This is a genomic window from Actinomadura sp. 21ATH (genome assembly GCF_041951345.1).
Lineage (GTDB): Bacteria > Actinomycetota > Actinomycetes > Streptosporangiales > Streptosporangiaceae > Spirillospora.
Genome location: NZ_JBGNUR010000007.1, coordinates 278,260 through 335,930, shown reverse-complemented (window position 1 = coordinate 335,930; position 57,671 = coordinate 278,260). Strand labels below are relative to the sequence as shown.

Genomic DNA, 57,671 nt, shown 5'->3' with positions numbered 1-57,671 from the left:
ACCACGTCGTCGAACCCGCTCAGCGGAGCGGGCTCCTCCAGCCCTCCGGCCGTGTACACGGCCTCGCCCGCGTCGCGCCCCAGGCCATGCGTCTTCGAGAAGGCGATCAGTTCCGGCTGGTCGGGATGATGGAACCGCAGGCCGCGCAGCGTGCGCAGCGCGGGACGCGCCCGCCGCAGCCCGTTGAGTCGGGAGATGAGCGGGGCGATGCTGCGGCCCTCGCGCTCGGCCTTCTCCCAGTCGCGCGGCCGGTACTGGTACTTCTCCGAATCTCGGTACTCCTCACTGCCGGGGCGGACGGGAACGTTCTCGATCAGCTCGTACCCGGAGTAGACCCCCCAGGTCGGCGACAGCAGCGCGGCCAGCACGGCCCGGATCTCGAACGCGGCGCGGCCGCCGTGGACGAGGTACTCGTTGAGGATGTCGGGCGTGTTGACGAAGACGTTGGGCCGCATGTACGCCGCCGCGTGCCCGGCCAGCTCCCCGAAGTACTCCTCCAGCTCCTCGCGGGAGTTCTTCCAGGTGAAGTACGTGTACGACTGGTGGAAGCCGATCTTGGCGAGGGTGTGCATCATCGGCGGCCGGGTGAACGCCTCCGCCAGGAAGATCACGTCCGGGTCGGTCTCGGCGATCTCGGCCAGCAGCCGCTCCCAGAACGGGACGGGCTTGGTGTGCGGGTTGTCCACCCGGAAGATCCGGACGCCGTGGTCCATCCAGTGCCGCACCACCCGCAGCACCTCGGCGTAGATCCCCTCGGGGTCGTTGTCGAAGTTGAGGGGGTAGATGTCCTGGTACTTCTTCGGCGGGTTCTCCGCGTACGCGATCGACCCGTCGGCGCGGGTGGTGAACCACTCGGGGTGCTCGGTCACCCACGGGTGGTCGGGCGAGCACTGGAGCGCCAGGTCGAGCGCGACCTCCATGCCGAGGTCGCCGGCGTACGCCACGAACGCGTCGAAGTCGTCGAGCGTGCCCAGGTCGGGGTGGACCGCGTCGTGGCCGCCCTCGGGGCCGCCGATCGCCCACGGCGACCCGGGATCGTACGGGCCCGCCTCCAGGGTGTTGTTGGGGCCCTTGCGGAACGTCCGGCCGATCGGGTGGATCGGCGGCAGGTAGACGACGTCGAACCCCATCTCCGCGACGGCGGGCAGCCGCTTCATCGCGGTGCGGAGCGTCCCGGACTGCGGGCCGCGGCGGCCCATCGGGTCGTACGAGGCGCCCTCCGAGCGCGGGAAGAACTCGTACCAGGAGCCGACCAGCGCCCGCTCGCGGTGCACCACCAGCGGGAACCACTCGGTCGTGGTGACCATCTCGCGCAGCGGGTGGCGGTGCTCCAGATCGAGCACGTCGGGGTGGCGCGCGGCCTCCATCCGCTCGGCGGCCGGGACGGTGGTGTCGCGCAGCGTCTCCGCGAGCCGGAGCATCGTCTGCCGGTGCACGGCGGGCTGCTTGGCGGCCGACCGCTCGAACAGCGCGGCGCCCTCGGCCATCATCAGCTCCACGTCCTGGCCGCGCGGGACCTTGATCTCGGCGTCGTGCCGCCAGTGCGCGACGGGGTCGCCCCACGCCTCGACGCGGTAGTGCCACAGCCCGGTCTCGGTGGGGGTCGCGGTCGTCGCCATCCGGTCCACGCCGGGCGGCTCGATCTCCCGCATCCGCAGCGGCGGGCGCTTGCGGCCGTCCGGGCCGCGCAGCACCACCTCGGCGCCGAGCATCTCGTGGCCCTCGCGGAACACGGTCGCGCTCACCTGGAAGGTCTCGCCGACCACCGCCTTCGCGGGCCAGGCACCGCAGCCCACCAGCGGCTCGACGTCCACGATGGGGATGCGGCCCAGTCGCGGCTTCCCTCGGCGTGCGGACGTCCCGGCCCTGACCTGCATGCGCCATCCCCTACCCGGTCGTGAATTCCAAAACGTCATGCCCGGGAATCGACGGCTACCGTCCTGTAGCTTGCGATAACTTTGCGCTACTGATCCAGTGCTTAACGAAGACCCCGGATTCCGGCCGTCGTCACGTACCCGCATTGGTGTTCGGAATGCCCCGAAGATCTTCCGGGCCCGGCGCGCTGGCCGCGACCGGCCGGCACGCCCCGGCCCGCGGCGATGACCGCGCCCGGCGGCCTTGCCCCGGCGGGGTTGCTCCGTTTGCGCGTTCTTGACGAAGATCGGTCTCCGGGGTGACGGTCTCGTCGCGGGGCTCGCGTTCACCGGCGGGACGGGGCTAGCGTGACGGTACGTGAAGGCCATTCGACGATTCACCGTCCGCACCGTCCTTCCGGAACCGCTGCGCGGACTCGAGGAGCTGATCCTCAATCTGCGCTGGTCCTGGCACCACGAGACGCTGGACCTGTTCCGGTCGGTGGACCCGGCGCTGTGGGAGTTCGTCGGGCACGACCCGGTCCGGCTGCTCGGCGAGGTCTCGGCCGACCGGCTCGACCGGCTGTCCACCGACCGCCGCTTCCTGCGCCGCCTCCAGGACTCCACCGAGGAGCTGCGCGAGTACCTGACGGCACCGCGCTGGTACCAGGAGCTCGGCGACGAGGCGCCGCGGTCCATCGCCTACTTCTCGCCCGAGTACGGGATCACCGCCGCGCTGCCGCAGTACTCCGGCGGCCTCGGCATCCTGGCCGGCGACCACCTCAAGACCGCCAGCGACCTCGGCGTACCGATCATCGCGGTCGGGCTGCTCTACCGGCACGGCTACTTCTCGCAGTCGCTGTCGCCCGACGGCTGGCAGCTGGAGCACTACCCGGCGCTCGACCCGAACGGGCTCCCGCTCGCCCTGCTGCGCGAGGACGACGGCACGCCCGTCCGCGTCACGATCGGCCTGCCGCAGGGCCGCGACCTGCACGCGCAGGTGTGGCTGGCGCGCATCGGCCGCGTCCCGCAGCTGCTCCTGGACTCCGACGTCGAGGACAACGACCAGGCCGCCCGCGACATCACCGACCGGCTGTACGGCGGCGGCGGCGACCACCGGCTGCTCCAGGAGATGCTGCTCGGCATCGGCGGCGTGCGGGCCATCCGCGCGTACTGCCGCATCACCGGCCACCCGGCGCCCGAGGTGTTCCACACCAACGAGGGCCACGCCGGCTTCCTCGGCCTGGAGCGCATCCGCGAGCTGGTCTCCGGCGCCGGCCTCGGCTTCGACGAGGCCCTGGAGAGCGCCCGCGCCGGGACGGTGTTCACCACCCACACGCCCGTTCCCGCCGGCATCGACCGGTTCCCGCGGGAGCTGATCCAGCGCTACTTCGGCGGCGTGAACGAGGAGCCCGGCGTCCCCGCCGAGCGGATCCTGGAACTGGGCGCCGAGACCTACCCCGACGGCGACCGCACCGTGTTCAACATGGCCGTCATGGGCATGCGGCTCGCCCAGCGCGTGAACGGCGTCAGCGAGCTGCACGGCGAGGTCAGCCGGGAGATGTTCGGCGGCCTCTGGGGCGGCTTCGACACCGCCGAGGTCCCCATCGGATCCATCACCAACGGCGTGCACGCCGGCACCTGGGTGGCCCGCGAGGTCCTCGACCTGGCCGCCCGCGAGGTGCCGTCGGTCATCGAGGGCCGCGGCTGGGACGGCGTCCGCCGCGTGCCGGAGCAGGAGATCTGGCGGGTGCGGCGGCTGCTGCGCGAGCGGCTCGTCCACGACGCCCGCCGCCGGCTGCGCGACTCCTGGCACCAGCGCGGCGCCAGCGACGCCGAGATCTCCTGGATCGCCGACGCGCTCGACCCGGACGTGCTGACGATCGGGTTCGCCCGCCGCGTCCCGTCGTACAAGCGGCTCACGCTGATGATGCGCGACCCCGAGCGGCTGCGCGCGCTGCTGCTCGACCCGGAGCGCCCCGTCCAGATCGTCATCGCGGGCAAGTCGCACCCGGCCGACGAGGGCGGCAAGCGGCTGATCCAGGAGATCGTCCGGTTCGCCGACGCCGAGGACGTCCGGCACCGGATCGTGTTCCTGCCCGACTACGACATGGACCTCGGCCGCTCCCTCGTCCAGGGCTGCGACGTGTGGATGAACAACCCGCTGCGGCCGCTGGAGGCGTGCGGCACGTCCGGGATGAAGGCGGCGCTGAACGGCGGCCTCAACCTGTCCATCCGGGACGGCTGGTGGGACGAGTGGTACGACGGCCAGAACGGCTGGGCGATCCCGTCCGCCGACGGCCTGGCCGCCCCCGACCGCCGCGACACGCTGGAGGCCGCCGCGCTGTACGAGCTGATCGAGGACCATGTCGCGGTCACGTTCTACGACCGCGACACCGCCGGGCTGCCGCGCCGCTGGCTGGAGATGGTCAAGCACACGATCGCGACGCTCGGGCCGAAGGTGCTGGCCACCCGGATGCTGCGCGACTACGTGGAGGGCTACTACGTGCCCGCCGCCGCGGCGGCCCGCGCGATGGCCGCCGACGGCTACTCGGGCGCCCGCACCCTGTCGGCCTGGAAGCAGCGGGTCCGCAAGGCGTGGCCGGGCGTCGCGGTCGAGCACGTGGAGTCCACCGGCGCGGACAGCCCGCACGTCGGCACCCGCCTGGCGGTCCGGGTGATGGCCGACCTCGGCGGGCTCGATCCGGCCGACGTGGCCGTGGAGGCCGTGTACGGCCGGGTCGACGAGACCGACGCGCTGATCGACCCGTCGTACCGCGAGCTGGGCGAGGGCGAGCCGGCCGGCGGCGGCCGGATGCGCTACCTCGGCGAGGTGCCGCTGACCCGCAGCGGCTCGTTCGGCTACAGCGTCCGCGTCGTCCCGCGCCATCCGCTGCTGGCGGGGCGGGCCGAGATGGGCCTGATCGCCCTCCCGCCCGCCCCGCACGGCATGACCAACGGCGACCTGCGGTAGCCGCCGCGGGTCACGCGTCCTCGTCCTCGTCGTCGTCCGGCGGGTCCGTCTGCCGCCAGGCGACGACGAGGGTGGGCAGCATCGCGACCGTGGCCAGCAGCGCCAGCCCCGCCAGCACCACCGCGGCGCTCGGCACCTCCTCGATCACGTCGTCCGAGCCCAGCGCGAACGTCCCCATGTAGACCGCGAACACCAGCAGGAGGGTCAGCCGGTGCGCGGCGGCGTGCGCCCACAGCCGGTCCTCGCGCTGCCGCTCGTCCAGCAGGTGCTGGGGCAGCCCGACGGTGCCGCGGGTGCCGACCGTCAGCGCCCGCCAGAGCACGACGCCGGCCACGATGACGACCGCGAGGATCGCGAAGCACGTGTACATCGCCGCGTCACTGGGCGCCAGCCGCCACGACACCGCCGCGTTCGCCCACAGCAGCACCAGCAGGGCCGCCGCGAGCACCACCGCGCGGCGCCGCCCGGCGCGCCCGGTGTACCAGCCCCCGGACCGCCGCTGCGTCAGTTCGAGCAGCTGCGCCTCGCGCTTGTTGCGCGGCTCCATCCGTTCCACTCCTTCGATCAGTTCGTGCTGCCGAGCCGCGGGAACGGCTCCAGCGAGAAGACCACCTCGACGGGCACCTCGAAGTAGGCGGCGATGCGCAGCGCCAGGTGCAGGCTGGGGCTGTACTCGCCCCGTTCGAGGTAGCCGATGGTCTGGTAGTGCACCCCCAGCGCGGAGGCCAGGTCGCGGCGCGATACGCCGCGCTCGGCCCTCAGCACCGCGATGCGGTTGTGGACGTTCTCCTTGTCGGCGGACACCGCGTCAGTCTCCCGTGCCCGTCGCCTAGAACGCGCCCTGGGCGGCGCGGCGCTCCTGGCGCTCGGCCAGCCGGCTGCCGGACTCGCGGGCCGTCATCCGCCGCAGCAGCCAGGGCGCGAGCAGCAGCCCCGCCACCGCCCAGGCGCCCAGCACGGCGGCGGTCTCGCCGAGCCGCCAGCTCTGCCCGATCTCGGCGGCCAGCATCGAGTCCGGCAGCAGTGCCGAGCGCAGCCCGAGCCCCGTCCAGTACAGCGGGAACGCCTGCGCGACCCACCGCACCGGCTCCGCCATGATCGTCATTGGCAGCATCACGCCCGAGATGAGCATCAGCCCGGTGGTCGGCAGCGACATGATGCTCGCCGCGTTCCGCGGGCCGGGCAGCAGCGCGCCGAGCGCGGCCCCCAGCGGGACGACCGCCAGCGTGCCCAGCGCCAGCACCCAGGCCAGCGTGAACCAGTCGCCGGCCGTCGACGGCAGCGTCAGGTCGGTGAACGCGATCCCGGCCGCGAAGATGAGCACCACGTACATCACGATCTGCGCGAGCACCGACACCGCCCGGCCCACCAGGTACGCCGGGATGCCGCCCGGCACGGCGCGCAGCCGCAGCAGCGCCCCCTCCTCGCGGTCGGCGGTGATCGTCATCGGCAGCCCCAGCAGCGCCACCGAGAAGATCGAGAAGGCGACGAACCCCGCCGCCATCAGCACCGCCTTGGACGCCTGCGTCCCCTCGACCGGCTCGCCGCCCTGCCACAGGGCCAGCGCCAGGAAGACCCCCACCGTCCCCAGCAGGCTCCCGAACAGCTCCCGCCGGTTCCGCAGATACTGCCCGTGCTCGGCGATCCCCCGCCGAACCCCGATGGCGAAAACCCTCATGCCGCACTCCTGATCTCGGTTCCGGTCTCGGTCCCGTTCCCGGCGTGGCCGGCGGCCGCGGCGGCGACCAGGCCCAGGTAGCTCTCCTCCAGGGACGGGCGGCGGATCTCCAGGCCGGGCACCGGCCCGCCGAAGCGCCGGTGCAGCTCCCACGCCAGCCCGGACGGGTCGGGCGTGACCGCGTCGCGCTCGGCGCCCTCCTCGATCCAGCGCACCCTGGAGCCGGCGCGGACCCGGTCCGCCAGCTCGGCGGGCGTGCCCTGGACGGCCACCCGGCCGGCGACCAGGATCGCGATGCGGTCCGCGAGCCGCTCGGCCTCGGCCAGGTCGTGCGTCGTCAGCATGATCGTCATGCCCTCGTCCCGGGCCAGCCGCTCCACCAGGTCGTGGAACTCGCGGCGGGCCTCCGGGTCGAAGCCGGTGGTGGGCTCGTCCAGGAACAGCAGCTCGGGGCGGCCGGCGATGCCGAGCGCCACGTCCAGCCGGCGGCGCTGGCCGCCCGACAGGGCGCCGACCGCCCGGCCCGCCTGCGCGGTGAGGCCCAGCAGCGCCAGCAGCTCGTCCGGGTCGCGCGGGTCCGGGTAGAACGAGGCCAGGTGGGCGACGAGCTGCCGGACCCGCCAGCGCGGGTGGTCCTGCCAGTTCTGCAGGACGATGCCCAGCCGCGCCCGCCACGCGTCGGTCCCCTTGCCGGGGTCGGTGCCGAGCACCGCGGCCGCGCCCGCCGAACGGCGCCGGAAGCCCTCCAGGATCTCGATCGTCGTCGTCTTGCCCGCGCCGTTCGGGCCGAGCAGCGCGAACACCTCGCCGGAGCGGACCTCCAGGTCCACGCCGCGCAGCACCTCGACGGACCCGTACCGCATCCGCAGGTCGCTGGTCCGGATGGCCGGCTCGCCCATGCTTCCCACCTCTCTCGTACGTCTGCGTCAGACGATAGCAGGAGTACTACATCCCATCGCAAGTCCACGATGTTGCGTAGCAGATAAGCGATAGGTGATCGGCTGGCAGGATGGGCGGGTGCGAGCACCGACCTGGATTCCGCGCGGCCGGGCCGCCGACGCGCTGCTGGCCCTCGCCGCCTTCGTGATCGTCGTCGCGGGAACGCTGCTCAACTCGGCGAGCGACATCGAGCGCGGCCTGGCCCCCGCGGCGGGCTGGGCGCTGATCGCGGTCGCGTGCGGCGCGCTCTACTGGCGGCGGACCCGGCCCGTCCTCGTGCTCGTCATCGCGATGGTCGTGAACGCCGTCTACTACCCGGTGTCCGAGCCGGACGGCCCGATCATGCTGGTGTTCGTCGTCGCCGTCTACAGCGCCGCCGCCGAAGGGCGGGTGCTCGCGGCGGGCATCGTGGCCGCCGTCGCGCTGGCCGTGACGCTGTTCGGCGAGGTCGGCAGCGAGGTCAACCACCTGGAGGACGCCGCGCTGTGGATGATGGGCGGCTGGTTCGTCGCGGTCGTCGCCGTCGGCGGCGTCGTCCACAACCGGCGCGCCTACCTGCGCGAGGCCGACCGGCGCGCGCTGGCCGCCGAGCACGGCCGCGAGGAGGAGGCCCGGCGCCGCGCCACCGAGGAGCGGCTGCGGATCGCCCGCGAGGTGCACGACGTCCTCGGCCACAACATCTCACTGATCAACGTCCAGGCCACCGCGGCCCTGCACGGCGGCGACCCCGCCCGGAACGAGGCGGCGCTGGAGGCCATCAAGCAGGCCAGCAAGGAGACCCTCCGCGAGCTGCGCACCACCCTCGGCATGCTGCGCCAGGTGGACGAGGCCGCCCCCACCGCGCCCGCGCCCGGCGTCGCCCGGCTGGACGAGCTGGCCGAACGCACCGCCGCGGCCGGCCCCGCCGTGCGGATCGACACCGCGGGCGCGCCCCGCGACCTGCCCGCCGAGACCGACCTGGCCGTCTACCGGATCGTCCAGGAGGCCCTCACCAACGTCACCCGGCACTCCGCCGCGGCCGCGGCGACCGTCCGCGTCCGGCGCGACGGCGACGCCGTCCGGGTCGAGATCGACGACGACGGGCCGGCCGCGCAGGCCGCCGAGCCGGCCGGGTCGGGCAGCGGGCTGGCCGGCATGCGGCACCGCGCCGAGAGCCTCGGCGGGACGTTCGACGCCGGCCCCCGCGCGGACGGCGGCTACCGCGTCACCGCCACCCTGCCCGTGCCGCCGCCCTAGGAGCCCGCCAGCGCCTCGTACGCCGGTTCCAGCACGTCGACCAGGTCCCGGCGGCGCACCTTCACCGCCGGGGGAGTCGCGACCCGCAGGATGAAGCCCGCCGGCACGGGCGGCGCGGGCGGCCGCTCCCGCAGCCCCGCCAGGCCCGACGCCGGCGCCCAGAAACCCTCCGCCGGCAGCGGCTCGCCCTCCTCCTCCGCGGGCGGCTCCGGCTCCCCGCCCGGCCGCCGCCGCAGCGCCGTGAGCAGCTGCTCCTTCGTCCGGCCGTTCCAAGCGAGGATCAGGAACGGGTCCTCGTCGAACGCCTCGGCCAGCAGGTACAGAACGGCCGCCGCGTGCTTGCACACCTCGCCCCAGTCGGGGCAGCTGCACATGATGTGGAGATCGTCCGCCGAACCCGGGAACAGCGCGAAACCCAGCTCGGCGAACACCCACTCGATCTCCGGCGGCATCTCCCCGGCCAGCAGCCGCGCCCGGAACACCGCCCGCGACGCCAGCTCCTCCTCGGCCCGCCGCCAGCCCGCCTCCGAGATCGCCTCGATCCCGAGGGCCACCTCGTACGGCTCCTCGGCCGACCCCTGCACGCGGGCGGTCACCTCGTACCGCCCGACCCTGAGATCGAGGACCTGGCCCTTGCGCGCGTACGACCGGCCGCGCCCGAGCCGCCCCGCGTCGGCGAACGACTCCACCACGTCGACGAACCGGCGCGACCACCACTCCGCCCCGATCGACCCGCGCCGCGTCCGCGCCCTGATCCCGTCCGCCTCGACGGGATCGCGCCGCTCGATCCCCGCCATCAGTCGCTCACCGCCTCGGGCGACAGCCTGAGGACCTCGCGCAGGTCGGCGACCGACAGCTCGGTGAGCCAGTCCTCGCCGGTGCCGACGATCGACTCGGCCAGCGCCTTCTTGCGCTCGATCATCTCGTCCACGCGCTCCTCCATCGTCCCGACGCAGATGAACTTGCGGACCTGCACGTTCCTCGTCTGGCCGATCCGGAACGCGCGGTCGGTGGCCTGGTCCTCGACGGCCGGGTTCCACCAGCGGTCGACGTGCACGACATGGTTGGCGGCCGTCAGCGTCAGCCCCGTCCCGGCGGCCTTGAGGGACAGCAGGAAGATGGACGGCTCGGCGTCCTCCTGGAACCCGCGCACCAGCTCGTCCCGCTGGTCCTTGGACGTGCCGCCGTGCAGCCACAGGACGGGCCGCTCCAGCCGCGCGGCGAGATAGGGCTGGAGCATCGAGCCGAACTCGGCGTACTGCGTGAACACCAGCGCCTTCTCGCCCTGCTCCAGGACCTCGGCGCAGATCTCCTCCAGCCGTTCGAGCTTGCCGGACCGGCCGGGCAGCCGCGAGCCGTCCTTGAGCAGGTGCGCGGGATGGTTGCAGACCTGCTTCAGCTTGGCCATGGTCGCCAGCACCAGCCCGCGGCGCTGCTTCTCGTCGCTCTCGGAGATCTGCGCGAGCATGTCGTCCAGCGTCGCCTGGTAGAGCGACGCCTGCTCGGGCGTGAGGTTGCAGTAGACCTTGATCTCCTGCTTCTCCGGCAGATCCGAGATGATCGACCTGTCGGTCTTGAGGCGGCGCAGGATGAACGGCTGCGTCGCCCGCCGCAGCGCCAGCGCCGCCCGCTCGTCGCCGTCCTTCTCGATCGGCACCGCGAACCGCTCCCGGAACGCCGCCCGCGGCCCCAGCAGCCCCGGGTTCGCGAACTCCATGATCGACCACAGCTCGGTGAGATGGTTCTCGACGGGCGTGCCGGTCAGCGCGATCCGCGTCCGCGCCGGGATGCTCCGCACCGCGCGGGCCTGCCGCGTCCCGCTGTTCTTGAGGGCCTGCGCCTCGTCGCAGACCACCCGGCCCCACTCGATCCGCGCCAGCATCTCCGCGTCCCGCGCCGCCGTCCCGTACGTGGTGATCACCAGGTCGCTGCGCCCGACCGCCTCCACCAGCTCCTCGCCCCGACGCCGCCCCGTCCCGTGATGCACGTACACCCGCAGCTTCGGCGTGAACTTCGCCGCCTCCCGCTGCCAGTTGCCCACCAGCGACATCGGCACGATCGCCAGCGTGGGATCGGGCGTGCGGCCGTCCCGCCGCTCGTGCGCGAAAAGGGACAAGATCGAAACAGTCTTCCCCAAGCCCATGTCGTCCGCGAGCAGGGCGCCCAGGCCCAGCCCGTCCATGAAGGCGAGCCAGGCGAGGCCGCGCTCCTGGTACGGGCGCAGCGTGGCCTCGACGCCGCCAGGCGTCGCCATGGGGGTGAGGCGGCGGTCGGACTCGCCGCTCAGGAGGTCGCCGAACGTGCCGTCGGCGTCGACCCCGACGAGGGGAAGGGCGTCGTCGCCCGCGTGGACGACGGCGCGCATCGCCTCGGCGGCGGTCATCGTGCCGCGGCGCGGGTGGCGGAGGAAGTCGAGGGCGGCCTGGAGCTGCTCCTCGTCCAGCTCGACCCACTGGCCGCGCAGCCGGACGAGCGGCGCCTTCAGCCGGGCGAGCTCCTCCAGCTCGGCCTCGTCGACGGTGTCGTCGCCGATGGCCAGGTCCCAGCGGAAGTCGACCATGCCCTGGAGGTCGAAGCCGGACGAGGCGGCGGCGCCGGAGCCCTCGTCGTCCTGCGTGCGGGTCGTCAGCTTCAGGCCGAGCCTGGCCTTGCCCGCCCACTGGGGGAGCAGCACGCCGAAGCCCGCGGCGGACAGGAGCGGGGCGGCCTGGCGGAGGAAGCGGAACGCGCCGGCGGTGTCGAGGGGCAGCTCGTGCGGCGTGGCGCCGTCGAGGGCGGGCGCCATGTCGGGGAACAGGCGCAGCGCGCGGCCGAGCCCGGTGAGGAGGGTCTCCTCGGCGCCGGGGATCGAGCCCGCCTCGCCCGCCCAGACCATGGACGCGGGCACGTACAGGCTCGGGTCCTCGGTGCCCTGGAGCGCGAACTCGACGCGCCAGGTGTCCGGGTCCGGCCGGGGGGCCGCGGTGTCGAGGGCCCAGGACGCGGCGGCCTCCAGGGCGTCCTCTTCGGGGCGCGGCTCGGCGAGGCGGAAGCAGACGCGGAGGGGGCCGGCCGGGCGGCGGGCGGCGCCGGCCCAGGCGTCGAGCTCGGCGATGAGGTCGCCGGCGTCGTCGCGGGCCTCGCGGGCGACCTCGGGCGCGGGCCCGGTGAGGGCCTCGACCCAGCGTTCGGTGAGCGGCAGCCGGTCGGGCGCCTTGCCGCGGCGGGGCGGCAGCAGGGGATGCGGGACGACGCCGCGCACGGCGGTGTCGACCAGGCCGCAGAGGGCCTCACGGAGGACGGTGCCGGCGGGGCGGCCGCCGTCGGCGGCGCGGCAGGCGGGCGGCATGGCGCGGACCAGGTCGCGGAGGCGGGCCGGGTCGTCCAGGACGGGGTGCCAGCGGGCGACGAGGTCGCCGTCCTCGCGCAGCAGGCGGGGCAGGACGCGGCCGCGCTCGGCGAGGTGGACGGCCTCGCCGGCGAGCAGGCACAGGTAGCGCAGGTCCGTGCCGGGGATCACGTCGGCGGCGTCCTCGGCGGACTGGAGCAGCGCCATCGCGGGGAACGGCTCCAGCACCAGCGCCGGGACCCGCCACGGCCGCAGCTCCGCGGGCGCGCCGGACGGGCGCGGGCCCAGCTCCGGCGAGGGGACGGGCGTCTCGCCGGCGGTCGGGAGGGTGAGGACGAGGTCGACGCGGGCGGCGGTGGCGAGCATCGGCTCGTAGGTGGTGCCGGTGAAGTCGCGCGTCGCGAACGGGTGGGCGTCCGCCTCGAAGGCGTGCGGGCCGGTGCGCTCGGCCCACAGGCAGAGGGCGCCGCCGTGCCAGGTGGCGTGCGCGACGAGCATGACGGGAAACCCCTGGTCGGACGGGTGGGAGGGCCGGTTGAGAAGGTACCAGCGGGGTGTGACAGTACGGGCGTTAGGCTCTGCTGCGGACGGAGCGATCTGCGGGAGGCGTTGTGGAGTTCGTACGGGTCGAGGTCGAGGACGGCGTCGCGACGATCAGGCTGGACCGGCCGAAGATGAACGCCCTCAACGCGCGGATGCAGACGGAGCTGATCGAGGCGTCCCGCGAGGTCACCCAGGACGACACCGTCAGCGCGGTGATCATCTACGGCGGGGAGAAGGTGTTCGCGGCCGGCGCCGACATCAAGGAGATGGCCGGGATGTCGTACGCGGAGATGGCCGGCGGCCACTCCCGGCTGCTCCAGGACTTCGCGAAGGCGCTGGCGGCCATCCCCAAGCCGGTGATCGCGGCGGTGACCGGGTACGCGCTGGGCGGCGGCCTGGAGGTGGCGCTGTGCGCGGACTTCCGGGTGGCGGGCGAGGGCGCCAAGGTCGGCCAGCCGGAGATCCAGCTCGGCATCATCCCGGGCGCGGGCGGCACCCAGCGGCTGGCGCGGCTGATCGGCCCGGCCCGGGCCAAGGACCTGATCTTCTCGGGGCGGCACGTGCCGGCGGCCGAGGCGCTGGAGATCGGCCTGGTGGACAAGGTCGTCCCGGACGACCGGGTCTACGCGGCGGCGAGGGAGTGGGCGGCGACGTTCGTCGGCGGCCCGGCGATCGCGCTGCGCGCGGCCAAGCAGGCGATCGACGCCGGCTGGGAGGTCGACCTGGGCACCGGGCTGGAGATCGAGCGGACGCAGTTCGCGGCGCTGTTCGCGACGGACGACCAGAAGGAGGGCATGCGGTCGTTCGTCGAGGAGGGCCCCGGCAAGGCGACGTTCACCGGCCGCTGACGAGCGCGCGCTCCTGGGCGCCGACGACCTCGTCGGCGTACAGCTCGGCCCACCGGCCGAGCGCGAGGATGGGTTCGAGCAGGCCGCGGCCTGGCGCGGTCAGCTCGTACTCGACGCGCGGCGGCGCCTCGGCGTACCGGCGCCGCGCGACCAGGCCGTTGCGTTCGAGCCGGCGCAGCGTCTCGGTGAGCACCTTGTGGCTGATGCCGCCGATCATCTCGCGCAGCTCGCCGGGCCGGAGCGGGCCCTCCCGCAGCGCGTAGAGGACCACGCTGTTCCAGGTGCCGCTGAGCAGGTCGAAGCCGAGCCGCGCCTGGCAGTCGGCGATGTACCCGCGTTCCATGCTGATGGTCATCTCGCCCCTCATCCTGCCTGTTCCGTTACGTACCGGGAGGTGCGTAACGGAACGCCTAGCGTCCTGCCCGACGGTAATCGACGGCCGGGAGGTCAGGGATGCGGATCGGGTTGCTCGGCGCGGGGAACATGGCGGGCGCGCTGGGAGAGCAGTGGGCGCGGGCGGGCCACGAGGTGCTGGTCGGGGCGCGCGACCCGGGGAAGGCGGCCGCGCTCGCGGAGCGGATCGGGTACGGCGCGCGGAGCGGGACGTTCCGGGAGGCGGCGGAGTTCGGCGAGGCGGTGCTGCTGGCCGTCTGGTACGAGGGCGTCGCGGACGTGCTGGAGGCGGCCGGCCCGCTGGACGGGCGGGTGCTGATCGACTGCACCAACGCGACCGCGCCGCCGGACTTCACGCTGAGGACGCCCTCGGTGGCGGGGTGGATCGCGGAGCGGGTGCCCGGCGCCCGCGTGGTGAAGGCGTTCAACCTCTGCCATGAGAGCGTGTGGCGGCTGGCGCCGCCGCCGGTGGGCGTGCCGCTGTGCGGGGACGCGGAGGCGGTGGCGGTCGTGGCGGGGCTCGTCCGGGAGATGGGGTGCGCGCCGCTGCACGGCGGCGGGCTGGAGCGGGCCGGTCTGCTGGAGGCCACGGCGGCGTTCGCGCTGGGGGTGTACTTCGGCGGACCGGAGGTGGGCGATCCGCGTGGAATGTTCCCGCCGATAAAGATCGCTGCCGAAGGCGTTGGACCGATCGCAGCGGGGTCCACCAGCCGCTAGCATCCCGCCATGCATCAGGCGTACCGCACCGCGCTGGTCACCGGCGCCTCCAGCGGCATCGGCGAGAGCTTCGCCCGGCTCCTCGCCGGCCGCGGCACCGATCTGGTGATCACGGCGCGGCGGGCGGACCTGCTGGACGGGCTCGCGCGCGAGCTGGTCGAGCGGTACCGGGTCGCGGTCGAGGTGGTCGCCGCCGACCTCACCGACCCGGAGCAGCGCGGCGCGGTCGAGCGGCGGCTGCGCGAGGACCCGGTGGAGCTGCTGGTCAACAACGCCGGGTACGGGGCGTTCGGGCCGTTCGCCGAGCTGCCGCTGGCCGACCAGCTGCGCGAGATCGAGCTGAACGTGGTGGCGCTGGTGCGCCTCACCCACGCCGCGCTGCCCGCGATGATCGAGCGGCGGCGCGGCGGGGTGCTGAACGTGGCGTCGATGGCGGGGTTCGCGCCGTCGCCGGGGAGCGCGACGTACGGGGCGACGAAGGCGTACGTCAGCGCGTTCTCCGAGAACCTGCACGCCGAGGTGGCGGGCCAGGGCGTGCACGTGACCGCGCTGTGCCCGGGGTTCACCCGGACGGACGAGGAGTCGGCGGCGGGGCTGCTGTGGCTGCGCCGCGACGACGTGGCGCGGGCCGGGCTGGACGCGGTGGCGGCGGGGCGCGCGCTGTGCGTGCCGGGGCCGCAGTACAAGGCGGTGCTGCCGGCGCTGCGGATGGTGCCGCGGCCGCTGCTGCGGGCGGCGGCCAACCGGGTGTGGCAGCAGGCCGCCGGGACGCGCTGACGCGGGCGTTCCCCGCGGCGGGTTGACAAAGAGTTCCCGGTTTTCCTTGCCCGGGTCTACAAGAAATGGGCCGCCCTGATTGTGAAGGGTGTGACTTGACGTCGCGGACGCGGCTCGCGAGCCTAGAAACCTACCCTTTCGTAGGTTGCTGCCGGTGCCGCTCGAGGACGGCACTGACCTGCGGAGGATCGGTAACCCGTACCGCTGACACGCCCGCGTGCCGGACGGTGCGCCATCACGTACAGCGAAGGATGCAGGCATGCCCGAGACGTTCCAGACCAAGCTGATGCTCGACCTTGAGCCGGTGGTGGCGAAGGAGCTCGACCGGCACCTGTCGATGGCCAAGGAGTGGTTCCCGCACGAGTACGTGCCGTGGAGCCAGGGCCGCGACTTCGAGATGCTCGGCGGCGAGCCCTGGTCGATCGAGGACTCCAAGATCAGCAAGGAGGCGCGGGAGTCGCTCATCGTCAACCTGCTGACCGAGGACAACCTGCCGGGCTACCACCGGGCGATCGCCGAGGTCTTCGGCCGCGACGGGGCCTGGGGCACCTGGGTCAACCGGTGGACGGCCGAGGAGAACCGGCACGGCATCGTGATCCGCGACTACCTGACGGTGACCCGCGCGGTCGACCCGGAGGCGCTGGAGCGGGCCCGGATGCACCACATGGAGGTCGGGTACGAGGCCGACCACGGCGAGTCGTTCCTGCACGGCGCGGCGTACGTGTCGTTCCAGGAGCTGGCGACGCGGGTCTCGCACCGCAACACCGGCAAGGCGTCCGGCGACCCGCTCTGCGAGCAGATGCTGACGCGGGTGGCGGCCGACGAGAACCTGCACATGATCTTCTACCGGAACCTGCTCGCGAACGCGCTGGAGCTGGCGCCGAACGAGACCATGCGCGCCATCACCGACGTGGTGAAGAACTTCCAGATGCCGGGCCACAGCATCGACGGCTTCCTGCGCAAGTCGGTCGTGATCGCGAACGCCGGCATCTACGACCTGCGGCTGCACCACGACGACGTGCTGACGCCGGTGCTGCGCAAGTGGGGCGTGTGGGACCGCACCGACCTCGACGACGACGGCGACAAGGCCCGGGACGAGCTGGCGGAGTTCATGGCGGGGCTGGACGACGCCGCGACGAAGTTCGAGACGCGCCGCGAGGAGCGCCGCGCCCGGCGGGCCGCCCGCCGCGAGAGCTGACCCGCCGCCCGCGTGCCGCTCGGGTACCGCCCGCGCCCGGACTCGCAGAACGATCGGAACGTATGCCCTGTTTCCGGCGTCATAGGGGTTATGGGGACGCATCGGCGACTGGGCGGGTATCGGTTGCTGGGCGAGATCGGCCGGGGGAGCACCGCGGTCGTCCACCTGGCCATGGACGCCGCGGGCCGCGAGGTCGCGGTGAAGGAGATCCTGCCCGAGTTCGCCGCCGAGGCCGAGGGGCGCCGGCGGCTGGCCCGGGAGATCGCCGTCCAGTCCAGGATCCGGAGCCCCTACGTGGCGCGGCTGCTCGACGGCGACGTGGCCGCCGAGCGGCCGTATCTGGTCATGGCGCACGTTCCGGGGACGCCGCTGAACGATCTGGTCGCCGCGTACGGGCCGTTCCGGGGGGACCGGCTGCTGCGGCTGGCGCGGCGGCTGGCGCTCGGGCTGGCGGCGGTGCACGACGCGGGGGTCCTGCACCGCGACCTGGCGCCCGGGAACGTGATCGTCCTGGGCGACCGGCCGACGCTGATCGACTTCGGGATCGCGCACGGCGCCGGCGCCGACCAGATCACCCGCCGCGGCATGGTGGTCGGGACCCCCGCCTACCTGGCGCCGGAGCTGATCGAGGGGGAGCCGGCGACGGCCGCCTCCGACGTGTTCTCCTGGGCCGCGACCCTGGCCTGCGCCGCCACCGGGCGGCCGCCGTACGGGCGGGGATCGCTGCACGGCACCTGCTTCCGCATCCTGCGCGGCGAGCACGACCTCGACGGTATCGCCGGCCCGCTGGCCGGGCTGCTCCCGCTGGGGCTGCGGCGCGACCCGGCGGCGCGGCCGTCCGCCCGCTGGTTCGCGGGCGCGCTCGCGGAGGGGAGCGGCGCGGTGACGGAGCGCGGAGGGGTGGTCGCGGCCTAGACCCGCACGCCGGCCGTACGGCCGTGGCGCGACGCCCCGGCCCCGAGAGGCGAAGGTAGGGTTTCGTAAACGATGAAGGGGGTTGCCACGTCCGGGGAGCGCATCGGCCACTACCGCATCCAGAAGACTCTGGGGGAGGGCGGTATGGGCGTCGTGTACCTCGGCGCCGATCCCGAGGGACGCAACGTCGCCATCAAGGTGCTGCGGCCCGCCGTCGCCGGCGACGCCACCGCGCGCCGCCGGCTGGCCCGCGAGGTCGACTCGATGCGGCGGGTGCACAGCCCGCACGTCGCCGAGATCCTCGACGCCGACGTGACCGCCGACCGGCCGTACATCGTCACCCAGTACGTCCCGGGCCGGACGCTGGAGGAGCTGGTCGAGGAGGACGGCCCGGTCTACGGGCAGGCCCTGCAGCGGCTGGCGGTCGGGCTGGCCGCGGCGCTGTCGGCGATCCACGGCGCCGGGATCATCCACCGCGACCTCAAGCCCGGCAACGTCATGCTGGTCGACACCGAGCCGGTCGTCATCGACTTCGGCATCGCGCAGGGCGCGGACGCGACCCGGCTGACCGCCACCGGCATGGTGATCGGCACGCCCGGCTACCTGGCCCCGGAGATCATCGAGGGCGAGGACGCGGGCGCCCCGTCCGACGTGCACGCCTGGGCGGGGACGGTCGCGTACGCCGCGACCGGCCGGCCGCCGTTCGGCTCCGGCACCTTCGAGTCGATCTTCTACAAGATCATGTCGAGCAACCCGGACCTGGAGGGCGTGCCCGAGGCGCTGCTGCCGGTGCTGCGCTCGGCCATGGCGCGGCACCCCGCCGAGCGGCCCACCGCGGTCAACCTGACGCAGATCTGCCGAAAGATCCACTTCGAGGCGACGCTCACCGACCAGACCCGCGTCGACGAGCACTACCCGCTCCCGGACGGCACCGGCGCGCAGCCGCCCGCGCCGCCCGCGCCGCAGCCCGCCGAGCGGCCCCCGCACGACCACGCGCAGACGTTCTCGATGCCGCCGTCGACGTCCCAGCCGGGCCCGTCGGGCACCGGCTCGACCGGCTCGACCGCTCCCGCCGGCCCGCCGGCCCCGGTCCCGGTCGGGCCGCCGCCGGCGCAGCCCAAGGACTTCAAGGGCATGCTGCCCCCGGCGGCGCCGCCGCCCGTCCCGCCGCCCGGGCCCAGCCCGTACGAGACGAGCGGGACCCGGCCGGGCCCGGGCTGGTACGAGCAGGCGTCGTACGCGCCGTACCAGCAGCCCCAGCAGGCGCCGCCGCAGCCACCGCCGCCGAGCCACGGAGCGCTCCAGCGCGGCGCCCCGCCGCCGCCCGGACCCGACCCGTACGGGCGCGGCACGCAGCCGCGCCCCGAACAGCGCCCCCGGGACGCGGGGCCGCGGCCGGACGGCAGGGACGCGCCCAAGCCGTACGGCTGGTTCCGCGTGCTCAGCTTCCTGCTGCTGATCGCGCTGCTCGGCTTCGCCAACATCGCGCCGCTGCTCGCCCTGGCCGTCACCGGCGTGGGCGTGGTGCTGCTGCGCGCGGGCGACAAGGCCGCCAAGGGCATGGAGGGCAAGCGGACCCGTCGCGGGCCGCGCTCGGGCGACGCGGTGGCGGCGACGTTCAAGTCGCCGCTGCACCTGCCCGGAGCGCTGATGGTGACGGCGCTGCTCGGCTCCCTCGGCCTGCTGGCGGGGCTGATCCTGCTCGTGGTGCTGATGTTCGCCAACCCGGACATGACGGCGTCGCGGGCGATCGCGTACTCCTCCATGGCCGTGATCCTGCTGCTCGGCCTGGCCCCGGGCAGCGGCGCGCCGCGCCGCCAGCTGGCCCGCCTGTGGGGCGCGGTGATGCCGCGGGCACAGGCCGCCATGGTGGGCGCGCTGATCCTGGGGATCTTCGCGGTGGTGCTGGTCGTCCTCTCGCAGCGGCAGCCGCCCGACACCACTCCGCTGAACGGGATGTCGCAGGACCTGGAGGACCTGCGCGCCGACATCAAGGACCTCGTGAGCGGAGGCATCCCCTTCATCTAGGCGGCCGTCAAGTGAGATCTGCGTCACGGGCGCCGCTGGGCGGGACGGTGCGCCCGGCGGGACGCCCGGCGTGGGTAATGTCTCCTCAGCTGGGATTTGCCACGAGGCTACCGACGGGTAACATTCGTGGGACACGGCTTAATCAGGGACCCGGAGCCGAAGCGCGTTCGGGTGTTTGGCAGGCTGTGGGTGCTAACGCATTCCAGACCGCGTCGACCCGCCCCGGGCGGCGCCCCTCTGCCGCTTACCCCAGCGGCCATGAAGAGTGCAGGGAGGTCGGCCACCGGCCATGAACATCGTCGTCCTGGTGAAGCAGGTTCCCGACACGGAGAGCCCGCGCAAGCTGAAGTCCGAGGGCAGCACGCTCGACCGTGCCGCCGCGGACGGTGTCATCAACGAGCTCGATGAGTACGCCATCGAGGAGGCGCTGCGCATCAAGGAGGCCCACGGCGGCGAGGTCACCGTCCTCACCATGGGTCCCGACAAGGCGACCGACTCGATCCGCAAGGCCCTGGCCATGGGAGCGGACAAGGCCGTGCACCTCGTCGATGACGCGCTGGCCGGCTCCGACGCCGTGCAGACGTCGTACGCCATCCAGCAGGCCCTCGGCCGCACCGGGTTCGACCTGGTGATCGCGGGCGCGGAGTCCACCGACGCCCGTACCGGCGTGCTGGCCGCGATGCTGGCCGAGCGCCTCGGCGTGCCGCAGCTGTCGCTGGCCAACAAGGTCGAGATCGACGGCTCCGCCATCAAGATCCAGCGGCAGACCGACTACGGGTTCGACCGGGTCGAGGCGAGCCTGCCGGCCGTCGTCAGCGTGGTCGAGAAGATCAACGAGCCGCGCTACCCCTCGTTCAAGGGGATCATGGCGGCCAAGAAGAAGCCGGTCGAGACGCTGGGCGTCGCCGACGCCGGCATCGAGGCCGGCCAGGTCGGCCTGGCCAACGCCACCACCACGGTGGTGGACTTCGCCGAGGCCCCGCCGCGGGCCCAGGGGCAGATCGTCACCGACGAGGGCGACGGCGGCGCCAAGATCGCCGAGTTCCTCGCCTCGAAGAAGTTCGTCTGAGCGAGGAAGGGGAGTACTGACACATGGCTGAGATTCTCGTCCTCGTCGACCACGTCGACGGCGAGGTCAAGAAGGTCACCCTCGAGCTGCTGACGCTGGCCCGCCGGCACGGCGAGCCCGCGGCCGTATGGATCGGTCCGGGGCATGAGGGTGCCAAGGACAAGCTGGCCGAGTACGGCGCCGCGAAGGTCTACGTGGCCGCCGACGAGGAGCTGAGCTCCTACGTCGTCGCGCCCAAGGCCGCGCTGCTGGCCCAGCTGGTGAACGACAAGTCGGCCGCGGCCGTGCTCGTCGCCGCGACCGGCGAGGGCAAGGAGATCGCGGGCCGGCTGGCCATCAAGCTCGGCTCCGGCGTCCTCACCGACGTCGTGGACGTCGCCGAGGGCTTCGTCGGCGAGCACTCGATCTTCGGTGGCGCGCTCATCGCGCACGCCAAGGTCACCGCCGGCACGCCCGTCATCGCCGTCCGGCCGAACTCCATCGCCCCGGAGGCCGCCCCGGCCGCCGCGGCCGAGGAGCAGGTCTCGGTGGCGCTGTCGGACGCCGACAAGGCCGCGAAGATCGTCGAGAAGGTCGTCCAGGAGAAGGGCGAGCGCCCGGACCTCACCGAGGCGGCCATCGTCGTCTCCGGTGGACGCGGGGTCGGCGGCGCCGAGAACTTCTCGATCATCGAGGGCCTGGCCGACTCGCTCGGCGCGGCCGTCGGCGCCTCCCGCGCCGCGACCGACGCCGGCTGGTACCCGCACCAGTTCCAGGTGGGCCAGACCGGCAAGACCGTGTCGCCACAGCTCTACATCGCGGTCGGCATCTCCGGCGCCATCCAGCACCGGGCCGGCATGCAGACCTCGAAGACCATCGTCGCCATCAACAAGGACCCCGAGGCGCCGATCTTCGAGCTGGTCGACTACGGGATCGTCGGCGACCTCTTCCAGGTGGCGCCGCAGCTCACCGAGGAGATCACCAAGCGCAAGTGACGCCCGAGGGCGTGACGAACGGCCGGGACGCGGGCGCGTCCCGGCCGTTCCGCTTTCCCGTGGCCGCCCCGGTTTTATGTGGATTTTCGCCGCCGGTGGGAAGACTGCCTGGCGCGGGGCGAGGCCGCCACCGCCTGGAACAGTGCGACACCTCACCCACGTTGTGAGTGCGAGCGGTGACCGCCGAACCCAAGGGAGCCATGGAAGCGATCCCCGAACGCAACGGACACTCCCGTACGGACTCCCGTACGGCGCCGCACGGGCGGCTGTCCCCGGCGCCGCGCCCGCTGCCCGTCTCGCCGCGCGAGACGGTCACCGTCGACGACGTCGGCGCCCTGGGCGACCGGCTGCGCGCCGCCGTGCTGGGCGCGGTGCGGATGCCCGCCGACGTGCTGGAGGTCGTGCTCGCGACCGTGCTGGCCGGCGGCCACCTGCTGGTCGAGGACCATCCCGGCGTCGGCAAGACCCAGCTCGCCCGCACGCTGGCCCGTACCCTCGACGGCCGCTTCGCGCGCGTGCAGGCGACCGTCGACCTGCTCCCCGCCGACATCGTCGGCGCGAACGTGTGGCGCGCCGACACCGGCGCGTTCGAGTTCCGGCCCGGCCCGGTCTTCGCGAACGTCGTGCTCGTCGACGAGATCAACCGGGCCACCCCCAAGACGCAGTCCGGGCTGCTGGAGGCCATGGAGGAGCGGCAGGTCACGGTGGACGGCGAGAGCCGCCCGCTGCCGTCCCCGATGGTCGTGATCGCCACCCAGAACCCGGCGGCCGGGTACGACGGCACGTACCCGCTCCCGCCCGCCCAGCTCGACCGGTTCCTGGCCCGGGTCTCGCTCGGCTACCCGTCCGCCGACCAGGAGATGGAGCTGCTGCGCGCCGGGCCCGAGCCGGCCGCCGACGCGGTCACCGACCCGGCCCGGCTGCTGGCGGCGCAGGAGGCGGTCGCGGAGGTGCACGCCGCCGACCCGCTGCTGCGGTACGTGGTCGAGCTGCTGGCCGCCACCCGCGAGCACCCCCTCGCCGAGGTCGGCGCGAGCCCGCGCGCCGGGCTGCTGCTGCTCGCCGCCGCCCGCGCCCGCGCCGCGCTGAACGGCCGCGCGTTCGTGCTGCCCGACGACGTCCAGGAGCTCGCGGCGCCCGTGCTCGCGCACCGCATCCAGCGCACCGGCGCGGCCCCGGCCGGCGCCGCCCGCGAGGTCGTCGAGGACGCCGTCCGGCGGGTCCGGGCGCGATGACCCGCCGCGGCCCGTTCTCGCGCGAACGCCGCCGGGAGCGCCGGGCCGAGCGGCCCGAGCGGCCCGGGCGGGTGTCGGGGCGCTGGCCCCTCTGGCTGCTCGCGGCGGCGGCCATCGGGGGCCTCGCCGCCGCGCTGCCCTCGCTGACGCTGTTCACCCTCGCGGCGGGGCTCGTCCTGACGATGCTCGCCGGCGTGCTCGTCACGGCGGCGGCGGGCGGCCGGGTGACCGTCGCCCGGAACGTTCCCGCGCGCGAGGCGGGCGAGGACGACCCGCTGCTCCTCGACTTCGCCGTCCGCATGCCCGCCTGGGCGCCCCTCCGGCTGGAGGTGCGCACCGCCGACGGCGGGTGGGCCGTGCTGGACCGCACCGGCGGCACCGTCGAGCTGGTGGTCGGCCGCCGCGGCGCGCACGTGCTGGGCCCGTCCCGGCTGCGCGTCGGCGACCCGCTCGGCATCCTGCGCCGCCCGCTGCGGGCGGGGGCCGCCGAGCCGGTGCTGATCCTGCCCGACCCGGCCGGCGACGCGCGGACGATGCCGCCCCGCGCCGTGCGCGCCGACGACCTGGAGCCGGACGGGCTGCGCCCGTACGTGCCGGGCAGCCCGATCAGCCGCATCCACTGGGCCTCGCTGGCCCGCGGCGGCGAGCTGCAGGAGCGCCGGTTCGCGGCGCCGCCGTCCGGGCTGCCGCTGGTCATCGTGGACACCGCGGACGCCACCGACCCGCGCGCCGTCGACTGGGTCGCCCGCGCCGCCGCCGGATGCGTGCTGGCGCTGGCCCGCGACGGCGGCTGCGAGGTGCTGCTGCCGGTCGCCGAGGCCCCCGTCCCCGCGGTGGACGAGCCGTCCTGGCGGGCCGTGCGCCGCCGGCTCGCGCTGCTGGAGGGCGGCCAGGCGGCGGTCCGGCCGCCGGGCGGGCGCGCGTCCTCGGTCGTCCAGGTGCCGGCCGGCCTCGACCTCGGCCCGCCCCGCCCGCCGCTCCCGCCCGGCGTCGTGGCGCTGCCCGCCGGCCGCGCCCTCCACCTGGTCACCGAGCTGAGCGCCCCGCGCACCGCCCGCCCCCAGCGCCCCGCGCCCGAACGGGAGCCGGCCCGATGACGCGCCCCGCGGAGCAGCCGGGCCGGACGCCGCACCGGGTGAACGAGCCGGCCGGTGCGCGCCGGGTTCCGTCCCGGCGCCCCGGCCCGGAACGGGAGCGGGCGCGATGACGCGCGCGGCTGGGCTGGTGCTGGCGGCCGTGGTGACGCTGACGGCGTGGGTGCCGCTGCTCGGGTGGCGGGTCCTGTGGGTGCTGCCCGCCGCGACGGTCGCCGTCGCGGCGCTGGCCGCGGGGCGCTTTCCGGGGCGGCCGCTCGCGGTCGCCCTCGCCGCCTGGCCGTTCGCGGCCCTGCCGGCCGGCGGCGCGCCCAAGGGCTGGCTGTGGCCCACGTCCTGGGACACGCTCGTGCTCGCCCTCTCGGACGGCGCGCGCGAGATGGCGCTGCTCGTCCCGGGCGAGCGGGCCGGCGACATCGGCACCCGCTCGCTGTGGCTGCTCGGCGCGGGCGCCGTCTACCTGGCGGCGGCCGCCCTCGCCGCGCCGCGCGAGGCGGGGGCGCTGCGGGCCGTCACCGGGTTCACGCTGCTGGCGACGCCCTGGCTGGTGGCCACCGCCATCCGGCAGACCGACGAGAGCGCCTGGCCGGGCGCGGTGCTGCTGCTGGCCGGGCTGCTGTGGTTCGCGCCGCGCCGGGCGGCCGTCCCGGTGCTGGCGCTCGGCACCGCCGCGGCGCTGGTCGCGGCGTCGGCCGCGCACGCCGTCGGGCCGCGCTCGCAGTGGATCGACTTCGACGACATGGTCGGCCGCGAGCCGCAGTTCCAGACGCTCAACACCACCCAGTCCTACGGCCCCATCAACGACCGGCGGTCCGGCGCCACGATGCTGGAGATCACCTCGCCGCGGCCCGCGCTGTGGCGGATGCAGGTCCTCGAACGGTACGGCTGGCGCGGCTGGGAGGTCGGCGGCGGCGTCGAGCGGGAGGAGCTGCCCGCGCCCGCCGCCGAACGCGTCGACATCCAGGTGACCGTCCGCGGCCTGCGCGACTCCCAGGTCGTCTCGCCCGGCCGGATCCGCTCGGTCGAGGCGGCGGGCAAGGTCGACACGATGCCCGGCGACGCCCGCCGGCTGATCCCGCAGCCGCGCCAGGACGACACCTACGCCGTGCAGGCCGACATGGTCCGCGTCGACCCGGCCGCCCTGCGCGCCGCGCCGCCGGCGACCGACCCCCGGCTCGCCCCGTACACGAGCCTGTGGTTCCGCTGGGGCGGCGAGCGGCTGGCCGGGCGCCTGGGGGAGTACGGCTCGTACCCGCACGTCTCCCCGGGCCTGGAGCGCTTCATGCGCCGCGTCCCCGCGATGCGCGACGTGCTCAACCTGTCGCAGCAGATCGCGGCGGGCGCGCGGACGCAGTACGAGGTCGTGGAGCGCGTCGAGCGCTACCTGACCGAGGGCGGCCGGTTCCGCTACACGACCGACGTGCCGGAGATGGTCGGCTTCCCGATCCTGGACTTCCTGCTGTACGACCGGGCCGGCTACTGCCAGCACTTCGCGGGCGCGGCGGCGCTGCTGCTGCGGCTGGCGGGCGTCCCGACCCGGGTGGTGGCCGGCTTCGCCACCGGCAGGTCCGAGGACGGCCTGTACAAGGTGCGCGACACCGACGCGCACGCCTGGATCGAGGTGTACTTCGAGGGCCAGGGCTGGGTGCCGTTCGACCCGACCCCGGCCGCCGACGCCGAGGTGGCGGCGGAGGTCGATCCGCTGACGCCGCCCGCGCCGGCGGGCTCCGGCGGCGTGCCGCGGGCCGTCCCCGTCGCCGGGATCGGGCTGGTGCTGCTGCTGGGCGCGGCGGTCGCGCTGCGCCGCCGCCGCGGCCACCACGAGCGCCGCCACGGCGAGCTGCTCGAACGCCTCGCCGCCCGTACCGGCGCGTCGGTGACCCCCGGCACGACGCTGACCGAGCTGCGCGGCCGGCTGGAGCGGATCGGCCCGCGCGTCGCGGAGATCGCGGCGGAGGCGGAGCGCGCCCGGTTCGCGCCGGGACCGGCGCCGCCGAGCTCCCGGACGCGCATCGTCCGGGCCCTCGTCGCCGACGTCGGGACGCCCCGCGCCGTGCTGCTGCTCGCCTCGGCCACGCTGCCGCGCTTCGGGGAGGCGGGCGCGGGGACGCGTCAGGGGCGGCCGGAGGGCGAGCCCGGGCCGGCCGGGTAGGGGATCGCCTTCAGGACCTCGGGCCGCAGCAGGCCGGTGAGCGAGCCGTACGGGATCTTGACGGCGGGCTGGCCGCAGGCCATCTCGTACGTGCCGAGGCCGGGCGCGTCCAGGAGCACCTCCAGCTCGGCCTTCGCCAGGGCCAGCTGGACGTACTGGCCGTCCATGAGCGCCGCGGTCAGCGCGGGCGGCCGGTCGGCGAAGCAGGTGCCCGCGGCGCGCTCCCGGACCCGCTCGGAGAGCGTCCGCAGCCCGTCCGCCGCCAGGGCGGACGGGAGGAAGAGGTCGGCCGCGCGCAGCGCCCTGCCGGTCCTGAGGTCGACGGTGACCGTGCGGGCGCGGTTCCAGCTGGAGTGCGAGAGCCGCTGCGAGCGCAGGACGAAGTCGTACCGGACGGAGATGTAGCGCGGGCCGTCCAGCCGCACGCCGGGCGTGACCGTGGACGTGGACGCGGCCGGCCGGCCGGCGCCGCCCGGCTCGGCCAGCGCCCGCCGGTACTCGCCCGCCCGCGCGTCCGCCGGGGCGCGCAGCGCGGCGTTGATCCGCCGGGTGAGCGCCGGGTCGGCGCCGCCCTTGACGAGGACCAGCCGCCCGTCCACCTGGAGCGGCCCGGCGGTCTCCCGGTGCGCGGCCAGCGACACGGTCAGCGGGGGCGGCGGGGGCGGGCCGTCGTCGGCGGCGACGTAGACGGCGGTGCCGCCGCCCGCGACGGCGACGACCCCGCCCGCGACGGCGGCCACGCCCTTGGCCCCGATCCCGGCCCCCGCCGCGCCCGCCCCGACGCCACCCGCGGCCCCGGCGCCGCCCGCGCCACCCGCGGCCCCGGCACCTCCCGCGGCTCCGGCCGCGCTCGCTCCCGACGCGGCGGCCGCGGCGCCCGCGCCCGTGGGGGCGAGGCCGAGCGCGGCAAGCGGGAACAGCGCCGCCACCGCCGCGGCCGCGCCGGCGAGGGCGCGCACGCCGCGCCGCTCCCAGTCCGTCCCGTACGCGGCGGCCGCGGCGTCCTCCAGCGCCGCCACGAACGCGGCGGCGCCCGCCGGCCGCGCCCAGGGGTCCTTGGCCATGCCCTGCTCGACCAGCGGGCGCAGCGGCTCCGGAACGTCCGCCAGCGGGACGGGATCGTTCAGGTGCGCCCGCATCAGCGGCAGGACCCCGGTACCGGCGAACGGCCGGCGCCCGGTGACGCACTCGAAGAACACGCAGGTCACCGCGTACACGTCGGTCGCGGGCGACACCGGCTCGCCGCGCCACTGCTCGGGCGCCATGTAGACCGGCGTCCCGGACCGGCCCGCCGCGCCCGCGTCCACCGCGACACCGAAGTCGATCAGCTTGCTGAGGCCGTCGCCGCGCACGATCACGTTCGCGGGCTTGTAGTCGCGGTGCACGATGCCGAGCTCGTGCGCGGCGGCCAGGCCGAGCAGGGACCCCTTGAGCACCGCCAGCGCCGCCTCGGGGTCCAGCCGGCCGCGCTCGGCCAGCACCGCCTTGAGCGGGGCGCCGTCCACCGCCTCCATGACGATGGCGGCGCCCTCGGCGGTCTCGACCAGGCCGTACAGGCGGGCGACGTACGGGTCGTACAGCCGCCGCAGCAGGTCCGCCTCGCCGCGGAACCGGACGCGGAACTCCTCGTCCGCGAGCAGCCGCGGCGACAGGTACTTGATCGCGGCCGGGCGGCCGGTGCCGTCGTGCCGCGCCAGCACCACCCGCCCCTGCGCGCCCTCGCCGAGGACGCGCAGCTCGCTGTAGCCCGGCACGCGCCAGTCGCTCATCCCGCCTCCAGATCGCCTGGAGGCGTTATACAGCAAACGCGCCGATCCCGGCGGTCAGGCGGCCACGGTCGCCGGCTCCGGCTCCGCGTCGCCGCCCGCGGCGGGCACCGCCTCCGGGCCCTCCGGACGCGCCGCGCCGGCCCGCTCGCCGACCACGCCGCCGAGCGGGACGTACCGGGCGCCGACCGCGATCAGCAGCGCCAGCGCGACGGTGACGCCGACGCCCACGCGCAGCGAGGTCGCGTCGCCGAGGAAGCCGACCACGACCGGGCCGAGCAGCAGCCCGCCGTACCCCATCGCGCCGACCTGGGCCACCGCGGCGGCCGGGCGGTCCGGGGCGGCGGTGCCGGCCAGCGAGATCGTCGTCGGGACGACCGTGCAGACGACCAGGCCGGTCAGGAAGAACCCGGCGACCGCTACCGGCGCGGTCGGGGCCAGCACGACCAGCGTCATGGTCAGGGCGGTGCCGATCCCGGCGCCGGTGAGCAGCCGGCGGGTGCCGACGCGGGCCCGCATCCGGTCGCCGGCGAGCCGGCCGATCAGCATGGCCAGCTCGAACATCGGGTAGCCGAGCGCGGCCAGTGCCTGGGTGGCGCCCATCTCCTCGTGCAGGAGCAGGCCGCTCCAGTCGGCGATCGAGCCCTCGGTCATGAACGCGATGAACGCCAGCGCCCCGATCAGGTAGACCGCGACGGGCATCCGCGCGCGCTTCCCGGAGCCGTGCGCCGCCGGGGCGGGCGGGTCGGCCAGGTACGTGCGGCCGAGCGCGAGCCCGGCCGGGAGCGTCAGGACCGCGGCGGCCAGCACGGTCGCGGTGAAGCCGAGCCCGGCGGCGGCCGTGGCGACGCCGAACAGCCCGCCGGTCATCGCGCCGACGCACCAGCCGGCGTGCATCCCGCTCATGATCGGCCGACGGTACGCCTGCTCGACCGCGCTGCCCTGGGCGTTCATCGCGATGTCGGTGATCCCGAAGGTCATGCCGAACAGCGCCACGGCGGCGAGCAGCAGGCCGTACGTGGGGGCCACCGCGACCAGCGCGTACGCGACCGCGGTCAGCGGCAGCGCCAGTGCCAGCACCGGCCGGCTGCCGAACCGCGCCATCACCGCGCGCAGCCCCTGCATGGTCACGATCGCGCCGAGCCCCCAGACGAGGACGACGATGCCGACCTCGCCCTCGCTGGTGCCGAACTTCTCGGCCAGCGCCGGCATGCGGGCGACCCACACGCCGGTGAGCAGCCCGGCGACCGCGAAGGTCAGGAACGTTCCCACGCGGGCACGGAGCAGCATGGTTCACCTCTTTCTGTGCGCATCGGGGGCACATCGCGAAGGACCCGTGCCTGGGCACGGGTTGATGGATCAGGGATGAAGCGGGGGGAGGGGGGAGAGGGGGTTTATCGTCGCTCGGCGGCCAGCGCCAGCAGGCGCCGTTTCAGCGCGTCCAGCTCCCCGGCGCCGTACAGCTCCGGGGTGTGGCTCACGACCTCCCAGAGGCCCTCGGCCGCCAGCCGGACGATCATCGCCGCGACCGGGTCGGGGTCCGCGGCGGCCGGCCGGCCGTGCCAGCGGGCCATCGCCTCGTTCAGCGGGGCGGCCAGCTCCGGGTCGGTGGCGGCGGCCATGATCGCCGACCACCGGCGGTACGCGCGGGCCTCGCCGGTGAGGACCTCGAACGTCGCCTCGACGTAGGCGCGGGTGTACGACCCGGGCGCGCCGTCGTCGTGCGCCGCGACCAGCGCGTCGAACTCCTCGATCACCCGCGCGACCAGGCCCTGGACCAGGGCCTCCTTGGTCGGGAAGTGGTAGAGCAGCCCGCCCTTGCTGACGCCGGCGCGGTCGGCGACCGCGGTGAGCGTCAGCGCCTGGGTGCCCTGCTCGGACAGCAGGGCCTCGGCGGCGTCGAGGAGGGCGTGCTTCTTCATGGCGATCCTTACTGTACCGACCGGACGGTACAGCAGGCAAACCACCCGAAATTCCGGTTTGTTCCCGCCCTCATCTCCCCCCGGCCGACCCATGGCCGCCGCCGGGGAACGTTCGGGGCGCGGATACTGTTGTGCGCGTGGTGACCTACCTCGACCATGCGGCGACGACCCCGATGCTGCCCGAGGCCGTCGCGGCGATGACGGCGGAGCTGGGCGAGCTCGGCAACCCGTCCTCCCTGCACGCCGTGGGCCGCCGCTCCCGCCGGGTGGTGGAGGAGTCCCGGGAGATCATCGCCGAGCTGTTCGGCGCCCGCCCCAGCGAGGTCGTCTTCACCTCCGGCGGCACCGAGGCCGACAACCTCGCCGTCAAGGGGATCTACTGGGCCCGCCGGGCCGCCGACCCCGCCCGTACCCGGGTGCTGGCCGGCGCCGTGGAGCACCACGCCGTCCTGGACGCCGTCCAGTGGCTCGCCGACCACGAGGGCGCCCGGGTCGACTGGATCCCGGTGGACGCGCGCGGCCGCGTCGACCCCGCGTCGCTGCGCGAGCTGATGGGCCCGGACGTCGCGCTGGTCACCGCCATGTGGGCCAACAACGAGGTCGGCACCGTCCAGCCCGTCGCCGAGCTCGCCGCCATCGCCCGCGAGCACGGCGTCCCGTTCCACACCGACGCCGTCCAGGCCGCGGGCCAGCTGCCGGTCGGCTTCCACGCCTCCGGCGCGCACGCCCTCACGCTCAGCGGCCACAAGCTCGGCGGCCCGCTCGGCGTCGGGGCGCTGCTCCTCGGCAAGGGCGTCGACCCGGTCCCGGTGCTGCACGGCGGCGGCCAGGAGCGCGACGTCCGCTCCGGAACGCTCGACACCCCCGCCATCGCCGGCTTCGCCGCGGCCGCGCAGGCCGCCCTCGCCCGCCGCGACGCCGAGGCGGCCCGGCTGGCCGCCCTCCGCGACCGGCTGATCGACGCCGTCCGGTCCGCCGTGCCCGACGCCGTCCTGAACGGCTCGGAGACGGACCGCCTCCCCGGGAACGCGCACTTCTCCTTCCCCGGCTGCGAGGGCGACGCGCTGCTCATGCTCCTGGACGCCCGGGGCATCGAGTGCTCCACCGGCTCGGCCTGCTCGGCCGGCGTCTCCCAGCCCAGCCACGTGCTGCTGGCGATGGGCGCCGACCCGGCCCGCGCCCGCGGCTCGCTGCGCTTCACGCTCGGGCACACCTCGACCGAGGCGGACGTCAAGGCGCTCGCGGACGCCATCGCCCCCGTCGTCGAGCGCGCCCGCCGCGCCGGGCTCTCCTGACCGTTCCGCCGTAACGGACGTTTCGGGCCGCCGCTCGCGGGGACCGATGGCGGGATGACGGAGAACGTTGCCGACAGCGGCCTGCGGCGGACGGCCGGACACCCCTGGTTCCACCGGCTGACCCGGACCGGCCTGGCCGCGCGCGGCGTCATCTACCTGCTGATCGGCTGGCTCGCGCTGCGGATCGCGTTCGGCCGCGGCGGCGGCCACGAGGCCGACCAGCGCGGCGCGCTGGAGACCGTGGTCGGCGGACCCGGCGGGACCGCCGCGGTGTGGCTGGTGGCCGCCGGATTCGCCGGGCTGGTCCTCTGGCAGCTGGCGGAGGCCCGGTACGGGCGGCCCGTCCCGGACGGCGGCAAGCCGCACAACCGCGCGCTCGCGTTCGCCCGCGCCCTGATCTACATCGCCGGGCTCGCGGGCTCGGCCGGCATCGCGATCGGGCTGGGCGGCCGGTCGTCCGACCAGCAGTCCCGGGCGTTCACCGCGCGGGCGATGGACGCCCCCGGCGGCCGCTGGCTGGTCCTCGCCGCCGGCGCCGGGTTCGTGATCTGCGGCGCCGTCGTCGTCTGGCACGCCGTCCGCCGCAACTTCCTGGACGAGCTGGAGCCCGGCCTGACCGGCCCCGCCCGCAGGATCGTCGTCCCGCTGGGCGTCGTCGGCAACTGCGCCCGCGGCCTGCTCCTGGCCGGCATCGGCGTCTTCCTCGGGGCCGCCGCGCTCCGGCACGACCCCGGCCGGGCCAAGGGGCTGGACGGCACGCTCCGCGAGTTCACCGCCACGCCCGCCGGCCCCTGGCTGCTGGTCGCCGTCGCGGCGGGTCTCGCCGTCTTCGGCATGTACGCGTTCTGCGAGGCCCGCTGGCGGAAGGTCGACGCCAGCAGCAGACCCGTCAGCTCGGCTTGAACGGCGCCATGGCGCGCCAGGCGGGGTCGCTGGTCGACGACACCTTGGCCTTGCCCTCGCTCCAGCCCGCCGCGAGCTGGTCGAGCTCGGCGACCACACCCGAGTCGGGGTCGGCGTACAGGTGCAGCACCCGCAGCCCGTCGCCGGTCTCCCGCACCGCCAGCACCGCCCGGTCGCCCAGGCCGGCCAGCTTCTTCTCGAACTTGCGCAGCGCGCCCGCCGACGGCTCCACCGGGAGCCGGTCGGGGTTGCTGTGCGCGTACGGCAGCGTGATCGCCACGTGCAGGTCGCACAGCGGGTAGTCCTGGCGGTGCAGCGGGAAGCGCGCCCCCAGCCGGGCGGGATGCCCGCGCGGGGTGCGGCTCTCGCCGGTCAGCCAGGTCGGCTCGGCGAACGGCTCGGCGATCTGCTCCACCACGGCGGGCAGCATCGACGGCGGCAGCGCGTCCATCGGCGCCTCGGTCGCGATCGTGACGTCGCCGATCCAGCGCGCCACGTCGTCCTCGCCCATCGACCAGTCGAGCACGTGCGCCGCGACCTGGAGGCGCTGCTCGTCCGAAACGAACAGGAAGTCGGGGTGGTACGCCGCGATGTGGACCCGGGCGAGACCGGCGTCCGCCCGCATCCCGAGCTTGACGTAGTCGAGGTCGAACTCGTGGTCGCCGAGCACGAGCTTGTGCTCCAGCATCTCCGGGTCGGCCTGCCGCGCCGGGTGGAACCGCCAGTTCCCGGCGACCGTGGCGCGCGGCGCGGCCCGCACCCAGCGCTCGGCCAGCCCGCGCAGCTCCGGGTCGCCCGCCCCGGTGACGGTCAGCACCGGCGGCTCGTCCTCACCGCCGCCGATCTCCCACTGGAGCTCCGGATGGATCTTGTGGACCCGGGCGGACAGCTCCTCGACCAGCGCGGCCGGCAGCCCCTCGCCGGGCTGCGGCTCGCCCGCGTCGGGGCCGTTCAGCGACGACTCGATCTCCTGGCGGGCCTGCGCCCACCACTCCCAGAACTCGCTGATCGAGGCGGGTACGGCAGCGGACGTCTCGCGGGGACGGCGGAAGATTCCCATAGCGGGCCTCATCGTACGCGGAATCGGTGCTCGCGGGCCGCACGGCGGGGCCGGGGGAGCGCTTACCCTGGAACCGTTATGACTTTGCGCGTACTCGCCGCCATGTCGGGCGGCGTCGACTCCGCCGTGGCCGCCGCCCGCGCCGCCGCGGCCGGGCACGAGGTGACCGGCGTCCACATGGCGCTTTCCAGCAATCCGCAGTCGTACCGGACGGGCGCGCGCGGCTGCTGCACCCTGGAGGACTCCCGGGACGCGCGCCGCGCCGCCGATGTGATCGGGATCCCGTTCTACGTGTGGGACCTGGCCGAGCGGTTCGACCGCGACGTGGTGCAGGACTTCGTCGAGGAGTACGCGGCGGGCCGCACGCCCAACCCGTGCCTGCGCTGCAACGAGAAGATCAAGTTCACCGCGCTGCTGGACCGGGCGCTGGCGCTGGGCTTCGACGCGGTCTGCACCGGCCACTACGCGCGGCTCGCGGACGGCGTGCTGCGCCGCGGCGTGGACGAGGGCAAGGACCAGTCGTACGTGCTGGCCGTCTGCACGCCCGAGCAGCTCGCGCACGCGATGTTCCCGCTGGGCGACACCACCAAGGCCGACATCCGGGCCGAGGCGGAGCGGCGCGGCCTCCAGGTCGCCGACAAGCCCGACAGCCACGACGTGTGCTTCATCGCCGACGGCGACACCCGCGGCTTCCTCGCCGGCCGGCTGGGCACCGCGCCCGGCCCGATCGTGGACGAGGACGGCACCGAGGTCGGCGAGCACGAGGGCGCGTACGCCTACACCGTCGGCCAGCGCAAGGGCCTGCGGATCGGCCGCCCGGCGGCCGACGGCCGGCCGCGGTACGTCCTGGACATCTCGCCGGTGACCAACACGGTGACGGTCGGCCCCCGCGAGGCCCTGGACGTGCGCGAGATCATCGCCGAGCGGCCGGTGTGGCTGTCGGCGCCGCCGGCCGGCCCGTTCGGCTGCCAGGTCCAGCTCCGCGCCCACGGCGAGGTGCACGACTGCACCGCCGAGCCGGACGGCGACCGCGTCCGGATCACCCTGGCCCGCCCGGCCCAGGGCGTGGCCCCCGGCCAGGCCGCCGTCCTGTACGAGGGCGACCGGGTCCTCGGCTCTGCGACGATCGGCGACACCGCCCGCGTACCGGCCTGAGCCCGTACCGGAACGGCACGGACTGGAACGGCACGGGCGGGAACCGGGAATAGCGCGGCCGTTCCGGTTGCCGTTATCTTCCGTACGCCCCGGCCGAGGAGGATCAGTTGAAGTTCGGTGTTTCCACGTTCGTGACGGATGAGGGGATCGGGCCCGCGGAGCTGGGCCGCGCCCTGGAGGAGCGCGGGTTCGGCTCGCTGTACGTGGCCGAGCACACGCACATCCCCGTCAAGCGGGAGTCCCCGTGGCCGGGCGGCGCCGACCTGCCGCGCTGGTACTACCGGACGCTGGACCCGTTCGTGACGCTGACCGCCGCCGCGGCGGTGACCGAGCGGCTGGAGGTCGGCACCGGGATCGCGCTGGTCGTCCAGCGCGACCCGATCCTGCTGGCCAAGGAGGTCGCCTCGCTGGACCGCGTGTCGAACGGCCGCGCGGTGCTCGGCGTCGGCGCGGGCTGGAACCGCGAGGAGATGCGCAACCACGGCACCGACCCGCGGACGCGGATGCGGCTGCTGAGCGAGCGGGTCCGCGCGGTGCGGGCGCTGTGGACCGAGGACGAGGCGGAGTTCCACGGCGAGTTCGTCGACTTCGACCCGGTGTTCCTCTACCCGAAGCCGGTCCGCGACCCGCACCCGCCGATCATGATCGGCGGGTCGGGCCCGACGACGTTCGACCGGGTGCTGGAGGCCGGCGACGGCTGGATGCCGATCTACGGGCGCGACACCGGCGCGCTGGGCGCGCGGATCCGCGAGCTGCGGGAGCGGGCCGGGCGGCGGCTGCCGGTGGCGATGTTCGGCGTCCCCGCCAAGGCCGAGGTCGTGGCCGAGCTGGACGAGGCGGGCGTCGACCAGGTCCTGTTCAACCTCAGGACGCTCCCGGAGGACGGGACGCTCGCCGAGCTCGACCGGCTGGCCGCGCTGATCTGATCGTGCGCCGCTCTGATCGATAGGGTTCCGGTGTGACTGATTTCCCGTGGGGGACCGGGACCGCGACCGGGGTCGGGTCGTACCCCGGCACCGACCCCGCCGAGGCGCTGCGGACCGTGCTCGGCGAGCTCCCCGAGCTGCCGCACCTGCCCGAGCTGCCCGCCCGCGGCCCCGGCGCCGACATGACCGGCCGCACCGCCGGGCTGCTGGTCGAGCTGCCGGTGCACCTGGAGCCGTCGGGCTGGCGGTTCTCCGACCGGCCCGGCCGCGACACCCGGCGCAGCCTCGACCATCTGGCGCGCGATCTGGACCTGCTGGAGGAGCTGGCGCACGGGCACGACGGCCCGGTCAAGATCCAGGTGTGCGGGCCGTGGACGCTGGCCGCGGCGATCGAGCTGCGGCACGGCGACCGCGCGCTCAAGGACCCGGGCGCGGTCCGCGACCTGACCGCCTCGCTGGCCGAGGGCGTCTCCCGGCACGTGGCCGACGTGCGGCGGCGGCTGCCCGCCGCGCGGATCGTGCTGCAGATCGACGAGCCGGGGCTGCCGGCCGCGCTGGCCGGGCGCGTCCCGACCGCCAGCGGCTTCTCCCGGCTGGCCCCGGTCGAGGCGCCGCTGGCCGAGCACGGGCTGCGGCAGGTGATCGAGGCGGCCGGCGACGCGTACCCGGTCGTGCACTGCTGCGCCGCCCGCGTCCCGTACGGGCTGCTGCGCGGCGCCGGGGCGAAGGCGATCTCGTTCGACCTGGGGACGGTGCCCAAGCGGGACGACGACGCGGTGGGGGAGACGATCGACGCCGGGATCGGGCTGCTGATCGGCGCCGTGCCCGCCACCGACGCGACGCTGCCCTCCCTTGAGGCGACCGCCGCGCCCGTCCGGGAGCTGTGGCGGCGGCTCGGTTTCCCGCCGGCGCTGCTCGCCGAGCAGGCGGTGATCACGCCCGCGTGCGGGCTGGCGGGCGCGTCGCCGCGGTACGCGCGGGCGGCGATGAAGCGCTGCCGCGATACCGCCAGGATGCTGTACGAAGCAGCCGAATAGCACGGAACGCGCAGGTCGGAGCGCGGGCAGAATGGGGCCATGACCGTGAGCGAGGGTGTTCCCAGCGAGGCGGCTCGGCGGCATCACCTGCTGAGCCAGGAGATCGACGACGCCAACTACCGCTACTACGTGCTCGACGCGCCGACGCTGAGCGACGCCGACTACGACCGGCGGATGCGCGAGCTGAAGGCGCTGGAGGAGGAGCACCCCGAGCTGGTCACGCCCGGCTCGCCCACCCAGAAGGTCGGCGCGCCGATCTCCACCGACTTCGCGAACGTCGAGCATCTGGAGCGGATGCAGAGCCTCGACAACGCGATGAACGACGATGAGCTGACCTCCTGGGACGACCGCGTCGTCCGCGAGGCCGGCAAGATCGCCGCCTATCTGTGCGAGCCGAAGATCGACGGGCTGGCGATCGCGCTGGTGTACGAGGACGGGCGGTTCGTCCGCGCCGTCACCCGCGGCGACGGCCGTACCGGCGAGGACGTCACGTACAACGTCCGCACGATCGCGTCCGTGCCGGAGCGGCTGGCCGGCGAGGGCTGGCCGGAGCTGCTGGAGGTGCGCGGCGAGATCTTTCTGACGGTCGAGGGGTTCGAGCAGGTCAACGCCGTGCAGGCGGAGGCGGGCCGGGAGCCGTTCGCCAACCCGCGCAACGCGGCGGCCGGGTCGCTGCGGCAGAAGGACCCGCGGGTCACCGCGCAGCGGCCGCTGGACATGCTGCTGCACGGGTTCGGCGCCTGGCGCGGCGGCAGGCAGCCCGACAGCCAGGCCGGGGCGTACGAGCTGATGCGCGAGTGGGGGCTGCCGGTCAGCGACCGGTACGAGATCGTCGAGGACATGGCGGGCGTCCGCGCGTACATCGAGCGGACCGGCGAGAACCGGCACGCCACCGCCTACGAGATCGACGGCGTGGTCGTCAAGGTCGACCAGTTCCCGCTCCAGCGCCGGCTGGGCTCGACCTCGCGGGCGCCGCGGTGGGCGATCGCCTGGAAGTTCCCGCCGGAGGAGGTCAACACCCGGCTCCTGGACATCAAGGTCGGCATCGGGCGCACCGGGCGGGTCACGCCGTACGGGGTGATGGAGCCGGTCACGGTCGCCGGGTCCACGGTGACGTACGCGACGCTGCACAACGCGAGCGAGGTCGAGCGCAAGGGCGTGCTGATCGGCGACACGGTCGTGCTGCGCAAGGCCGGCGACGTGATCCCGGAGATCGTGGCGCCGGTGACGGGGCTGCGGGACGGCTCGGAGCGCCGCTTCGAGATGCCCGCCGAGTGCCCGGAGTGCGGGACGGAGCTGGCGTACGAGAAGGAGGGCGACGCCGACATCCGCTGCCCGAACGCGCAGTTCTGCCCGGCGCAGCTGCGCGAGCGGCTGTACTTCGTGGCGGGCCGCAAGGTGCTCGACATCGAGGCGCTCGGGTACGTCGCCGCGACCGCGCTCACCCAGCCGCTGGAGCCGTCGGACCCGCCGGTGCGGAACGAGGGCGACCTGTTCCACCTGACCGTGGACCGGCTGCTGCCGATCAAGACGGTGGTGCGGGAGCAGCGCACCGGCCTGCCGCGGATCGACCCGAAGACGGGCGAGGAGAAGGTCGTGACCTTCTTCGCGAACAAGGAGGGCGAGCCGAAGAAGACCGTCGAGATCCTGTTCGGCGAGCTGGAGAAGGCCAAGCGGCAGCCGCTGTGGCGGGTGCTGACCGCGCTGTCGATCCGCCATGTCGGGCCGGTCGCCGCGCAGGACCTCGCCCGCGAGATGCGGTCGATGGACGCGATCCGGAACGCGACCGAGGAGGAGCTGGCGGCGGTCGACGGGATCGGGCCGACGATCGCGCGCTCGATCAGGAACTGGTTCGAGGTCGACTGGCACCGGGAGATCGTGCGCAAGTGGGCCGAGGCGGGCGTGCGGATGGAGGACGAGGGGTCCGCCGCGCCGCAGCCGCTCAAGGGGGTCACCGTGGTGATCACCGGGACGATGGAGGAGTTCAGCCGGGACTCGGCGACCGAGGCGGTGCAGGACCGGGGCGGCAAGGTCACCGGGTCGGTGTCGAAGAAGACGGGCTTCGTGGTGGTGGGGGAGAGCCCCGGGTCCAAGTACGACAAAGCGGTCAAGCTCGGAGTGCCGGTCCTGGACGAGGCCGGCTTCCGCGTCCTGCTCGCCGAGGGGCCGGATGCGGCCAGGAACGTGACCCTCAGCGTGGAGGAATGACGCCGTGTGGTCGTTGCGCGGTTAACCAGGTTCGGGTTACCCAGTGGTACAGTTCCGCTACCCAGGGGTAGAGTCTTGGTGCAGAATGGAAATAACGGAACGTACCCAACCGGTTTCGCGAAGTTGAGTCCAGGTCGTACTCTCCCTGTCATCACGACTCACCAGAACCTCCGGTCGTCACACCGGGAAACGGACCTCCGCCGCGAAGCGCCCGCGCTCCGGGGCCGGGGGACGGCCCTCGTACTCCCCCCGAGGATGTGATGAAGGACCCGAACAACACGCGGAACACGATGCCGCGCCGGGGTTCCCCGCTGTGGATCTACTTCGTGGTCGTCGTCCTGCTGGGCGTGGCAGCGTGTGCCGTCGCGCTCGCCGGGCTGTCCGGGGCCGAGGTCGACGCGCTCGTGGGCAACCCGGTCTTCTGGATCCTGGCCTGCTTCATCGTGTTCGGCGAGCTGCGGCCGATCATCACCCCCGGCTCCACCGAGAACAACGGCGCCACCACCTCCACCACGTTCGCGTTCGCCGCCCTGCTGTACGCCGGGCTGCCCATCGCCGCCGTCCTCCAGGCCGTCGCCGCCGCCACCTGCGGCATCCTGCGCGGCCGCAGCCCGCACCGGATCGCGTTCAACGTCGCCCAGTACACCCTCAGCCTGGGCGCCGCCCAGCTCGTCCTCCAGCTGTTCGGCGTGCACGCCGACCCGATCGCGCTGTGGGTGCCCACCGGCGCCGACCTGCCCGCCATCGCGGTGGCCGGCACCGTCTACTTCGTCTGCAACGACCTCCTCGTCGGCACCGCCGTCGCGCTGCACGAGCGGGTCTCGGTCCTCAAGGCGATCCGCTGGGACCTCGGCTACCAGGTCCTGGTCCACCTGGCGCTGCTCGGCCTCGCGCCGCTGATGGTCGTGGCGATGCACCGCTCGGCCGCGTTCGTCCCGCTGATCGTGCTGCCGTTCATCGCTGTGTACCTCAACGCCTCGGTCTCGGTGCGCCGCGAGCACCAGGCGCTGCACGACGCGCTCACCGGGCTGCCCAACCGCAAGCTGCTGATCGTGCGGACCGAGGAGGCGCTGGCCGAGGCGCGCGGCGCGGGGGAGGGGACCGCCCGTCCTGCGCTGTTCCCCTGGCCTGCCAGGACCCGCCCGCCCGGCCGCAAGGGCACCGGCGAGCCGGTGCGGCGCGCCGGGCTGTTCCTGCTCGACCTCGACCGCTTCAAGGAGGTCAACGACACCCTCGGCCACCTGACCGGCGACCGGCTGCTCCAGCTGGTCGCGCACCGGCTGACGCACAGCGTGCGCCCCGGCGACCTGGTGGCCCGGCTCGGCGGCGACGAGTTCGCGGTGCTGCTGCCCACGATCCGGGACGCCGCCGCCGCCCGCGAGGTCGCCGCCCGGCTGCGCGCCGCGCTCAGCGAGCCGGTCCGGCTGGACGGCATGTCGTTCGACCTGGAGGGCAGCGTCGGCATCGCGCTGTTCCCCGACCACGCGCCCGACTTCGAGCTGCTGCTCCAGCGCGCCGACGTGGCGATGTACGAGGCCAAGGGCAGCCGCAGCGGCGTCGAGGTGTACTCGCCGTCCAAGGACCGCAACTCCCCGGCCCGCCTGACCATGCTCGGCGACCTGCGCCGCGCCGTCGACCGCGGCGAGCTGGAGCTGTTCTACCAGCCGAAGACGGCGCTGCACGACGGCCAGCTGGTCGGCATGGAGGCGCTGGTCCGCTGGCGCCACCCCGACAAGGGGCTGCTCGTCCCCGAGCACTTCCTGCCGATCGCCGAGCAGACCTACCTGATGCGCTCCATCACCCACTACGTGGTGGAGGCGGCGCTCACGCAGGCCGCCGCGTGGTGGCGGGAGGACCTCACCGTCCAGGTGGCGGTGAACGCCTCCGGCCGCGACCTGCTCGACACCGGCCTCACCGAGGCGATCGAGGAGGGCCTGCTGGAGCGCGGGCTGCCCGCCGCGGCCCTCCAGCTGGAGATCACCGAGCGGATCCTGATGAACGAGCCCGCCTACGCCTCCGACACCGTGAGCGCGCTGGCCGCCCTCGGCATCCCGCTCAGCCTGGACGACTTCGGCACCGGCTACTCCTCGCTGGTGCGGCTCAAGCGGATGCCGGTCGAGGAGATCAAGATCGACTCCTCGTTCATCCGGCGGATCGCGGAGTCCTCCGACGACGCCGTGATCGTGCGTTCGATAGTGGACCTCGCCCGCACGCTGGGGCTGCGCTCGGTGGCCGAGGGCGTCGAGGACGCCCGGACCGCGGTGCTGCTGCGCGAGATGGGCTGCGACGCCGCCCAGGGCTGGCACTTCGGCCGGCCCATGGACGCCGCGGCGGCCACCGACTGGCTGCGCAGCCGGGTGGAGCGCGCCCCCGAGCCCGCCGCCTGATCCTCCGCCGGCACCCCGGGAGCGCCGGTAGCCGTCAGGTAGGGGCGGTCAGTACGTGCGGCGGGGCGGGTCCTCGTAGTAGCGCTCCTCGCGCACGGCCGGCGGCGGGGGCGGGACGCGGCGGCGCGCGGTCGCGATCCGCACGATCCCGATGATCAGCCCCACCAGCCCGCCGACCATGAGGATGATGCCGACGACCCGGATGTCGACGCCGCTGATGTCCAGATCGACGGCGTAGGCCAGGATCGCACCAATGATGATCAGGGCGAGGCTGCCTCCGATGGTCACGGCGCTCTCTCCTCTCCATCGTCCAAGGGACGTACCAGATGTGAGTTCCCTCCCGGAGCGTCCGAAACGTCCCGAGCGGTAAAGCGGTCGGCCCGAAGGAACGCGGCCCATAGGATGGACGGCGAATCCATCGACCCGCAGAAACGGTTGTCACATGTCCGCCATCACCCGTGACGAGGTGGCACACCTCGCCCGGCTGTCCCGGCTGGCGCTCGCCGACGATGAGCTCGACCATCTCGCCGCCCAGCTCGACCAGATCATCTCCGCGGTCGCGCGGGTGCAGGAGGCCGCGGCGGAGGACATCCCGCCGTCCTCGCACGCGCTCCCGCTGACCAACGTCTACCGCGCCGACGAGGTCCGCCCCTCGCTCACCCCGGAGCAGGCCCTCTCGGGCGCCCCGGCCGCCGAGGACCAGCGCTTCCGCGTACCCCGGATCCTGGACGAGGAGGCCTGATGAGGGAGCCGGAGCGGCGCCAAGAAGGTGCCCCGGAGGCGACCGGGAAGCGCGGCCTGACCGTGACGAGTGACGATCTGGCGGGGCGGACCGCGGCCGAGCTGGCGGAGCTGGTCGCCTCCGGGCAGACCTCCGCGGCCGAGGTGGCGCGCGCGCACCTGGACCGGGTGGCGGCCGTCGACGGCCGGGTGAACGCGTTCCTGCACGTCGACGAGGACGCCGTGCTGGCGCAGGCGCGCCGGGTGGACGAGCGGATCGCCGCCGGCGAGCGGCCCGGCCCGCTGGCCGGGGTGCCGATCGCCCACAAGGACGTCTTCACCACCACCGACATGCCGACCACCGCGGGATCCAGGATCCTCGAGGGCTGGCGGCCGCCGTACGACTCGACCGTGACCGCCCGGCTGCGCGAGGCGGGCCTGGTCATCCTCGGCAAGACCAACATGGACGAGTTCGCGATGGGCTCGTCCACGGAGAACAGCGCGTACGGCGTGACCCGCAACCCGTGGGACCTCGACCGGGTCCCCGGCGGCTCCTCCGGCGGCTCGTCGGCCGCGGTCGCCGCGTACGAGGCGCCGCTGGCCACCGGCACCGACACCGGCGGCTCGATCCGGCAGCCCGCCGCGGTCACCGGCATCGTGGGCGCCAAGCCCACCTACGGCGGCTCGTCCCGGTACGGCGTGATCGCGTTCGCGTCCTCGCTCGACACGCCCGGCCCGTTCGCGCGGAACGTGCTGGACGCCGCGCTGCTGCACGAGGCGTTCTCCGGCCACGACCGGATGGACGCCACCTCGATCGACGAGCCGGTGCCCGCGGTCGTCGAGGCGGCCCGCCGCGCCGACGTGGCCGGGATGACGGTCGGCGTCGTCAAGGAGTTCGCGGCCGGCGAGGGCGCCCAGGCGGGCGTGCTCGCCCGCTTCAACGAGGCCGTCGAGCTGCTGGAGTCGCTCGGCGCCAAGGTCGTCGAGGTGTCCTGCCCCAACTTCACGTACGCGCTGCCCGCGTACTACCTGATCGCGCCGTCGGAGGCGTCGTCCAACCTGGCCCGCTTCGACGCGATGCGGTACGGCCTGCGCGTCGGCGACGACGGCACCCGCAGCGCCGAGGAGGTCATGGCGCTGACCCGCGCCGAGGGCTTCGGGCCCGAGGTCAAGCGGCGCATCATGCTCGGCACGTACGCGCTCTCCTCGGGCTACTACGACGCCTACTACGGCAAGGCGCAGCAGATCCGGACGCTGGTGTCGCGCGACTTCGCCGCCGCGTACGACCGGGTGGACGTGCTGGTCTCGCCGACCACGCCGACCACCGCGTTCCCGATCGGCGAGCGCGCCGACGACCCGATGGCGATGTACCTCGCCGACCTGTACACGATCCCGAGCAACCTGGCGGGCAACGCCTCGATGTCGGTGCCGTGCGGGCTGGCCGACGAGGACGGGCTGCCGGTCGGGCTGCAGATCATGGCCCCGGTGCTCGGCGACGACCGGGTCTACCGGGTGGGCGCCGCCGTCGAGCGGGCGCTGGAGGACCGTTGGGGCGGCCCGCTGCTGGCCAAGGCCCCCGAGCTGGTGGAGGCGGCCAAGTGAGCGAGTCGGCGAGCACGGGGACGCTGATGCCGTACGACGAGGCGCTGGAGAAGTACGAGCCGGTGCTGGGCATCGAGACCCACATCGAGCTGGGCACCGCCTCCAAGATGTTCTGCGGCTGCAAGACGGAGTTCGGCGCCGAGCCGAACACCCAGGTCTGCCCGGTCTGCCTGGGGCTGCCCGGCGCGCTGCCGGTCACCAACCGGGCCGCGATCGAGGGCATCATCAAGATCGGCCTGGCGCTGAACTGCGACATCGTCGAGTGGTGCAGGTTCGCCCGGAAGAACTACTTCTATCCGGACATGCCGAAGAACTTCCAGATCTCGCAGTACGACGAGCCGCTGTGCGTGGACGGCCACCTGGACGTCCAGGTGGAGGGCGAGACGTACCGGATCGAGATCGAGCGCGTCCACATGGAGGAGGACACCGGCAAGTCGCTGCACGTCGGCGGCGCCACCGGGCGCATCCACGGCGCCGACCACTCCCTCGTGGACTACAACCGCGCCGGGATCCCGCTGGTCGAGATCGTCACCAAGCCGATCACCGCGACCGGGGACAGGGCGCCGCTGGTCGCCCGCGCGTACGCGACCGAGCTGCGCGAGCTGGTCCGCTCGCTCGGCGTGTCGGACGTCCGGATGGAGCAGGGCTCGATGCGCTGCGACGTCAACGTCTCGCTGATGCCGTGCGGCGCGTCCGAGTGGGGCACCCGCACCGAGACCAAGAACGTCAACTCGCTGCGCTCGGTCGAGCGCGCCGTCCGGTCGGAGATCGAGCGGCAGGCGGGCGTGCTGGACGCGGGCGGCCGGATCGTCCAGGAGACCCGGCACTTCCACGAGGACACCGGCGCCACCACCAGCGGGCGGAGCAAGGAGGAGGCGCAGGACTACCGCTACTTCCCCGAGCCGGACCTGGTGCCGATGGCGCCGCCGCGCGAGTGGGTCGAGGAGCTGCGCGCCACCCTGCCCGAGCTGCCCGCCGCCCGCCGTGCCCGCGTGCAGGCGGAGTGGAGGCTGTCGGACATGGAGCTGCGCGACGTCGTCAACGCCGGCGCCCTCGACCTGATCGAGGAGACCGTCGCCGCGGGCGCCGACGCGGGCGCCGCCCGCAAGTGGTGGATGAACGAGCTGTCCCGCCGGGCCACCGAGCAGGGCACCGAGCTGGCCGAGCTGCCGATCACCCCGGCGCAGGTCGCCCGGGTGCAGGAGATGATCACCGCCGGCGAGCTGAACGACAAGCTGGCCCGCCAGGTCTTCGCCGGCGTGCTGGCCGGCGAGGGCACCCCGGACGAGGTCGTCGCCGCCCGCGGGCTGAAGATCGTCAGCGACGAGGGCGAGCTGGTCGCGATCATCGACCAGGTGATCGCCGACAACCCGGACGTGGCGGACAAGGTCCGCGGCGGCAAGGTCAACGCGGTCGGCGCCCTGATCGGCCCGATCATGAAGGCCACCGGCGGCAAGGCCGACGCCGGCCGCGCCCGCCAGCTCATCCTGGAGCGCCTCGGCGCGTCCTGACACGTCACTGGAGGGGGACGACGAGGATCCTGTCGTCCCCCTCCCGCACGTCGCCGCGGCCGTCCTTGTTGCTCGTGGTGATCCACAGGGAACGGCCGTCGGGCGCCGCGACCACCGCGCGCAGGCGGCCGTACTCGCCCTCGTAGTGCGCCACCGGCCGCCCGGCCCCGCCGTCGCTCAGCGGGACCTGCCACAGGCGCTCGCCGCGCAGCCCGGCCGCCCACAGGGAGCCGCCCGCGTACCCGAGGCCGGACGGCGACGCCTCGGACGTCGACCACGTCAGCAGGGGATCGGTGTACCGGTCCTGGTCGCCGACGCCCTCCACCTCCGGCCAGCCGTAGTTGCCGCCCTTCTCGATGCGGTTGATCTCGTCGTAGGTGTTCTGGCCGAATTCGGTCGCGTAGAGCCGCTTCGCCTCGTCCCAGGCCAGCCCCTGGACGTTGCGGTGGCCGTACGTCCACAGGAGGTCGTTCCACGGATTGCCGGGCGCGGCCTTGCCCTCGGGCGTGACACGCAGGATCTTGCCGCCGAGCGAGCCGCGGTCCTGCGCCAGATCGACCTGGCCCGCCTCGCCGGTGGCGATGTACAGCAGGCCGTCGGGGCCGAACGCGATCCGCCCGCCGTTGTGGTTGCCGGCCTTCGGGATGCCGGTCACGAGCGGCTGGAGCGACCCCACCCCGTCGCCATCGTTGCGGAACCGCACGACACGGTTGTCGTCCGCGGCGGTGAAGTACAGGTAGACGAACCTGTCCCGCTCGTACGACGGCGAGACCGCGACGCCCATCAGGCCGCCCTCGCCGCCGGGCTCGACCCCGGGTACCCGCCCGATCTCGCTCACCTTGCCCTGCGGCGTCACCTGGAGCAGCCGCCGGCTGTCGCGTTCGGTGACGAGTGCGTTGCCGTCCGGGAGGAAGGCGATGGCCCACGGGACGGCCAGCCCCGTGGCCAGCGCGCGCGGCTCCCCGGGCCGCGCCTGCCCGCCCGGCGCCGTGGCGGTGGCCGGCGCCGCCGGCGGCGTGCTGGCCCCGCCCCCGGCCCCGTCCTCACCGGACCCGCAGCCGCCCGCGAGCAGCACGGCGGCCGCCGCCCCCGCCGCGATCCGGAACCTGACGATCGAGTGCTGTCTCATCGGGTTTCTCCGTTAGGTACGCCCACCCGCGGGCGGGACGGCGACGGACTCCTGCCGAGCAATATCTTGCTATGCCGACCCGCCGACGGGGCGAGTCGCCGTCCCACTGCATATGGTAATTGGCTAGTCACACAACGTTGTATGGTGCGTCAGTGGCCGGTCATGTTGTGAAGCGGGCGTTCAAGTACCGTTTCTACCCGAGCGATGCGCAGGCGGCGGAGTTGGCGCGGACCTTCGGGTGCGTGCGCAAGGTTTACAACCTGGCGCTGGCGGCCCGGAGCGAGGCGTGGACGCTCCGGCGGGAGCGGGTGGGGTACGGCCAGACCTCCGCGATGCTGACGGCGTGGAAACAGACCGCTGAGCTGGCCTATCTGAACGAGGTGTCGTCGGTGCCGCTGCAGCAGGCGCTGCGGCACCTGCAGTCCGCGTTCACCGCCTTCTTCGCCAAGCGGGCCGGTCACCCGCGTTGCAAGTCCAAGAAGAGGTCGCGACGATCGGCCGAGTACACGACCTCGGGGTTCTGCTGCCGGGACGGCGTTCTCAAGCTGGCCAAGATGTCCGAGCCGCTGCACGTCGTGTGGTCGCGGCCACTGCCACCAGGAGCGCGGCCGTCGACGGTGACGGTCTCCCAGGACCGGACAGGACGCTGGTTCGTCTCCCTTCTGGTGGACGACCCCGGTGTGGGGCCGCTGCCGGTCACCGATACCGCCGTGGGGATCGATGCCGGACTGTCGTCGCTGGTCACGCTGTCGACCGGCGAGAAGATCCCCAACCCCCGGCACGAACGCCGCGACCGTGCCCGGCTGGCCAAGGCTCAGCGTGAGCTGGCCCGAAAGGCCAAGGGGAACGGGGCCAACCGGGCCAAAGCGCGCCGCAGGGTGGCCCGCGTCCACGCCCGGATCGCCGACCGCCGCCGCGATTTGCTGAACAAACTGACCACTCGGCTCGTGCGTGAGAACCAAACGCTCGTGATCGAGGACCTGAGCGTGTCCAACATGCTCAAGAACCACAGCCTGGCCCGCGCCATCTCCGACGCGGGCTGGCGCGAGATGCGCTCGATGCTGGAGTACAAGGCGAGCTGGTACGGCCGCGAACTGATCGTGGTCGACCGGTTCTTCCCCTCCTCCAGGCTGTGTTCGGCCTGCGGCACCATCGGGGACAGGATGCCGTTGCATGTCAGGACCTACATGTGTGACTGCGGTGCCACCCTTGATCGGGACGTGAACGCCGCGAACAACCTTCTGGCCGCCGGGCTGGCGGTGTCGGTCTGTGGAGCCGGTGTAAGACCTCAACGGAACACTCCGGGCGGGCGGTCGGCGACGAAGCAGAAAGCTCACGGCGCGAGTCGTGAGAATTCCCCTTCCCGCAGGGGGAGAAGTCAAGGAACGCCCCTCCGTCACGGGTAGTTGTACTACGTGCGCGGCCCCTCTGGCTGTTCCGGAGACCCCGGGCAAGTCGGGACGATCGCGTACGGCACGCCTCCTAGCGCCGTCCTTTGTCGCCGGGAGGACGCCCAGCCTCAATCGCTCCGTGACCTACGGAACGTACTGTGGGCATCACGGTGACCCCGCACTTCAGCAACGTCGCTGACCTACCGTCGGCGCGGCCGATGCGCTGCTCGCCGGCGAGCCCGGCGCCGACCCCGCGCGGGGCACGTTCCCCCCTGCGCCGACGTTGTCGAGGGACCGGCACGGCTCGAAGATCATCAAGGGACATTCCCCGGGCGCCACGCGGCGCGGGCCTCCGCGGCGGGGCGCCCGGGCGGGCAGGAAGGGGCACGGCGCGATGGGCGGCGACAGGACCAGGTGGTCGCCGCGGCGAGTACCGCCGCGGGCGATACCGGTCGGGACGGTCGCGGCCGCCGGCGTCCTCTACGCCATCGGCTCGCTGCTGGGCTGGGGCGGCACCGCACTCATCTCGTGGGCCGAGGCGGCGGCCGCCGCGGTCGCCGCGGCCGTGCTGCTGCCCGCCTCGCGGCGGCCTCCCGACGGGACGGCCGGGAGCGGCGCCGCGCCGGCGTGGCGGGCGTCCTGGCGGTGGTTCGGCATCGCCGCGTCGGCCTGGTTCGTGGCGGCGGCCGGGAGCGCCCTGTCGTCGCTGTCCAACCGCAGCGCGCTGACGCTGTCGGTCCCCGACCTCTTCTACCTGGTCGCCGTGTTCGCCCTGGTCGCGGGACTGATCGTGCCCATCCGGCCGGCCCGCGACGGCGGCGTCTGGGTCCGGTACGCGGCCGACACCTACGTCTGCGCCAGCGCGCTGTTCGTGCTGGCCTGGGTCGTGCAGCTCGGCACGCTCTACCACCGCTCCGGCCAGAGCCCGCCGGAGTTCCTGCTGGAGCTGCTGTACCCGCTGATCGACATCGTGCTGGTCTGCGCGGCGCTGCCGTTCGTGCTGGGCGCCTCGGCGGGCTACCGGCGCCCGGCCTGGACGGCGTACGGCGCGCTGCTGGCGTTCGCCGGCGCCGACCTGGTGACCACGGTCGCCCGGATGCGCGGCGGCGCGCCCGCCGAGGACCCGGCCGACATCCTGCGGCTGGGCGGGCTCCTGCTGCTGATCCTCATCCCGCTGACCTCGCCCCCGCCGCGCGCGGTACCGCCCGAGGACACCCCCGAGGACGGCGGCGCCGGCGCGCCGGCCCAGGACGACGACCGCGGCCGGATGATCGGCCCGGGCATCGTGCCCGCCGCGGTGGCCGCCGCCGCGGCGATCTTCGTCGCCGGGCGGGCGCTGACCGCGACCGGCGGTGGGGAGCCGGTGGTCGCGCTGGTGGCCGGGACGGCGACGCTGGTGGTGCTGGCCCGGCTGGCCGCGCTGCTGCGCGAGAACGAGCGGCTGCGGCGCGCGGCCGGCACCGGCGAGGACCATTTCCGGGCGCTGACGGAGAGCATCAACGACGCGGTGGTGATCTGCGACCCGAAGGCCGTCGTCCAGTACGCCAGCGCGGGCGCCCTCAAGATGTACCTGTACGAGCCGGAGGAGCTCCTGGGACGCTCGATGCACGAGTTCGTGCATCCGGAGGACCTGCCGCGCGTCCGGGCCGCCTTCCTCCGTTTCCTGGCCGGGGACGACGAGGAGCCGCCGGAGGGCGCCGAGGGCGAGGACGGCGACGTGCTGGAGACCGCGGCCGGCACGCTGCGGCTGGCCTGCCGGGTCCGGGCGGCGGACGGCACGTGGCTGCCGACCGAGTCGGTGATCTCCCGCTACAGCGGCGCCGGGGACGCGCCCGGCCGGCTGCTGGTGACGACCCGCGACCTGAGCGAGCAGGCCGCGCTGCAGCGCCAGGTGACGCATCTGACGTTCCACGACGGCCTGACCGGGCTGCCCAACCGCGCCTACTTCGAGGAGCGCACCCGGGAGCTGCTGCCGCGGCGGCGGCACGGCGGCAAGGTCGCCGTGCTGTTCGTCGACCTGGACGGCTTCACCGCGGTGAACGACTCGGCCGGGCACGCGGCCGGCGACCAGGTCCTGGCGCAGGCCGCGCGGCGGCTGCGCGGCACCGTCCAGGCCGACGACACGGTGGCGCGCTGGGGCGGCGACGAGTTCTCCGTGCTGGTGCAGCTTCCGCCGGGGCGGGTCGAGGCGGGCACGAGCACGGGCCGGGCCGAGGCGGGGACGGCCAAGGACGCGGGGGAGACGGGCGCGGCGGTCGAGCTGGCCGAGCGGATGCTGCGGGTGCTGACGCTGGAGCCGTACCGGGCGGGCGGGCAGAGCATCGCGCTGACGGCCAGCATCGGGATCGCGTTCGCCGGCGACGGGGACGGCGAGGAGGGCCTGGACGGCGGCGGGCGCGCGGCGGCGGACGCCGACCGGCGGCTGCGGCGCAGCGCCGCCGAGCTGATCCGCAACGGCGATCTGGCGATGGCGCGGGCCAAGGAGCTGGGCGGCGGCCGGGTCGAGGTGTTCGCGCCGCACATGCACGCCGACGTCGTGCGGCGGCTGGAGCTGGGCGGCGACCTGCGCCGGGCGATGGCCGAGGAGCAGTTCGCGGTCGCGTTCCAGCCGGTGGTGGACCTGGCCACGTCCCGGGTGACCGGGGTGGAGGCACTGCTGCGCTGGTGGCGCGGGAACGAGTCCGTACCGCCGGAGGAGTTCATCGGCCCGGCCGAGGAGTCCGGCCTGATGGTGCCGCTGGGCGACTGGGTGCTGCGCGAGGCGTGCCGCGAGGTGGCGCGGTGGCGCGGCGACTCCTGGGAGGTGGGCCTGTCGGTCAACTTCACCGCCCGGCAGATCGCGGCGCCGCGGTTCGTGGAGTCGGTCGCGGCGGCGCTGGAGGAGACGGGCCTGCCGCCGCACGCGCTGACGCTGGAGGTCCGCGAGGAGGTCCTCGTGGACGACGCCGGTCAGGGGGTGGAGCGCCTGTCGGCGCTGCGCGACCTCGGCGTCCGGCTGGCGATCGACGACTTCGGCACCGGGTACGCGTCGCTGGCCTACCTGGGGCAGCTCCCGGTGGACATCATCAAGATCGATCCGTCGTTCGTGGCCGGGCTGGGGTCGGACGAGACGCGCACGCTGCTCACCCGGACGATCGTGCGGCTGGGCCGCGACCTGGGGCTGACCGTGGTCGCCGAGGGCATCGAGCGGCCCGAGCAGCTGGAGCTGCTGCGCGAGATGGAGTGCCCGCGCGGGCAGGGCTACCTGGTGGCGCGGCCGATGGGCGCGGGCCGGGTGGAGGCGCTGGTGCGCACCAACCTGGCGGCCCGGGCGCTGCCGGGGGAGATCGCGCTGCCGCTGGAGGACCCGCCGCTCCCGTCTCACATGGTGGGATAAACTGTCCACGGATTTGACCAGGGGCGGGAAGTCGGCGAGAGTGATTGCGTGCAGAGCAGTTCCATCATCCTCGTAGTACTTGGTCGGCGCGCAGGCTGATCAAGCACATAGTCCTGCGCGCGCCCCTCGACCGCCATCCGGCGGCGGGGGTTTTTTGTTGGCCGTGTGACCTATGAACGCCGGCGGGCCGCGGACCCCGCGTTCGGAGCGAGCACAGACTTCTCCCAAGGAACCAGAACATGACGACCGAACAGATGACGGGAGCCCAGGCGCTGGTCCGCGCCCTGGAGAACGTCGGCGTCGACACCGTGTTCGGCATTCCGGGGGGCGCGATCCTCCCGGCGTACGATCCGCTCTTCGACTCCAAGAAGCTGCGCCACATCCTGGTCCGGCACGAGCAGGGCGCCGGCCACGCCGCCCAGGGCTACGCGATGGTCACCGGCAAGGTGGGGGTCTGCATGGCCACCAGCGGGCCCGGCGCGACCAACCTGGTGACCCCGATCTCCGACGCCTACATGGACTCGGTGCCGATCGTGGCGATCACCGGCCAGGTGGCGAGCAAGTCGATCGGCACGGACGCCTTCCAGGAGGCGGACATCGCGGGCATCACCATGCCGATCACCAAGCACAACTTCCTGGTGACGAAACCCGAGGACATCGGCCGCACCATCGCCGAGGCGTTCCACATCGCCGCCACCGGCCGCCCCGGGCCGGTGCTCGTGGACATCGCCAAGGACGCGCTCCAGACCACGTTCGACTTCGAGTGGCCCGTCCAGCTCCAGCTGCCCGGCTACCGCCCGGTCACCCGGCCGCACTCCAAGCAGGTCCGCGAGGCGGCACGGCTGATCGTGGAGGCCGAGCGGCCCGTCCTGTACGTCGGCGGCGGCGTCATCAAGGCCGGCGCGTCCGCCGAGCTGAAGGTGCTGACCGAGCTGACCGGCGCCCCCGTCATCACCACGCTGATGGCCAAGGGCGCGCTGCCCGACAGCCACCCGCAGCACATGGGCATGCCCGGCATGCACGGCAGCGTCGGCGCGGTCGGCGCCCTGCAGAAGGCCGACCTGCTGGTCGCGCTGGGCGCCCGCTTCGACGACCGGGTCACCGGCAAGCTGGACGGCTTCGCCCCGTACGCCAAGGTCGTGCACGCCGACATCGACCCGGCCGAGATCTCCAAGAACCGGCACGCCGACGTCCCGATCGTCGGCGACGCCCGCGAGGTGATCGCCGACCTGATCGTCGCCGTCCAGGCCGAGCACGAGGCCGGCCGCAAGGGGTCCTACGAGGACTGGTGGCGGCAGCTGAACGCCTGGCGCGAGACCTACCCGCTCGGCTACGACGAGCCCTCCGACGGCTCGCTGTCGCCGCAGTACGTCATCGAGCGGATCGGCGAGCTGGTCGGCCCCGACGCGTACTACGTCGCGGGCGTCGGCCAGCACCAGATGTGGGCCGCGCAGTTCATCAAGTACGAGCGGCCCGGCGCGTTCCTCAACTCCGGCGGCGCCGGCACGATGGGCTACGCCGTCCCCGCCGCGATGGGCGCCAAGGCCGGCGCGCCCGGCACCCAGGTGTGGGCGATCGACGGCGACGGCTGCTTCCAGATGACCAACCAGGAGCTGGCCACCTGCGCGATCGAGGGCATCCCCGTCAAGATCGCGGTGATCAACAACGGCAACCTGGGCATGGTCCGGCAGTGGCAGACGCTCTTCTACAACGAGCGCTACTCCAACACCGACCTGCGGGTCAAGGGCGGCCCCCCGCGGAGGGTCCCCGACTTCGTCAAGCTCGCCGAGGCGTACGGTTGCGTCGGGCTCCGGTGCGAGAAGGCCGAGGACGTCGACGCGGTCATCGCCAAGGCGATGGAGATCGACGACGCGCCCGTGGTCATCGACTTCGTCGTCCACCAGGACGCGATGGTGTGGCCGATGGTCGCCGCCGGCACCAGCAACGACGACATCAAGATCGCCCGGGACATGGCCCCCGACTGGGAGAACGGAGACTGACCCGATGAGCCTTCACACTCTCTCGGTGCTGGTGGAGAACAAGCCCGGCATCCTCGCCCGGGTCGCGGCGCTGTTCTCGCGCCGCGGGTTCAACATCGAGTCGCTCGCCGTCGGCGTCACCGAGCACCCCGAGATCTCCCGCATGACGATCGTCGTGAACGTCGCGGAACTGCCGCTGGAGCAGGTCACCAAGCAGCTCAACAAGCTGGTGAACGTGCTCAAGATCGTCGAACTGGACACGGGCGTCTCCGTCCAGCGCGAGCTCGTCCTGATCAAGGTGCGGGCCGACGCCGAGACCCGCTCCCAGGTGCTGGAGACCGTCCAGCTCTTCCGCGCCAAGGTCGTCGACGTCGCCCCCGACGCCGTCACCGTCGAGGCCACCGGCAACCGCGACAAGCTCGACGCCCTGATCCGGATGCTGGAGCCGTTCGGCATCAAGGAACTCGTGCAGTCCGGCATGGTCGCCATCGGCCGCGGCGCCCGCTCCATCACCGACCGCTCGCTCCGCGCCATCGAGCGCAGCGCGTGACCCGTACCCGACAGATAACCAAGGAAAGGCAGCAGCACAGTGGCTGAGATGTTCTACGACAACGACGCGGACCTGAGCGTCATCCAGGGCCGGCACGTCGCCGTCATCGGGTACGGCAGCCAGGGCCACGCCCACGCGCTCTCCCTGCGCGACTCCGGCGTCGACGTCCGCATCGGCCTCCGCGAGGGCTCGCCCAGCCGCGAGAAGGCCGAGGCCGAGGGCCTGCGCGTCGTCACCCCGGCCGAGGCCGCCGAGGAAGCCGACCTGATCATGCTCCTGGCGCCCGACCACCACCACCGGGAGATCTTCGAGAAGGACATCAAGCCCGCGCTGGTCCCCGGCGACGCGCTGTTCTTCGGCCACGGCTTCAGCATCCGCTACGACCTCGTGCAGCCGCCCGAGGGCGTCGACGTCTGCATGGTCGCCCCCAAGGGCCCCGGCCACCTCGTCCGCCGCCAGTTCACCGCCGGCCGCGGCGTCCCCGTCATCGTCGCCGTCGAGAAGGACCCGAGCGGCAACGCCTGGCCGCTCGCCCTGTCGTACGCCAAGGCCATCGGCGGCCTCCGCGCCGGCGGCATCAAGACCACCTTCACCGAGGAGACCGAGACCGACCTGTTCGGCGAGCAGGTCGTCCTCTGCGGCGGCCTCTCCGAGCTGATCAAGAACGGCTTCGAGGTGCTCACCGAGGCCGGCTACCAGCCCGAGGTCGCCTACTTCGAGACCCTCCACGAGGTCAAGCTCATCGTCGACCTCATCTACGAGGGCGGCATCTCCAAGATGTACTGGTCCGTCTCCGACAACGCCGAGTACGGCGGCTACAGCCGCGGCTCCCGCGTCATCACCTCCGACACCAAGGCGGAGATGAAGAAGATCCTCGCCGAGATCCAGTCCGGCGAGTACGCCAAGGAGCTCGTCGCCGAGTTCGAAGGCGGCCAGGTCCAGTTCGGCAAGTACCGCGAGGAACTCGCCCAGCACCCCATCGAGCAGACCGGCGCCAAGCTCCGCCCCATGATGAGCTGGCTCAATGACTAGCTGTGTTTATTGCATTGCCCTTGGCGTCAGGCCCTAGAGGGCCTTCCTTCGGCGGGCAAAAGCGGTGATCGCTGCATCGCTTCGACTCGCCTAGGGGCTCGCTTCGCGATCAGATGCTCGCTCGCGCTCGCATCTGCCTTCGGACGCGATCGCAACGCCTGGGGTCCGCACCCACCTGAGCCGGCCGGCTGAGGTGGGCGGGCAAGAGTGGACTGACTGATGGAGGCCGCCCGTTTTTCGGGCGGCCTCCTCAGGTTTTTCGGGAGAAGAGGCGGGCCAGCTGGGACCAGAGGGTCACGGGACGGTCGGTGCGTTCCACCAGCACGGCCAGATGGCCGTCGGTGGTGTAGTGGACGGTGGCGGCGCCTGCCCGCTGGGGGTGGGGCTTGAGGCGGGGGCCCCGGTTGGTGCCCAGGCGCGCTTCACGGGTCAGGCCCAGGGCCGTGGCGGCCACATGGACGTCCCAGTGGCCGGGGGCGGGCGGCGGGACGGCGGCGTCGAACGTGCCGTCGCGGCCCTCGGTGGAGTAGCGGTGCTCCTCGGCGGTGCGGCGGTGGCGGAGGATCAGCTCGACGCGGGTCTCCCTGGCGTCGATCCGCTCGATGGCGGCCCGGCCGCGGAGGCGGAGGCGGCCGGACTGCCAGGCCGCGGTGTCCAGGCGGTGGTCCACCCCGATCTCGGTGGTGATGTCGGCGTCCTGGCGGGGGACGCCGCGGAGGTAGGGGTACATCGCGTACACGCGGCCGCCCACGACCACGGCGCCGACGGTGCGGCCGGCGGCCTCGTCGCGGATCATGCGCTCCAGCTCGTCGCGCAGGCCGTACCTGATGCAGAACGCGCGGAGCCGGTACGCGGCGGGGAGGGCCGCGCGCTCGGCGTCGGTGAGGTCCTCGTCGCCCAGGACGCGGCGGGTCGCCTCCACCAGGCGGTCGCGGCGGGAGCGGTCCAGATCCAGGAAGCGCTGGTCGTACACCCGAAGGACGTCCCGCAGGATCTCGCCGTTCGAGGTCACTGGTCCTCCTGTGATGCGATGAAACTCCGGGTAACGGTAAACCCATCGAAGAACACAGAGGGTGACCGACACTCGCTTGCCGGGCGGGGGACGCAAGTCGATCCGTCATGGGCGGCCGGCTCGTGCTGGTAGCGTCCTGGCGCGTGGGGGAGGCGGTGGTCGAGCAGGCCGTGGAGCGGCCCGCGGCGGGGGCGGTGGCGCCGGCGGAGCGCACGCGGCGGGACGGGTGGATCCTCGCGGGGCTCGTCGCGCTGGCGGCCCTGGTGTACGCGGCGTTCTCGCTGCTGCGGCTGCGGGCGTTCCGGGCCAGCACCTACGACCTGGTGATCTTCGATCAGGCGGTGCGGTCGTACAGCGGGCTGGGCGCGCCGGTCGCGATGGTCAAGGGCGTGCACAACGGGTTCGGGCCGGACTTCTCCATTCTGGGCGACCACTTCTCGCCGCTGCTGGCCCTGCTGGCGCCGCTGTACTGGATCCACGACGGGCCGGGGACGCTGCTGGTGGCGCAGGCGGTGCTGTTCGCGCTGGCGATCGTGCCGGTCTGGCGGTTCGCGCGGCGGCGGCTCGGGCGCGGGCAGGCGTACTGCGCGGCCGGGGCGTACGCGCTGTCGTGGCCGGTCGCCGAGGCGCTGGCGTTCGACTTCCACGAGGTGGCGTTCGTCCCGCTGCTGACGGCGCTGGCCGTCGAACGGTACGACGCCGGGCGGCGGGGGCGGGCGGCCGCGGCCGCGGCGGTGCTGCTGCTGGCCAAGGAGGACGCGGGGCTGCTGCTGGCCGGGCTCGGGATGGTGCTGCTGACCCGGCGCGGGGAGCGGTGGATCGGTGCCGGCTGCGTCGCGGTCGGGGTGGTCGCGACGTGGGTGTCCTCCCGGGTCCTGATCGCGGTGTTCGGCGGGGACAACGCCTACTACTGGGCGTACGGGCGGCTCGGCGACGACATGGGGGACGCGGCGCTGCACGTCCTGACGCATCCGTGGGCGGTTCCGGCGGCGCTGGCCTCGCCGCCGGTGAAACTGGTCACGATGGGGCTGCTCGTGCTGCCGCTGCTGCTGCTCCCGCTGCGCTCGCCGCTGGCGCTGGCGGCGGTGCCGATGCTGGCGGAGCGGATGCTCGCCGACGAGTTCCCCAACTGGTGGGAGCCGAAGTACCACTACAACGCGTTCCTGATCGCGCTGCTGGTCATGGCGGCGGTCGACGGCGCGCACCGGCTCCGGCGGTCCTGGGCTCCGGCGGCGTGGCTGCTGGCGGCGGCGGTGGGGGTGCTGCCGTTCTTCGCGTTCCGCGGGTTCGCCGACCCGGATCTGTACCGGCTCGACGAGCGGGCGCGGGCCGCTTCCGCGGCGGTCGCGGTGGTGCCCGACGGCGTTCTCGTCGAGACCGTCAACAACCTGGGCCCCGCCCTTTCCGGGCGCGCGGACGTGCTCCTCTGGGACCGCGAGGCGCGGCGCGCGCCCTGGGTCGTCGCCGACACCGCGCGGCGCTCCTTCCCCTTCGCGTCGCTCGGGGAACAGCGGGAACGGGTGGACGAGCTGATCGGGGACGGGTACCGGCAGGTGTTCGCCCGGTCCGGTTACGTGGTGCTCACCAAGGATTGAACGATTCGTGGTGACCCATGTAGATCACTGATGTCAGAAAGTCGGTGAAGTTCGTTCGGTGGAGAATTGGCCTACACTTTTCCCCTTCTTTGACCGATACTAGAAGTGAGTCGCAGCGGGCGCGGCCAACCCCGGCGCACCAGCGCGAACACCCATCGTGTCCGGGCCCGGCGGCGGCGGTGGGGCGGGATCATGAATATGCTTCGGCGAACGGAATCGGTTTTCCGTGACCGCGTGCTTTTCGGAGGAAACGAACCGGCCGGCCGCGCCGGCCGTGGGATGAAGTGTGGCGAGGAGTCGTGAGGTGGCGGCAGAGCGGGCCGTCCAGCGCTGGGATACCTGCGGGCAGGCGTGGATCGCGGTCCTGCGGCGCGTCTGGACGTTCGGCGTGGCGGGCATGGAGGAGCACGGGCCGATCATCGAGGGGCCCCCGGCCCTGTTCGAGATCGCCTCGCTGAGCTGGGAGGACCCCCTCCTGCGCGAGCACGGCGACCGGGCCCGGCTGGTCCGCCGCGCGCACGAGCGGACCCGGGGCGCGACCCGGTCCGAGTACGGCCCGCGGCTGCGCGACCGCGACGGCGTCGACCAGATCCGCTGGGTCACCGACCTGCTGCGCGCCCGGCCGTGGACGACCAGCGCCTGGATCTCGCTCACCGTGCCCGGCGAGCCGGCCGACAGCGTGCCCAGCCTGGCCGCGCTGTCGTTCCGGATCCGCGGCTACCGGCTGATCATGACGGCGATGTTCCGGTCGCAGGACGTGTTCCGCGGCTACCTGTCGTACATCCCGCTGCGGGCCGTCCAGACGGAGGTCGCCGAGGACCTCGGGCTGCCGGCGGGACCGCTGCGGATCCTCATCGACGTGCCGCACGTGGCGGTCGCCGACGCCGAGCGCGTCGCCGCCGTCCTCACGGCCCTCCCGGAGACGGACGCGGCCTAGCCCCGTCCACCGCGCGGCCGGTGGACGGGGCGTTCCGCATCACGGGGCCGGGCACGGCGATAGACTCGGGCGCGAGGCGCAGGCCACACCGTGGTGTCCGCGACTTCTTCTCCCGAACTGCACACATCCACGTTCCGAAGGACCGTTCCTTGAGCAAGCCTGTCGTCCTCGTCGCAGAAGAACTCTCCCCGGCCGGCATCGCCGTCCTCGAATCGGACTTCGAGGTC

The 57,671-nt window shown here is 73.9% G+C and carries 45 protein-coding genes and 1 pseudogene (2 of these 46 only partly in view); 31 read left to right on the top strand and 15 right to left on the bottom strand.

Annotated elements, in window-relative coordinates; all coding sequences use genetic code 11:
* Positions 1-1,877 carry the 5' portion of an alpha-1,4-glucan--maltose-1-phosphate maltosyltransferase gene (locus ACA361_RS22980; protein ID WP_375014822.1) on the bottom strand. The gene continues 211 nt to the left of window position 1, outside the view, so only the first 1,877 of its 2,088 coding nucleotides appear in the window; it begins with the start codon at positions 1,875-1,877; its stop codon lies beyond the left edge, outside the window.
* A gap of 355 nt (positions 1,878-2,232) precedes the next feature.
* On the opposite strand from ACA361_RS22980, the gene glgP reads away from it, so the two are divergent.
* Complete coding sequence (gene glgP, locus ACA361_RS22975; RefSeq protein WP_375014820.1) at positions 2,233-4,827, top strand: alpha-glucan family phosphorylase; 2,595 nt, start codon at positions 2,233-2,235, stop codon at positions 4,825-4,827.
* Between the two features lie 10 nt (positions 4,828-4,837).
* Here glgP and ACA361_RS22970 read toward each other — a convergent pair whose 3' ends face one another.
* The 4 genes from ACA361_RS22970 to ACA361_RS22955 are packed head-to-tail and all read right to left on the bottom strand — an operon-like array spanning position 4,838 to position 7,404.
* Positions 4,838-5,374 carry a hypothetical protein gene (locus ACA361_RS22970; RefSeq protein WP_375014819.1) on the bottom strand — a complete coding sequence of 179 codons (537 nt, stop codon included), beginning with the start codon at positions 5,372-5,374 and terminating at the stop codon, positions 4,838-4,840.
* A gap of 17 nt (positions 5,375-5,391) precedes the next feature.
* Positions 5,392-5,631 (bottom strand): helix-turn-helix transcriptional regulator, encoded by a 240-nt coding sequence (locus ACA361_RS22965; protein WP_375014817.1) that lies wholly within the window; start codon positions 5,629-5,631, stop codon positions 5,392-5,394.
* A 25-nt stretch (positions 5,632-5,656) separates the two neighbouring features.
* Complete coding sequence (locus tag ACA361_RS22960) at positions 5,657-6,505, bottom strand: ABC transporter permease (protein WP_375014815.1); 849 nt, start codon at positions 6,503-6,505, stop codon at positions 5,657-5,659.
* Entirely contained in the window at positions 6,502-7,404 is a 903-nt protein-coding gene (locus ACA361_RS22955) for an ABC transporter ATP-binding protein (RefSeq protein WP_375014813.1), read from the bottom strand. The genes ACA361_RS22960 and ACA361_RS22955 overlap by 4 nt, the downstream gene beginning before the upstream one ends.
* A gap of 118 nt (positions 7,405-7,522) precedes the next feature.
* On the opposite strand from ACA361_RS22955, the gene ACA361_RS22950 reads away from it, so the two are divergent.
* On the top strand, positions 7,523-8,680 hold the full coding sequence (locus tag ACA361_RS22950; RefSeq protein WP_375014811.1) for a sensor histidine kinase: 1,158 nt from the start codon (positions 7,523-7,525) through the stop codon (positions 8,678-8,680).
* Here the strand turns inward: ACA361_RS22950 and ACA361_RS22945 are convergent.
* A complete protein-coding gene (locus ACA361_RS22945) occupies positions 8,677-9,477 on the bottom strand; it encodes an SWIM zinc finger family protein (protein WP_375014809.1) in 801 nt (266 codons plus the stop codon). The genes ACA361_RS22950 and ACA361_RS22945 overlap by 4 nt on opposite strands.
* Positions 9,477-12,506: a DEAD/DEAH box helicase gene (locus tag ACA361_RS22940; RefSeq protein WP_375014808.1), complete on the bottom strand. Its 3,030-nt coding sequence runs from the start codon at positions 12,504-12,506 to the stop codon at positions 9,477-9,479. Before ACA361_RS22940 ends, ACA361_RS22945 begins: the two co-directional genes overlap by 1 nt.
* Positions 12,507-12,619: 113 nt before the next feature.
* On the opposite strand from ACA361_RS22940, the gene ACA361_RS22935 reads away from it, so the two are divergent.
* A complete protein-coding gene (locus ACA361_RS22935) occupies positions 12,620-13,399 on the top strand; it encodes an enoyl-CoA hydratase/isomerase family protein (RefSeq protein WP_375014806.1) in 780 nt (259 codons plus the stop codon).
* Here ACA361_RS22935 and ACA361_RS22930 read toward each other — a convergent pair.
* Positions 13,386-13,754, bottom strand: a complete 369-nt coding sequence (locus tag ACA361_RS22930; protein ID WP_375014804.1) for a winged helix-turn-helix transcriptional regulator — start codon at positions 13,752-13,754, stop codon at positions 13,386-13,388. The genes ACA361_RS22935 and ACA361_RS22930 overlap by 14 nt on opposite strands.
* 98 nt (positions 13,755-13,852) lie before the next feature.
* Between ACA361_RS22930 and ACA361_RS22925 the strand changes: the two genes are divergently transcribed.
* From ACA361_RS22925 to ACA361_RS22880, 10 genes are all read left to right on the top strand, one after another.
* Positions 13,853-14,509 carry an NADPH-dependent F420 reductase gene (locus ACA361_RS22925; protein WP_375014802.1) on the top strand — a complete coding sequence of 219 codons (657 nt, stop codon included), beginning with the start codon at positions 13,853-13,855 and terminating at the stop codon, positions 14,507-14,509.
* 9 nt (positions 14,510-14,518) lie between these two features.
* Positions 14,519-15,286: an SDR family NAD(P)-dependent oxidoreductase gene (locus ACA361_RS22920; protein ID WP_375014800.1), complete on the top strand. Its 768-nt coding sequence runs from the start codon at positions 14,519-14,521 to the stop codon at positions 15,284-15,286.
* Positions 15,287-15,545: 259 nt separating this feature from the next.
* Positions 15,546-16,484, top strand: a complete 939-nt coding sequence (locus ACA361_RS22915; protein WP_375014798.1) for an acyl-ACP desaturase — start codon at positions 15,546-15,548, stop codon at positions 16,482-16,484.
* Between the two features lie 123 nt (positions 16,485-16,607).
* Positions 16,608-17,399: a serine/threonine-protein kinase gene (locus tag ACA361_RS22910; RefSeq protein ID WP_375014796.1), complete on the top strand. Its 792-nt coding sequence runs from the start codon at positions 16,608-16,610 to the stop codon at positions 17,397-17,399.
* Between the two features lie 72 nt (positions 17,400-17,471).
* Positions 17,472-19,427 carry a serine/threonine-protein kinase gene (locus ACA361_RS22905; RefSeq protein ID WP_375014794.1) on the top strand — a complete coding sequence of 652 codons (1,956 nt, stop codon included), beginning with the start codon at positions 17,472-17,474 and terminating at the stop codon, positions 19,425-19,427.
* A 289-nt stretch (positions 19,428-19,716) separates the two neighbouring features.
* Positions 19,717-20,496: an electron transfer flavoprotein subunit beta/FixA family protein gene (locus tag ACA361_RS22900; protein ID WP_375014792.1), complete on the top strand. Its 780-nt coding sequence runs from the start codon at positions 19,717-19,719 to the stop codon at positions 20,494-20,496.
* Between the two features lie 23 nt (positions 20,497-20,519).
* Complete coding sequence (locus tag ACA361_RS22895) at positions 20,520-21,470, top strand: electron transfer flavoprotein subunit alpha/FixB family protein (RefSeq protein WP_375014790.1); 951 nt, start codon at positions 20,520-20,522, stop codon at positions 21,468-21,470.
* Positions 21,471-21,670: 200 nt separating this feature from the next.
* Positions 21,671-22,705: an AAA family ATPase gene (locus tag ACA361_RS22890; protein WP_375014788.1), complete on the top strand. Its 1,035-nt coding sequence runs from the start codon at positions 21,671-21,673 to the stop codon at positions 22,703-22,705.
* Positions 22,702-23,802 carry a DUF58 domain-containing protein gene (locus ACA361_RS22885; RefSeq protein WP_375014786.1) on the top strand — a complete coding sequence of 367 codons (1,101 nt, stop codon included), beginning with the start codon at positions 22,702-22,704 and terminating at the stop codon, positions 23,800-23,802. The genes ACA361_RS22890 and ACA361_RS22885 overlap by 4 nt, the downstream gene beginning before the upstream one ends.
* Positions 23,803-23,908: 106 nt before the next feature.
* On the top strand, positions 23,909-25,951 hold the full coding sequence (locus ACA361_RS22880) for a transglutaminase family protein (RefSeq protein WP_375014784.1): 2,043 nt from the start codon (positions 23,909-23,911) through the stop codon (positions 25,949-25,951).
* Here the strand turns inward: ACA361_RS22880 and ACA361_RS22875 are convergent.
* The 3 genes from ACA361_RS22875 to ACA361_RS22865 all read right to left on the bottom strand — a co-directional run bounded on the left by ACA361_RS22875 (position 25,912) and on the right by ACA361_RS22865 (position 29,639).
* On the bottom strand, positions 25,912-27,720 hold the full coding sequence (locus tag ACA361_RS22875; protein ID WP_375014782.1) for a serine/threonine-protein kinase: 1,809 nt from the start codon (positions 27,718-27,720) through the stop codon (positions 25,912-25,914). The two genes, ACA361_RS22880 and ACA361_RS22875, sit on opposite strands and share 40 nt — an antisense overlap.
* A 54-nt stretch (positions 27,721-27,774) precedes the next feature.
* Entirely contained in the window at positions 27,775-29,007 is a 1,233-nt protein-coding gene (locus tag ACA361_RS22870) for an MFS transporter (protein ID WP_375014780.1), read from the bottom strand.
* A gap of 104 nt (positions 29,008-29,111) precedes the next feature.
* Positions 29,112-29,639, bottom strand: a complete 528-nt coding sequence (locus tag ACA361_RS22865) for a TetR family transcriptional regulator (RefSeq protein WP_375014778.1) — start codon at positions 29,637-29,639, stop codon at positions 29,112-29,114.
* Positions 29,640-29,779: 140 nt separating this feature from the next.
* Here ACA361_RS22865 and ACA361_RS22860 point away from each other — a divergent pair, with 140 nt between their 5' ends.
* Together ACA361_RS22860 and ACA361_RS22855 are read left to right on the top strand one after the other, a co-directional pair.
* Complete coding sequence (locus ACA361_RS22860; RefSeq protein WP_375014896.1) at positions 29,780-30,934, top strand: cysteine desulfurase family protein; 1,155 nt, start codon at positions 29,780-29,782, stop codon at positions 30,932-30,934.
* A 54-nt stretch (positions 30,935-30,988) separates the two neighbouring features.
* Positions 30,989-31,837 (top strand): DUF1206 domain-containing protein, encoded by an 849-nt coding sequence (locus ACA361_RS22855; protein ID WP_375014776.1) that lies wholly within the window; start codon positions 30,989-30,991, stop codon positions 31,835-31,837.
* Here ACA361_RS22855 and ACA361_RS22850 read toward each other — a convergent pair.
* Positions 31,824-32,897, bottom strand: a complete 1,074-nt coding sequence (locus ACA361_RS22850; protein WP_375014774.1) for a DUF695 domain-containing protein — start codon at positions 32,895-32,897, stop codon at positions 31,824-31,826. The two genes, ACA361_RS22855 and ACA361_RS22850, sit on opposite strands and share 14 nt — an antisense overlap.
* Before the next feature lie 78 nt (positions 32,898-32,975).
* Here ACA361_RS22850 and mnmA point away from each other — a divergent pair, with 78 nt between their 5' ends.
* From mnmA to ACA361_RS22825, 5 genes are all read left to right on the top strand, one after another.
* Positions 32,976-34,052 (top strand): tRNA 2-thiouridine(34) synthase MnmA, encoded by a 1,077-nt coding sequence (gene mnmA / locus ACA361_RS22845; protein ID WP_375014772.1) that lies wholly within the window; start codon positions 32,976-32,978, stop codon positions 34,050-34,052.
* 107 nt (positions 34,053-34,159) lie between these two features.
* The gene (locus ACA361_RS22840) at positions 34,160-34,978 is read left to right on the top strand and encodes an LLM class F420-dependent oxidoreductase (protein WP_375014770.1); all 819 of its coding nucleotides are present in this window, start codon (positions 34,160-34,162) and stop codon (positions 34,976-34,978) included.
* Between the two features lie 32 nt (positions 34,979-35,010).
* Positions 35,011-36,015: a methionine synthase gene (locus ACA361_RS22835; protein WP_375014768.1), complete on the top strand. Its 1,005-nt coding sequence runs from the start codon at positions 35,011-35,013 to the stop codon at positions 36,013-36,015.
* A gap of 39 nt (positions 36,016-36,054) precedes the next feature.
* Positions 36,055-38,223 carry an NAD-dependent DNA ligase LigA gene (ligA, locus tag ACA361_RS22830; RefSeq protein ID WP_375014766.1) on the top strand — a complete coding sequence of 723 codons (2,169 nt, stop codon included), beginning with the start codon at positions 36,055-36,057 and terminating at the stop codon, positions 38,221-38,223.
* A gap of 260 nt (positions 38,224-38,483) precedes the next feature.
* On the top strand, positions 38,484-40,610 hold the full coding sequence (locus ACA361_RS22825; protein ID WP_375014764.1) for a putative bifunctional diguanylate cyclase/phosphodiesterase: 2,127 nt from the start codon (positions 38,484-38,486) through the stop codon (positions 40,608-40,610).
* Between the two features lie 48 nt (positions 40,611-40,658).
* On the opposite strand, the gene ACA361_RS22820 is transcribed toward ACA361_RS22825, so the two are convergent.
* The gene (locus ACA361_RS22820) at positions 40,659-40,898 is read right to left on the bottom strand and encodes a DUF6458 family protein (RefSeq protein WP_375014762.1); all 240 of its coding nucleotides are present in this window, start codon (positions 40,896-40,898) and stop codon (positions 40,659-40,661) included.
* A 154-nt stretch (positions 40,899-41,052) separates the two neighbouring features.
* On the opposite strand from ACA361_RS22820, the gene gatC reads away from it, so the two are divergent.
* From gatC to gatB, 3 genes are read left to right on the top strand one after another with little or no spacing between them, the layout of a single operon-like run.
* Complete coding sequence (gatC, locus tag ACA361_RS22815; RefSeq protein WP_375014760.1) at positions 41,053-41,352, top strand: Asp-tRNA(Asn)/Glu-tRNA(Gln) amidotransferase subunit GatC; 300 nt, start codon at positions 41,053-41,055, stop codon at positions 41,350-41,352.
* Positions 41,352-42,932 carry an Asp-tRNA(Asn)/Glu-tRNA(Gln) amidotransferase subunit GatA gene (gene gatA / locus ACA361_RS22810; RefSeq protein WP_375014758.1) on the top strand — a complete coding sequence of 527 codons (1,581 nt, stop codon included), beginning with the start codon at positions 41,352-41,354 and terminating at the stop codon, positions 42,930-42,932. Before gatC ends, gatA begins: the two co-directional genes overlap by 1 nt.
* A gap of 26 nt (positions 42,933-42,958) precedes the next feature.
* On the top strand, positions 42,959-44,443 hold the full coding sequence (gatB, locus tag ACA361_RS22805) for an Asp-tRNA(Asn)/Glu-tRNA(Gln) amidotransferase subunit GatB (RefSeq protein ID WP_375014894.1): 1,485 nt from the start codon (positions 42,959-42,961) through the stop codon (positions 44,441-44,443).
* A gap of 4 nt (positions 44,444-44,447) precedes the next feature.
* Here gatB and ACA361_RS22800 read toward each other — a convergent pair whose 3' ends face one another.
* Positions 44,448-45,572, bottom strand: a complete 1,125-nt coding sequence (locus ACA361_RS22800; protein ID WP_375014756.1) for a PQQ-dependent sugar dehydrogenase — start codon at positions 45,570-45,572, stop codon at positions 44,448-44,450.
* Between the two features lie 152 nt (positions 45,573-45,724).
* Here ACA361_RS22800 and ACA361_RS22795 point away from each other — a divergent pair, with 152 nt between their 5' ends.
* From ACA361_RS22795 to ilvC, 5 genes and pseudogenes are all read left to right on the top strand, one after another.
* Positions 45,725-46,978 (top strand): RNA-guided endonuclease InsQ/TnpB family protein, encoded by a 1,254-nt coding sequence (locus ACA361_RS22795; protein WP_375014754.1) that lies wholly within the window; start codon positions 45,725-45,727, stop codon positions 46,976-46,978.
* A 379-nt stretch (positions 46,979-47,357) separates the two neighbouring features.
* A complete protein-coding gene (locus tag ACA361_RS22790; protein ID WP_375014752.1) occupies positions 47,358-50,339 on the top strand; it encodes a putative bifunctional diguanylate cyclase/phosphodiesterase in 2,982 nt (993 codons plus the stop codon).
* Positions 50,340-50,569: 230 nt separating this feature from the next.
* A pseudogene (locus tag ACA361_RS22785) lies at positions 50,570-52,339 on the top strand (acetolactate synthase large subunit); the annotation flags it as partial.
* 4 nt (positions 52,340-52,343) lie between these two features.
* Positions 52,344-52,868 (top strand): acetolactate synthase small subunit, encoded by a 525-nt coding sequence (ilvN, locus tag ACA361_RS22780; protein WP_366618699.1) that lies wholly within the window; start codon positions 52,344-52,346, stop codon positions 52,866-52,868.
* Between the two features lie 48 nt (positions 52,869-52,916).
* Positions 52,917-53,900 (top strand): ketol-acid reductoisomerase, encoded by a 984-nt coding sequence (gene ilvC / locus ACA361_RS22775; protein WP_366618697.1) that lies wholly within the window; start codon positions 52,917-52,919, stop codon positions 53,898-53,900.
* Positions 53,901-54,150: 250 nt separating this feature from the next.
* Here the strand turns inward: ilvC and ACA361_RS22770 are convergent, their stop codons facing one another.
* Positions 54,151-54,912 carry a hypothetical protein gene (locus tag ACA361_RS22770; protein WP_375014750.1) on the bottom strand — a complete coding sequence of 254 codons (762 nt, stop codon included), beginning with the start codon at positions 54,910-54,912 and terminating at the stop codon, positions 54,151-54,153.
* Positions 54,913-55,055: 143 nt separating this feature from the next.
* Here ACA361_RS22770 and ACA361_RS22765 point away from each other — a divergent pair, with 143 nt between their 5' ends.
* The 3 genes from ACA361_RS22765 to serA form a co-directional block, all read left to right on the top strand.
* Positions 55,056-56,507 carry a DUF2079 domain-containing protein gene (locus ACA361_RS22765; protein ID WP_375014748.1) on the top strand — a complete coding sequence of 484 codons (1,452 nt, stop codon included), beginning with the start codon at positions 55,056-55,058 and terminating at the stop codon, positions 56,505-56,507.
* Between the two features lie 304 nt (positions 56,508-56,811).
* On the top strand, positions 56,812-57,444 hold the full coding sequence (locus ACA361_RS22760) for a hypothetical protein (protein ID WP_375014747.1): 633 nt from the start codon (positions 56,812-56,814) through the stop codon (positions 57,442-57,444).
* A 149-nt stretch (positions 57,445-57,593) separates the two neighbouring features.
* Positions 57,594-57,671 carry the start of a phosphoglycerate dehydrogenase gene (serA, locus tag ACA361_RS22755; protein ID WP_375014745.1) on the top strand. The gene runs 1,512 nt beyond the window's last position, so the window shows 78 of its 1,590 coding nt (coding positions 1-78); it begins with the start codon at positions 57,594-57,596; its stop codon lies off the right edge, out of view.

Bases quoted from the DNA above. Each gene is read 5' to 3' on its own strand.
- ACA361_RS22870 (WP_375014780.1), bottom strand. From the start codon at position 29,007: ATGCTGCTCCGTGCCCGCGTGGGAACGTTCCTGACCTTCGCGGTCGCC.
- ACA361_RS22895 (WP_375014790.1), top strand. From the start codon at position 20,520: ATGGCTGAGATTCTCGTCCTCGTCGACCACGTCGACGGCGAGGTCAAG.
- ACA361_RS22905 (WP_375014794.1), top strand. From the start codon at position 17,472: ATGAAGGGGGTTGCCACGTCCGGGGAGCGCATCGGCCACTACCGCATC.
- ACA361_RS22970 (WP_375014819.1), bottom strand. From the start codon at position 5,374: ATGGAGCCGCGCAACAAGCGCGAGGCGCAGCTGCTCGAACTGACGCAG.
- ACA361_RS22930 (WP_375014804.1), bottom strand. From the start codon at position 13,754: ATGACCATCAGCATGGAACGCGGGTACATCGCCGACTGCCAGGCGCGG.
- ACA361_RS22925 (WP_375014802.1), top strand. From the start codon at position 13,853: ATGCGGATCGGGTTGCTCGGCGCGGGGAACATGGCGGGCGCGCTGGGA.
- ACA361_RS22885 (WP_375014786.1), top strand. From the start codon at position 22,702: ATGACCCGCCGCGGCCCGTTCTCGCGCGAACGCCGCCGGGAGCGCCGG.
- gatC (WP_375014760.1), top strand. From the start codon at position 41,053: ATGTCCGCCATCACCCGTGACGAGGTGGCACACCTCGCCCGGCTGTCC.
- mnmA (WP_375014772.1), top strand. From the start codon at position 32,976: ATGACTTTGCGCGTACTCGCCGCCATGTCGGGCGGCGTCGACTCCGCC.
- ligA (WP_375014766.1), top strand. From the start codon at position 36,055: ATGACCGTGAGCGAGGGTGTTCCCAGCGAGGCGGCTCGGCGGCATCAC.
- gatB (WP_375014894.1), top strand. From the start codon at position 42,959: ATGCCGTACGACGAGGCGCTGGAGAAGTACGAGCCGGTGCTGGGCATC.
- ACA361_RS22900 (WP_375014792.1), top strand. From the start codon at position 19,717: ATGAACATCGTCGTCCTGGTGAAGCAGGTTCCCGACACGGAGAGCCCG.
- ACA361_RS22865 (WP_375014778.1), bottom strand. From the start codon at position 29,639: ATGAAGAAGCACGCCCTCCTCGACGCCGCCGAGGCCCTGCTGTCCGAG.
- ACA361_RS22945 (WP_375014809.1), bottom strand. From the start codon at position 9,477: ATGGCGGGGATCGAGCGGCGCGATCCCGTCGAGGCGGACGGGATCAGG.
- gatA (WP_375014758.1), top strand. From the start codon at position 41,352: ATGAGGGAGCCGGAGCGGCGCCAAGAAGGTGCCCCGGAGGCGACCGGG.
- ilvC (WP_366618697.1), top strand. From the start codon at position 52,917: ATGTTCTACGACAACGACGCGGACCTGAGCGTCATCCAGGGCCGGCAC.
- ACA361_RS22920 (WP_375014800.1), top strand. From the start codon at position 14,519: ATGCATCAGGCGTACCGCACCGCGCTGGTCACCGGCGCCTCCAGCGGC.
- ilvN (WP_366618699.1), top strand. From the start codon at position 52,344: ATGAGCCTTCACACTCTCTCGGTGCTGGTGGAGAACAAGCCCGGCATC.
- ACA361_RS22915 (WP_375014798.1), top strand. From the start codon at position 15,546: ATGCCCGAGACGTTCCAGACCAAGCTGATGCTCGACCTTGAGCCGGTG.
- ACA361_RS22880 (WP_375014784.1), top strand. From the start codon at position 23,909: ATGACGCGCGCGGCTGGGCTGGTGCTGGCGGCCGTGGTGACGCTGACG.
- ACA361_RS22960 (WP_375014815.1), bottom strand. From the start codon at position 6,505: ATGAGGGTTTTCGCCATCGGGGTTCGGCGGGGGATCGCCGAGCACGGG.
- ACA361_RS22855 (WP_375014776.1), top strand. From the start codon at position 30,989: ATGACGGAGAACGTTGCCGACAGCGGCCTGCGGCGGACGGCCGGACAC.
- ACA361_RS22890 (WP_375014788.1), top strand. From the start codon at position 21,671: ATGGAAGCGATCCCCGAACGCAACGGACACTCCCGTACGGACTCCCGT.
- ACA361_RS22850 (WP_375014774.1), bottom strand. From the start codon at position 32,897: ATGGGAATCTTCCGCCGTCCCCGCGAGACGTCCGCTGCCGTACCCGCC.
- ACA361_RS22800 (WP_375014756.1), bottom strand. From the start codon at position 45,572: ATGAGACAGCACTCGATCGTCAGGTTCCGGATCGCGGCGGGGGCGGCG.
- ACA361_RS22790 (WP_375014752.1), top strand. From the start codon at position 47,358: ATGGGCGGCGACAGGACCAGGTGGTCGCCGCGGCGAGTACCGCCGCGG.
- ACA361_RS22955 (WP_375014813.1), bottom strand. From the start codon at position 7,404: ATGGGCGAGCCGGCCATCCGGACCAGCGACCTGCGGATGCGGTACGGG.
- ACA361_RS22875 (WP_375014782.1), bottom strand. From the start codon at position 27,720: ATGAGCGACTGGCGCGTGCCGGGCTACAGCGAGCTGCGCGTCCTCGGC.
- ACA361_RS22825 (WP_375014764.1), top strand. From the start codon at position 38,484: ATGAAGGACCCGAACAACACGCGGAACACGATGCCGCGCCGGGGTTCC.
- ACA361_RS22940 (WP_375014808.1), bottom strand. From the start codon at position 12,506: ATGCTCGTCGCGCACGCCACCTGGCACGGCGGCGCCCTCTGCCTGTGG.